The sequence below is a fragment of the Pseudomonas kilonensis genome (assembly GCF_001269885.1).
GTDB classification, from domain to species: Bacteria; Pseudomonadota; Gammaproteobacteria; order Pseudomonadales; family Pseudomonadaceae; genus Aquipseudomonas; species Aquipseudomonas kilonensis.
Map to the genome: position 1 here is coordinate 461374 of NZ_LHVH01000035.1, position 57671 is coordinate 519044.

The 57671-nt window shown below is 62.5% G+C and carries 50 protein-coding genes and 1 pseudogene (2 of these 51 only partly in view); 26 read left to right on the forward strand and 25 right to left on the reverse strand.

Annotated features, from left to right (window positions below; genetic code table 11):
• On the forward strand, positions 1-408 hold the final stretch of the coding sequence (locus AD662_RS27520) for an NAD(P)/FAD-dependent oxidoreductase (protein WP_024618127.1). 906 nt of this gene lie to the left of the window's left edge; only the last 408 of its 1314 coding nucleotides appear in the window; its start codon lies beyond the left edge, outside the window; it ends in the stop codon at positions 406-408.
• Positions 409-541: 133 nt separating this feature from the next.
• On the opposite strand, the gene AD662_RS27525 is transcribed toward AD662_RS27520, so the two are convergent.
• A complete protein-coding gene (locus tag AD662_RS27525) occupies positions 542-787 on the reverse strand; it encodes a DUF1127 domain-containing protein (RefSeq protein WP_018602562.1) in 246 nt (81 codons plus the stop codon).
• A 179-nt stretch (positions 788-966) separates the two neighbouring features.
• On the opposite strand from AD662_RS27525, the gene AD662_RS27530 reads away from it, so the two are divergent.
• Both AD662_RS27530 and AD662_RS27535 read left to right on the forward strand, forming a co-directional pair.
• The gene (locus AD662_RS27530) at positions 967-2400 is read left to right on the forward strand and encodes an aminotransferase-like domain-containing protein (protein ID WP_053183003.1); all 1434 of its coding nucleotides are present in this window, start codon (positions 967-969) and stop codon (positions 2398-2400) included.
• A gap of 61 nt (positions 2401-2461) precedes the next feature.
• The gene (locus tag AD662_RS27535; RefSeq protein WP_053183007.1) at positions 2462-4027 is read left to right on the forward strand and encodes a phospholipase D family protein; all 1566 of its coding nucleotides are present in this window, start codon (positions 2462-2464) and stop codon (positions 4025-4027) included.
• Positions 4028-4182: 155 nt separating this feature from the next.
• Here the strand turns inward: AD662_RS27535 and AD662_RS27540 are convergent, their stop codons facing one another.
• The gene (locus AD662_RS27540) at positions 4183-5325 is read right to left on the reverse strand and encodes an MFS transporter (RefSeq protein ID WP_053190080.1); all 1143 of its coding nucleotides are present in this window, start codon (positions 5323-5325) and stop codon (positions 4183-4185) included.
• A gap of 190 nt (positions 5326-5515) precedes the next feature.
• Positions 5516-7009 (reverse strand): aldehyde dehydrogenase, encoded by a 1494-nt coding sequence (locus AD662_RS27545; RefSeq protein ID WP_018602554.1) that lies wholly within the window; start codon positions 7007-7009, stop codon positions 5516-5518.
• Positions 7010-7244: 235 nt separating this feature from the next.
• Here AD662_RS27545 and AD662_RS27550 point away from each other — a divergent pair, with 235 nt between their 5' ends.
• Positions 7245-7607, forward strand: a complete 363-nt coding sequence (locus AD662_RS27550) for a cupin domain-containing protein (protein WP_003206861.1) — start codon at positions 7245-7247, stop codon at positions 7605-7607.
• A gap of 173 nt (positions 7608-7780) precedes the next feature.
• On the opposite strand, the gene rpmG is transcribed toward AD662_RS27550, so the two are convergent.
• Together rpmG and rpmB are read right to left on the reverse strand one after the other, a co-directional pair.
• Positions 7781-7936, reverse strand: coding sequence for a 50S ribosomal protein L33 (gene rpmG / locus AD662_RS27555; protein WP_003177274.1), 156 nt, complete (start codon positions 7934-7936; stop codon positions 7781-7783).
• A gap of 11 nt (positions 7937-7947) precedes the next feature.
• The gene (rpmB, locus tag AD662_RS27560; protein ID WP_003177273.1) at positions 7948-8181 is read right to left on the reverse strand and encodes a 50S ribosomal protein L28; all 234 of its coding nucleotides are present in this window, start codon (positions 8179-8181) and stop codon (positions 7948-7950) included.
• A 436-nt stretch (positions 8182-8617) separates the two neighbouring features.
• On the opposite strand from rpmB, the gene AD662_RS27565 reads away from it, so the two are divergent.
• Positions 8618-10204 (forward strand): ABC transporter substrate-binding protein, encoded by a 1587-nt coding sequence (locus AD662_RS27565; RefSeq protein WP_018602514.1) that lies wholly within the window; start codon positions 8618-8620, stop codon positions 10202-10204.
• 199 nt (positions 10205-10403) lie between these two features.
• Here AD662_RS27565 and radC read toward each other — a convergent pair whose 3' ends face one another.
• Positions 10404-11078, reverse strand: coding sequence for a RadC family protein (gene radC / locus AD662_RS27570; RefSeq protein ID WP_018602512.1), 675 nt, complete (start codon positions 11076-11078; stop codon positions 10404-10406).
• A gap of 145 nt (positions 11079-11223) precedes the next feature.
• Between radC and coaBC the strand changes: the two genes are divergently transcribed.
• The 4 genes and pseudogenes from coaBC (at position 11224) to argB (ending at position 15481) form a co-directional block, all read left to right on the forward strand.
• A complete protein-coding gene (coaBC, locus tag AD662_RS27575) occupies positions 11224-12432 on the forward strand; it encodes a bifunctional phosphopantothenoylcysteine decarboxylase/phosphopantothenate--cysteine ligase CoaBC (RefSeq protein ID WP_018602509.1) in 1209 nt (402 codons plus the stop codon).
• 4 nt (positions 12433-12436) lie between these two features.
• On the forward strand, positions 12437-12892 hold the full coding sequence (gene dut / locus AD662_RS27580; protein ID WP_003206867.1) for a dUTP diphosphatase: 456 nt from the start codon (positions 12437-12439) through the stop codon (positions 12890-12892).
• A gap of 252 nt (positions 12893-13144) precedes the next feature.
• A pseudogene (locus AD662_RS27585) lies at positions 13145-14548 on the forward strand (phosphomannomutase/phosphoglucomutase); the annotation flags it as partial.
• Positions 14549-14575: 27 nt separating this feature from the next.
• Positions 14576-15481 (forward strand): acetylglutamate kinase, encoded by a 906-nt coding sequence (gene argB / locus AD662_RS27590; protein WP_003206871.1) that lies wholly within the window; start codon positions 14576-14578, stop codon positions 15479-15481.
• Positions 15482-15676: 195 nt separating this feature from the next.
• Here the strand turns inward: argB and pyrE are convergent, their stop codons facing one another.
• On the reverse strand, positions 15677-16321 hold the full coding sequence (gene pyrE / locus AD662_RS27595) for an orotate phosphoribosyltransferase (RefSeq protein WP_003206873.1): 645 nt from the start codon (positions 16319-16321) through the stop codon (positions 15677-15679).
• An 83-nt stretch (positions 16322-16404) separates the two neighbouring features.
• On the opposite strand from pyrE, the gene AD662_RS27600 reads away from it, so the two are divergent.
• Positions 16405-17184, forward strand: coding sequence for an exodeoxyribonuclease III (locus AD662_RS27600; RefSeq protein WP_013694557.1), 780 nt, complete (start codon positions 16405-16407; stop codon positions 17182-17184).
• 93 nt (positions 17185-17277) lie between these two features.
• Here the strand turns inward: AD662_RS27600 and gltS are convergent, their stop codons facing one another.
• The 3 genes from gltS to rph form a co-directional block, all read right to left on the reverse strand.
• Positions 17278-18486, reverse strand: coding sequence for a sodium/glutamate symporter (gene gltS / locus AD662_RS27605; protein WP_053190081.1), 1209 nt, complete (start codon positions 18484-18486; stop codon positions 17278-17280).
• A gap of 362 nt (positions 18487-18848) precedes the next feature.
• Positions 18849-19217 carry a DUF4870 domain-containing protein gene (locus AD662_RS27610; protein ID WP_013694558.1) on the reverse strand — a complete coding sequence of 123 codons (369 nt, stop codon included), beginning with the start codon at positions 19215-19217 and terminating at the stop codon, positions 18849-18851.
• A 31-nt stretch (positions 19218-19248) separates the two neighbouring features.
• On the reverse strand, positions 19249-19971 hold the full coding sequence (gene rph / locus AD662_RS27615) for a ribonuclease PH (protein ID WP_003177262.1): 723 nt from the start codon (positions 19969-19971) through the stop codon (positions 19249-19251).
• A gap of 272 nt (positions 19972-20243) precedes the next feature.
• Between rph and AD662_RS27620 the strand changes: the two genes are divergently transcribed.
• The 6 genes from AD662_RS27620 (at position 20244) to AD662_RS27645 (ending at position 25536) form a co-directional block, all read left to right on the forward strand.
• Positions 20244-21107 (forward strand): YicC/YloC family endoribonuclease, encoded by an 864-nt coding sequence (locus AD662_RS27620; protein WP_053190082.1) that lies wholly within the window; start codon positions 20244-20246, stop codon positions 21105-21107.
• 10 nt (positions 21108-21117) lie between these two features.
• The gene (gene gmk / locus AD662_RS27625) at positions 21118-21738 is read left to right on the forward strand and encodes a guanylate kinase (RefSeq protein ID WP_003206877.1); all 621 of its coding nucleotides are present in this window, start codon (positions 21118-21120) and stop codon (positions 21736-21738) included.
• 167 nt (positions 21739-21905) lie between these two features.
• Positions 21906-22169 carry a DNA-directed RNA polymerase subunit omega gene (rpoZ, locus tag AD662_RS27630; RefSeq protein WP_003177259.1) on the forward strand — a complete coding sequence of 88 codons (264 nt, stop codon included), beginning with the start codon at positions 21906-21908 and terminating at the stop codon, positions 22167-22169.
• A 60-nt stretch (positions 22170-22229) separates the two neighbouring features.
• Entirely contained in the window at positions 22230-24335 is a 2106-nt protein-coding gene (spoT, locus tag AD662_RS27635) for a bifunctional GTP diphosphokinase/guanosine-3',5'-bis pyrophosphate 3'-pyrophosphohydrolase (protein WP_053190083.1), read from the forward strand.
• 24 nt (positions 24336-24359) lie between these two features.
• Positions 24360-24740 carry a RidA family protein gene (locus AD662_RS27640; RefSeq protein WP_003206880.1) on the forward strand — a complete coding sequence of 127 codons (381 nt, stop codon included), beginning with the start codon at positions 24360-24362 and terminating at the stop codon, positions 24738-24740.
• Positions 24741-24795: 55 nt separating this feature from the next.
• Positions 24796-25536, forward strand: a complete 741-nt coding sequence (locus AD662_RS27645) for a hypothetical protein (protein WP_018602475.1) — start codon at positions 24796-24798, stop codon at positions 25534-25536.
• Positions 25537-25587: 51 nt separating this feature from the next.
• Here AD662_RS27645 and AD662_RS27650 read toward each other — a convergent pair whose 3' ends face one another.
• Together AD662_RS27650 and AD662_RS27655 are read right to left on the reverse strand one after the other, a co-directional pair.
• On the reverse strand, positions 25588-26487 hold the full coding sequence (locus AD662_RS27650) for a DMT family transporter (protein WP_053183023.1): 900 nt from the start codon (positions 26485-26487) through the stop codon (positions 25588-25590).
• A 246-nt stretch (positions 26488-26733) separates the two neighbouring features.
• Positions 26734-27591: an SDR family oxidoreductase gene (locus AD662_RS27655; protein WP_018602470.1), complete on the reverse strand. Its 858-nt coding sequence runs from the start codon at positions 27589-27591 to the stop codon at positions 26734-26736.
• A 189-nt stretch (positions 27592-27780) separates the two neighbouring features.
• Here AD662_RS27655 and exbB point away from each other — a divergent pair, with 189 nt between their 5' ends.
• The 6 genes from exbB (at position 27781) to AD662_RS27685 (ending at position 34742) form a co-directional block, all read left to right on the forward strand.
• A complete protein-coding gene (gene exbB / locus AD662_RS27660) occupies positions 27781-28752 on the forward strand; it encodes a tonB-system energizer ExbB (RefSeq protein WP_018602468.1) in 972 nt (323 codons plus the stop codon).
• A 6-nt stretch (positions 28753-28758) separates the two neighbouring features.
• Entirely contained in the window at positions 28759-29187 is a 429-nt protein-coding gene (exbD, locus tag AD662_RS27665; RefSeq protein ID WP_003206888.1) for a TonB system transport protein ExbD, read from the forward strand.
• Positions 29184-29939 (forward strand): energy transducer TonB, encoded by a 756-nt coding sequence (locus AD662_RS27670; RefSeq protein WP_018602465.1) that lies wholly within the window; start codon positions 29184-29186, stop codon positions 29937-29939. Before exbD ends, AD662_RS27670 begins: the two co-directional genes overlap by 4 nt.
• A 320-nt stretch (positions 29940-30259) precedes the next feature.
• Positions 30260-31180 (forward strand): hydrogen peroxide-inducible genes activator, encoded by a 921-nt coding sequence (locus AD662_RS27675; protein ID WP_003206891.1) that lies wholly within the window; start codon positions 30260-30262, stop codon positions 31178-31180.
• Between the two features lie 9 nt (positions 31181-31189).
• The gene (recG, locus tag AD662_RS27680) at positions 31190-33265 is read left to right on the forward strand and encodes an ATP-dependent DNA helicase RecG (protein ID WP_053183029.1); all 2076 of its coding nucleotides are present in this window, start codon (positions 31190-31192) and stop codon (positions 33263-33265) included.
• 79 nt (positions 33266-33344) lie between these two features.
• Positions 33345-34742, forward strand: a complete 1398-nt coding sequence (locus tag AD662_RS27685) for an aminoacyl-tRNA deacylase and HDOD domain-containing protein (RefSeq protein ID WP_053183033.1) — start codon at positions 33345-33347, stop codon at positions 34740-34742.
• Between the two features lie 196 nt (positions 34743-34938).
• On the opposite strand, the gene AD662_RS27690 is transcribed toward AD662_RS27685, so the two are convergent.
• The gene (locus AD662_RS27690; protein ID WP_018602453.1) at positions 34939-35319 is read right to left on the reverse strand and encodes a hypothetical protein; all 381 of its coding nucleotides are present in this window, start codon (positions 35317-35319) and stop codon (positions 34939-34941) included.
• 526 nt (positions 35320-35845) lie between these two features.
• Here AD662_RS27690 and AD662_RS27695 point away from each other — a divergent pair.
• Entirely contained in the window at positions 35846-36229 is a 384-nt protein-coding gene (locus tag AD662_RS27695) for a DUF6124 family protein (RefSeq protein ID WP_014340872.1), read from the forward strand.
• Positions 36230-37073: 844 nt separating this feature from the next.
• On the opposite strand, the gene tagQ is transcribed toward AD662_RS27695, so the two are convergent.
• The 12 genes from tagQ to tagH form a co-directional block, all read right to left on the reverse strand.
• Positions 37074-38012 (reverse strand): type VI secretion system-associated lipoprotein TagQ, encoded by a 939-nt coding sequence (gene tagQ / locus AD662_RS27700; protein WP_046064481.1) that lies wholly within the window; start codon positions 38010-38012, stop codon positions 37074-37076.
• Between the two features lie 85 nt (positions 38013-38097).
• Positions 38098-39825 carry a formylglycine-generating enzyme family protein gene (locus tag AD662_RS27705; protein ID WP_053183046.1) on the reverse strand — a complete coding sequence of 576 codons (1728 nt, stop codon included), beginning with the start codon at positions 39823-39825 and terminating at the stop codon, positions 38098-38100.
• A complete protein-coding gene (locus AD662_RS27710; protein ID WP_053190084.1) occupies positions 39818-41014 on the reverse strand; it encodes an ABC transporter permease in 1197 nt (398 codons plus the stop codon). Before AD662_RS27710 ends, AD662_RS27705 begins: the two co-directional genes overlap by 8 nt.
• The gene (locus AD662_RS27715; RefSeq protein ID WP_024619024.1) at positions 41014-41730 is read right to left on the reverse strand and encodes an ABC transporter ATP-binding protein; all 717 of its coding nucleotides are present in this window, start codon (positions 41728-41730) and stop codon (positions 41014-41016) included. Before AD662_RS27715 ends, AD662_RS27710 begins: the two co-directional genes overlap by 1 nt.
• On the reverse strand, positions 41730-44840 hold the full coding sequence (locus AD662_RS27720) for a serine/threonine-protein kinase (RefSeq protein ID WP_053190085.1): 3111 nt from the start codon (positions 44838-44840) through the stop codon (positions 41730-41732). Before AD662_RS27720 ends, AD662_RS27715 begins: the two co-directional genes overlap by 1 nt.
• Positions 44837-45568, reverse strand: coding sequence for a PP2C family protein-serine/threonine phosphatase (locus AD662_RS27725; protein WP_053190086.1), 732 nt, complete (start codon positions 45566-45568; stop codon positions 44837-44839). The genes AD662_RS27720 and AD662_RS27725 overlap by 4 nt, the downstream gene beginning before the upstream one ends.
• Positions 45569-46222, reverse strand: coding sequence for a type VI secretion system-associated protein TagF (gene tagF / locus AD662_RS27730; RefSeq protein WP_003206910.1), 654 nt, complete (start codon positions 46220-46222; stop codon positions 45569-45571).
• Positions 46219-49719 carry a type VI secretion system membrane subunit TssM gene (gene tssM / locus AD662_RS27735; protein WP_053183054.1) on the reverse strand — a complete coding sequence of 1167 codons (3501 nt, stop codon included), beginning with the start codon at positions 49717-49719 and terminating at the stop codon, positions 46219-46221. The genes tagF and tssM overlap by 4 nt, the downstream gene beginning before the upstream one ends.
• Positions 49716-51026: a DotU family type VI secretion system protein gene (locus AD662_RS27740; protein WP_024619029.1), complete on the reverse strand. Its 1311-nt coding sequence runs from the start codon at positions 51024-51026 to the stop codon at positions 49716-49718. The genes tssM and AD662_RS27740 overlap by 4 nt, the downstream gene beginning before the upstream one ends.
• A 6-nt stretch (positions 51027-51032) precedes the next feature.
• Entirely contained in the window at positions 51033-52367 is a 1335-nt protein-coding gene (gene tssK / locus AD662_RS27745; RefSeq protein ID WP_018600114.1) for a type VI secretion system baseplate subunit TssK, read from the reverse strand.
• A gap of 15 nt (positions 52368-52382) precedes the next feature.
• Positions 52383-52889: a type VI secretion system lipoprotein TssJ gene (gene tssJ, locus AD662_RS27750; RefSeq protein WP_018600116.1), complete on the reverse strand. Its 507-nt coding sequence runs from the start codon at positions 52887-52889 to the stop codon at positions 52383-52385.
• Between the two features lie 68 nt (positions 52890-52957).
• Positions 52958-54508 carry a type VI secretion system-associated FHA domain protein TagH gene (gene tagH / locus AD662_RS27755; RefSeq protein ID WP_053190087.1) on the reverse strand — a complete coding sequence of 517 codons (1551 nt, stop codon included), beginning with the start codon at positions 54506-54508 and terminating at the stop codon, positions 52958-52960.
• Between the two features lie 416 nt (positions 54509-54924).
• On the opposite strand from tagH, the gene tssA reads away from it, so the two are divergent.
• From tssA to tssC, 3 genes are all read left to right on the forward strand, one after another.
• Positions 54925-55962: a type VI secretion system protein TssA gene (tssA, locus tag AD662_RS27760; protein WP_053190088.1), complete on the forward strand. Its 1038-nt coding sequence runs from the start codon at positions 54925-54927 to the stop codon at positions 55960-55962.
• A gap of 81 nt (positions 55963-56043) precedes the next feature.
• The gene (gene tssB / locus AD662_RS27765) at positions 56044-56550 is read left to right on the forward strand and encodes a type VI secretion system contractile sheath small subunit (protein WP_003206923.1); all 507 of its coding nucleotides are present in this window, start codon (positions 56044-56046) and stop codon (positions 56548-56550) included.
• A 2-nt stretch (positions 56551-56552) separates the two neighbouring features.
• On the forward strand, positions 56553-57671 hold the 5' portion of the coding sequence (gene tssC, locus AD662_RS27770) for a type VI secretion system contractile sheath large subunit (RefSeq protein WP_024619034.1). The gene runs 378 nt beyond the window's last position; 1119 of the gene's 1497 nt are visible here — the first part of the coding sequence; it begins with the start codon at positions 56553-56555; its stop codon lies beyond the right edge, outside the window.

Here is a 57671-nt window from a genome sequence, read left to right on the forward strand (position 1 = left end):
GATCGACGCTTGCTGTTTGGTGGGGCCTGTCACTATTCCGGCCGCGACCCACAGGACATCGGCGCGTACATGCGGCCGAAGATGCTCAAGGTTTTCCCGCAATTGGCGGATGTGAAAATCGATTATCAATGGGGCGGGATGATTGGCATCGGTGCCAACCGTTTGCCGCAGATCGGCCGGCTCAAGGACCAACCTAATGTGTATTACGCCCAGGCCTATTCCGGCCATGGGGTGAATGCCACGCACCTGGCCGGCAAATTGTTGGCCGAAGCGATCAGCGGGCAGCACAGCAGCGGCTTCGATCTGTTCGCCCAGGTCCCGCACATGACCTTCCCTGGCGGCAAGCACCTGCGCTCACCACTGTTGGCGCTGGGGATGTTGTGGCATCGGCTGAAAGAGTTGGTCTAAAGAACTTCAGCACTACGGATGACGCTATCGCGGGCAAGCCTTGCTCCCACAGATCAATTTCAAATCTGTGGGAGCAAGCAAATCTGTGGGAGCAAGGCTTGCCCGCGATAGCAATCTCAGGACCCACACCGCTTCAAAGCCGCCAGAACGGCTTCAAGCCCTCCTCCCGCGCCTGCTCCCGACTCAGCCCGATGTCACGCAACTGTTCGGGTGTAAGTTCCAGCAAGGCTTGGCGTGTATGCAGACGATGCCAGAACAGGGCCCAACGGCTCAGGCCGGATGGCGGCTTGCGCAACATCGCACTACGCAGCCCCCTCTCCTGCCCTGCCGCCAGTTCCTGACTGTGTAACGTCAGCCGCACATCGCTCAAGCCGTTCATTTTGATCGCTCCTGTTTACTTGGGTAGCCAGAGGTTTCATGATGCGCGGACGGTCAAAAGCAATACAGATTCAACTCATTTTTTTTATAAGCATACAGATTCGGTATTTCCAGCACTGAATTGTCATTTTCCACCCCAACTGTATCGGTTGCAGTGGGCCATCTCATCGGGAGCGCACCATGACCCTCTACGTGAACCTCGCCGAATTGCTCGGTACCCGCATCGAACAGGGCTTCTACCGCCCCGGCGACCGGCTGCCGTCAGTGCGGGCATTGAGCACGGAACATGGGGTCAGCTTGAGTACGGTGCAGCAGGCCTATCGCGTGCTGGAAGACAGTGGGCTGGCGATGCCGAGACCCAAGTCCGGCTATTTCGTCCCCGTGGGCCGCGAACTGCCGGACCTGCCGGTGGTAGGCCGTCCGGCCCAGCGCCCAGTGGATATTTCCCAGTGGGACCAGGTGCTGGAGCTGATCCGCGCCGTGCCGCGCCCGGACGTGGTGCAACTGGGACGCGGCATGCCGGATATCAATTCGCCGACCATGAAACCGCTGCTGCGCAGCCTGGCGCAGATCAGCCGTCGACAAGACATGCCCGGCCTGTATTACGACAACATCTACGGCAACCTCGCGCTACGTGAACAGATCGCCCGGCTGTCGCTGGACTCCGGCTGCCAGCTGGGGCCCAACGATTTGATCGTCACCACTGGTTGCCATGAGGCCCTGTCGGTCAGCATCCGCGCCACCTGCGAACAAGGCGATATCGTCGCGGTGGACTCACCCAGTTTTCACGGGGCCATGCAAACCCTCAAGGGCCTGGGCATGAAGGCTTTGGAGATCCCCACCGACCCGCTCACCGGCATCAGCCTGGATGCCCTGGAACTGGCGCTGGAGCAATGGCCGATCAAGGCCATACAGTTGACCCCCAGCTGCAATAACCCGCTGGGCTACATCATGCCCGACGCTAATAAACGCGCGCTGCTGACCCTGGCACAGCGCTTCGACGTGGCGATCATCGAAGATGATGTGTATGGCGAGTTGGCCTACACCTACCCTCGCCCGCGCACCATCAAGTCCTTCGATGAAGACGGCCGCGTCCTGCTCTGCAGTTCTTTTTCCAAGACCCTGGCGCCAGGCCTGCGCATTGGCTGGGTCGCGCCGGGCCGGTATCTGGAGCGAGCGCTGCACATGAAATACATCAGCACCGGCTCCACCGCGCCACAACCGCAGATCGCCATTGCCGAATTTCTCAAGGGTGGGCATTTCGAACCCCATTTGCGCCGGATGCGTACGCAATACCAGCGCAATCGCGACATGATGATCGATTGGGTCAGCCGTTATTTTCCACCGGGTACCCGGGCCAGTCGCCCGCGGGGCAGCTTCATGCTGTGGGTCGAATTGCCCGACGGTTTCGACACGCTGAAGCTCAATCGGGTCCTGCTCGACCAAGGCGTGCAGGTCGCCGTCGGCAGCATTTTTTCGGCATCGGGCAAGTACCGCAACTGCCTGCGGATGAACTACGCTGCCAAGCCAACGGCCCAGATCGAAGAGGCTGTACGCAAGGTAGGAACCGCCGCTATCGCGTTGTTGAACGAAACCCAGCGCGACGTCGTCTGAACTTTACCCAGGGAAGCAGCACCCAACAGCCGATCAACGTGAACAAGCGGAACGATCCTACGTGAGATCCAGACCGATCCTGACTGCTCTGCTGCTAGTCGCCTCGCTGCTGAGCGGCTGCGCCAGTCTTGATGTCACCCGCGAGCCCTCCCAGGCCTTACCGGCCGCCGAATCTTCGTTCGGCCGCTCGGTCCAGGCCCAGGCTGCCACCCATGAAGGGCGCTCGGGCTTTCGGCTGCTGTCGGACAGCACCGACGCGTTCATCGCCCGGGCCGAGTTGATTCGTCACGCCCAAGGCAGCCTGGATTTGCAGTACTACATCGTCCACGACGGCATCAGCACGCGGATGCTGGTGGATGAATTGCTCAAGGCCGCCGACCGGGGCGTGCGCGTGCGCATCCTGCTGGACGACACCACCAGCGATGGCCTCGATCAGATCATCGCGACCCTCGCCGCTCATCCGCAGATCCAGATTCGCCTGTTCAACCCACTGCACCTGGGACGCGCCACCGGCGTGACCCGCAGCCTCGGGCGCCTGCTCAACCTGTCACAGCAACACCGCCGCATGCACAACAAGTTGTGGCTGGCGGACAACAGCATGGCCATCGTCGGCGGCCGCAACCTGGGCGACGAGTATTTCGACGCCGAACCCAACCTGAACTTCACCGACATCGACCTGCTCGGTGTCGGCCCGGTGGCCGAACAATTGGGGCACAGCTTCGACCAATACTGGAACAGCGCCCTGAGCAAACCCATCGAACAGTTCCTGTCCCATCGCCCCACGTCCGAGGACCTGGCCAATAGTCGCCTGCGCCTGCAAGAGTCCCTGGAGCAGACCCAACAGGAGAATCAAGCGCTCTACCAGCAGTTGACCGCCTACAAGACCCAACCGCGCCTGGACACTTGGCGTGACCAGTTGATCTGGGCGTGGAACAAGGCGCTGTGGGACGCGCCCAGCAAAGTGCTGGCCAAGGACGAGCCGGATCCGCAGCTATTGCTGACGACCCAACTGGCGCCGGAACTGACGGGGGTCAGCAAAGAACTGATCATGATTTCCGCCTACTTCGTCCCCGGTCAGCCAGGTTTGGTGTACCTGACCAGTCGCGCCGATGCCGGCGTGTCGGTGAGCCTGCTGACCAACTCCCTGGAAGCCACCGACGTGCCCGCCGTGCATGGCGGCTATGCGCCGTACCGCAAGGCTCTGCTGCAACACGGCGTACGTCTGTTCGAGCTGCGACGCCAACCGGGCGACACCGGCAGCAGCCCTCACCTGTTCTACAGTAAATCCTACGGCCAATCGGACTCCAGCCTGCACAGCAAGGCGATCATCTTCGACCAGCAGAAATCGTTCATCGGCTCGTTCAATTTCGACCCGCGCTCGGTCCTGTGGAACACCGAAGTCGGCGTGCTGGTGGACAGCCCTGAACTCGCCGGCCAAGTGCGCGATCTGGCCTTGCAGGGCATGGCGCCAGCCCTGAGCTATCAGGCCAGGCTGGAGGATGGAACGCTAGTATGGACCACCGAAGACAACGGCCAGACGCACGACCTGGACCGCGAACCGGGCAGCTGGTGGCGCCGGTTCAATGCTTGGTTCAGCACGACGATCGGGCTGGAGCGGATGCTTTAGGGGGCGACCGCGTTCATGACAACCCGCTTGTGGAGGCAGACCGCTTTTGTGGCGAGGGAGCTTGCTCCCGCTGGACTGCGAAGCGGTCCCGGCTTTTGCGGTTGCTGCGCAACCGAGCGGGAGCAAGCTCCCTCGCCACAGGGGTTTCGGGGTTTTCAAGCGGGTTCTGTTGCCCCGAACGCCCCTTGGCGCAACAGCAGGATCACCAGGCCAAACGCCCCTGCCGCCATGAACAAAGGCAGCGCATGCCCGCTGATCCACTGGCTGCCCGCTCCCGCCGCCAGCGGGCCGACCAGGCAACCAAGGCCCCACAGTTGCGCGACATGGGCGTTGGCCCGCACCAGCGCATCGTCGCGGTAACGCTCGCCGATCAGGATCAGCGACAAGGTGAACAAACCGCCGGCACTGGCGCCGAACAGCACCCACAGCGGCCAGATCAACAGGGTATCGATCAACAGCGGAACCGCCAGGCTCGATAACGTCAGCGCCACCGCACAGCCCGTCAACAGGGCCCGGCGAGACACGCGATCGGCCAGGGCACCGATGGGCAACTGCAACAGGGCATCACCGACCACCACGGTGCTGACCATCGCCAGCGCGATGTCGGCGGTGAAGCCCTGGCGCAGGCAATACACCGGCAGCAACGTGAGGATCATGGCCTCGAACGCGGCGAACAACGAGACCGCCCAGGCAATCGCCGGCAAGCCTCGGCAAAACGTCCACAAATCGCCAAACGTAACGCTGCCGGCCTCGCTGCTCGGCGCACCGCTACGGCCCAGCAACAGCAAGGGTGCGACCAACAGCAGGCCGACGCCCACCCAGAACCCGTAGTCATGATCGGTCCCCAGTGCGCCCAGCAGCAGCGGACCGGACAACTGGCTCAGGGCATAGCTGCTGCCGTACAGCGCCACCAGTCGCCCACGCCATTTCTCAATGACCAGTTGATTGATCCAGCTTTCACCCAGAATGAACACCAGGGTCAGGACCACGCCAATCACCAGGCGCAGCAGCAACCAGACCGAATAGCTCGGCAGCAGCGCCAGCAGGCCGATGGACACCGCGCCGCCCCACAGGCACAGACGCATCAACGCCGCCGTGCCAAACCGCGCCGCCAGCCGGCTGGACACCTTGGCCCCGAGCAATACCCCCACGGCCGGCATGGCGGCCATCACACCAATGGCGAACGAGCCATAGCCCCAGCCCTCCAGGCGCAGCGACACCAGCGGCATGCTCACGCCCAAGGCCAGGCCGACGCTCAGGACAGACGCCAACACGGCGAAATAGGTCGCCCAACGCATTTCCACGCTCCTGTGGAGGGTTATCAATCTCAGCCATCCCCCAAAACACTGTGGGAGCGAGCTTGCTCGCGATAGCGGCGCAACATTCAACAAAGTCGTCGACTGTCATACCGCTATCGCGAGCAAGCTCGCTCCCACAGGGGGGATCAGCGCTGTTTGAAGCCCCGGACAGGATCCGGGGCCATCATCCTCAGAGCTTGATCCAGGTCGACTTCAGCTCGGTGTATTTGTCGAACGCATGCAGCGACTTGTCGCGACCGTTGCCCGACTGCTTGAAGCCACCGAACGGCGCGGTCATGTCGCCGCCGTCGTACTGGTTGACCCAGACGCTGCCGGCACGCAAGGCCTTGGCGGTCAGGTGGGCCTTGGAGATGTCCTTGGTCCATACCGCAGCGGCCAGGCCGTACGGTGTGTCGTTGGCAATCTCGATGGCCTGCTCGGCAGTGTCGAAGGCAATGACCGACAACACCGGGCCGAAAATCTCTTCCTGAGCGATTTTCATCGCGTTGCTCACGCCATCGAAAATCGTCGGCTCGACGTATGTACCGCCCGTTTCCTCAAGGATGCGCTTGCCGCCGGCCACCAGTTTGGCGCCGTCGCTGTGCCCGGCCTCGATGTAGGACAGCACGGTGTTCATCTGCTGGGTATCGACCAGGGCGCCGACATTGGTGGCCGGGTCCAGGGGGTTGCCAGGCTTCCAACCCTTGAGGGCTTCGATCACCAGTGGCAGGAAGGTGTCCTTGATGGAACGCTCCACCAACAGCCGCGAGCCGGCGGTGCAGACTTCGCCCTGGTTGAAGGCGATGGCGCTGGCGGCGGATTCGGCGGCAGCTTGCAGGTCCGGGGCATCGGCGAACACGATGTTCGGGCTCTTGCCGCCGGCCTCCAGCCAGATGCGCTTCATGTTCGATTCGCCGGAGTAAATCATCAGTTGCTTGGCGATCTTGGTAGAGCCGGTGAACACCAGCGTATCGACGTCCATATGCAGGGCCAAAGCCTTGCCGACGGTGTGGCCGTAGCCTGGCAGCACGTTCAGCACGCCTTTCGGAATGCCGGCCTCGATCGCCAGTGCGGCGATGCGGATAGCGGTCAACGGGGATTTTTCCGACGGTTTTAGCACCACCGAGTTACCGGTGGACAGCGCCGGGCCTAGCTTCCAGCAGGCCATCATCAACGGGAAGTTCCAAGGCACGATAGCGCCCACGACCCCCACCGGCTCACGGGTTACCAGACCCAACTGGTCGTGCGGCGTGGCCGCCACTTCGTCGTAGAGCTTGTCGATGGCTTCGCCGCTCCAGCTCAAGGCTTGGGCCGCGCCGGGAACGTCGATGTTCAGGGAATCACTGATTGGCTTGCCCATGTCCAGGGTTTCGAGCAGGGCCAGCTCTTCGGCATGCTGCTTGAGCAGGCCGGCGAAACGAATCATGGTGGCTTTGCGCTTGCTCGGTGCCAGGCGCGACCAGACGCCGGAATGGAACGTGGCACGGGCGTTTTCGACCGCACGCTGGGCGTCGGCGACGTCACAGCTGGCGATCTTGCCCAACAGACGGCCATCAACCGGGCTGAGGCAATCGAAGGTTTCGCCGGACACCGCATCGGTGTACTCGCCATTGATGAAGGCGCGGCCTTCGATCTTCAGGTCGCGGGCGCGTTGTTCCCAATCGGCACGAGTCAGGGTGGTCATGCGTGTGTCCTCCTCTTATTGAGTACGAACGCCGCGCGGTGCGCAGCGCTTCAAAAGAATTCTGCCCGGCCAGCCTGCTTTCGGCGCTCTTTTCGGCATAGGGCACCCGCCACCCTAAACCAGCGGCTGGTCATGTTTCAATATATTTGACACAACGCTGGCAAACGGCCTTGCGATGTTCGTTTTAATAAACATAGACTCGAGGCCTTCCAAGCGATCACTGGGGATCACCCGCATGAGCATTCAGGACATCGTCGATTTCAGCCAGGCCAATACCACCGCCGAACGTTATCGCCCGGACCCGGCCAAGGTGTTCAAGGGCGATCCCGAGCAAACCGTGTTCAACCACTACAGCAGCCCCTGTGGGCAAATGAACGCGGGCGTATGGGAAGGCGCCGTCGGCCAGTGGACGGTCAATTACACCGAGCATGAGTATTGCGAGATCGTCCAGGGCGTTTCCGTGCTGCGGGACGACGATGGCAATGCCAAGACCCTGCGAGCCGGCGACCGTTTCGTGATTCCAGCGGGGTTCAAGGGTACTTGGGAAGTGCTGGAGCCGTGCCGCAAGATTTACGTGGTGTTCGAGCAGAAGGCTTGAGGATTTGTGCGGCCTGGGCCGGCCTCATCGCGAGCAAGCTCGCTCCCACAGGGATCTGAGGCGTCATAAGGTCCAGTGTGGGAGCGAGCTTGCTCGCGATGAGGTCCTGACAGGCAACAAAAAAGGCCCGTATCTCGCGATACGGGCCTTTTTCGTAAGAAGGGAAAAATCAATTACTTGATTTTGCCTTCCTTGTAGATCACGTGCTTGCGAACAACCGGATCATATTTCTTGATCTCGATTTTGTCCGGGGTAGTACGCTTGTTCTTGTCGGTAGTGTAGAAGTGACCAGTACCGGCGCTCGAGATCAAACGAATCAATTCACGCATGATTAGCTCCCTTAAACCTTGCCATCGCGACGAAGTTCGGCCAGCACGACACTGATGCCACGCTTGTCGATGATGCGCATGCCCTTGGCAGATACGCGCAGACGCACAAAACGTTTCTCTTCTTCAACCCAGAAGCGGTGATGCTGCAGGTTCGGCAGGAAACGACGACGGGTTTTGTTGTTTGCGTGGGAAATGTTATTCCCAGTCACCGGACCCTTACCGGTAACTTGACAGACTCTCGACATGCCTCAGCCCTCTAAAACCACATGCCCAACCCGGCATGGGTTGGCCGCTTAATCTCTCAGTCATTTGGCGCCAGGCGCCGCGTTTCTTTAAGGGTCTTACCGGCTACACCTACAGTGAAGGAACCGGGCCCCTAGAAAAGAGCGCTGCTTTATACCAGAAAGACCACAGTGCAACAACAGCCGATGTGATTTGTCTTCGTAGGATATCCTCGACCAACCGCCCCGAGCGGCGGGGGCAGAGGCTGGCGCAGCCCCTTACCGCTCGTCGCTGCACGCAGGTTTTTTTCACTTGCGCCGGGTTTTGGCCATCGATACGTCGCCGCAGAGTGCCGGAAAATGCAAAAAGGGGATAGTCATTTAGCAGCGAGCCCACTAGGGTAGGCCTTTTCCAGACTGCACTCGCAGATGGGCCTTCGACTTGCACAGGAAACCGACCATGCGCCTCGCTGCCCTACCATTGTTGCTCGCCCCTCTGCTGATCACCCCGCAGGCCTTGGCCGCCGCCCTGAGCGTCTGCACCGAAGCCAGCCCGGAAGGGTTCGATGTCGTCCAGTACAACTCCCTGACGACCACCAACGCCTCCGCCGACGTGCTGATGAACCGCCTGGTGGACTTCGACACCGCCAGCGGCAAAGTGGTCCCCAGCCTGGCCGAGCGCTGGGAAGTCTCCACCGATGGCCTGGCCTACGTGTTCAAGCTGCGGCCACAGGTCAAGTTCCACCGCACCGACTACTTCACACCGCGCCGCGACCTGACCGCCGAGGACGTGAAGTTCAGCTTCGAGCGCATGCTCGACCCGGCGAACCCCTGGCACAAGGTGGCGCAAAGCGGCTTCCCCCACGCCCAATCCATGCAATTGCCGGCGCTGATCAAGAAAGTCGACGCACTGGACCCGCTGACCGTGCGCTTCACCCTCGATCACGCCGACTCGACCTTCCTGGCGACGTTGAGCATGGGCTTTGCCTCCATTTATTCGGCCGAATACGCCGATCAGCTGATGCAGGCCGGCACGCCGGAAAAACTCAACAGCCAACCGGTCGGCACCGGCCCGTTCATTTTCAGCCGGTTCCAGAAGGACGCCTCGATTCGCTACAAGGCCAACGACGCCTACTTCGGCGGCAAGCCCCAAGTGGATCCGCTGGTCTTCGCCATCACGCCGGACGCCAACGTACGATTGCAGAAACTGCGCCGCAACGAATGCCAGATCGCCCTGTCGCCCAAGCCGCTGGACGTACAAGCCGCCAAGCAAGAACCCACGCTGAAGGTCGAGCAGACCGACGCCTTCATGACCGCGTTCGTGGCGATCAACAGCCAGCATCCGCCACTGGACAAGCCTGAGGTGCGCCAAGCCATCAACCTGGCCTTCGACAAGCCCAGCTACCTCAAGACCGTCTTCGAAGGCACCGCCGAAGCCGCCAACGGCCCTTATCCACCGAACACCTGGAGCTATGCCAAGCACTTGCCGGGCTACGCCCATGACCCGGCCAAGGCCCGTGACCTGCTGGCCAAGGCCGGCTTGAAGGAAGGCTTCAAGACCACCATCTGGACTCGCCCCTCCGGCAGCCTGCTCAATCCCAACCCGAGCCTTGGCGCGCAGTTGCTGCAATCGGACCTGGCGGAAATCGGCATCCAGGCGGAAATCCGCGTGATCGAATGGGGCGAACTGATCCGGCGCGCCAAGGCCGGCGAACATGACCTGCTGTTCATGGGGTGGGCCGGCGACAACGGCGACCCGGACAACTTCCTCACGCCACAATTTTCCTGCGCGGCGGTCAAGTCCGGCACCAACTTCGCCCGCTACTGCAACCCCGACCTGGACAAACTGATCAGCGCCGGCAAAACCACCGGCGAACAAGGCGTGCGTGCCAAGCTCTACGAGCAGGCCCAGGCCCAGATCCAGCAACAAGCCTTGTGGCTGCCCCTGGCGCACCCGACCGCCTTCGCGCTCACCCGCAAGGATGTGCAGGGTTATGCGGTGAGCCCGTTTGGGCGCCAGGATTACTCCAAGGTCAACCTCAAGTAACCCCGGCCCCACAGCGCCCCTCCTGTGGGAGCCTGTGGAGCTGAGGAGCTGAGGAGCTGAGGAGCTGAGGAGCTGAGGAGTCTGTGGGAGCAAAGCTTGCTCGCGATAGCGGTTTTACAGCCAACAGAAGTGTTGTATGTGACGACGGCATCGCGAGCAAGCTTTGCTCCCACAAGGGATTACTCAAGCCTGATCGTGCCTACATCCACCCACTCTCCGCCATCGACAACGGCTCCCCATCGCCAACGATGAAATGGTCGAGCACCCGCACATCGATCAACTCCAGCGCCTCCTGAAGCCGCTCAGTGAGCACCCGGTCGGCCTGGCTGGGCTCGGTGTTGCCGGAGGGGTGGTTGTGGCACAGGATCAGCGCAGCGGCGTTGTGGGCCAGGGCCCTCTTGACCACCTGCCGGGGATGGACACTGGCGCTGTCGATAGAGCCCCGAAACAGCGCCTCGAAGGTCAGCACCTGGTGCTTGGAATTGAGAAACAGGCAACCGAACACCTCGTGGGGTTCGTGGCGCAGCATCGATTTCAGGTACTCACGCACCGCGAACGGGCTTTCCAGCGACGTTTTTTCCCGTGCCCGCTCAGCCAAATGCCGACGGCTCATTTCCTGAACCGCTTGCAGCTGGGCAAACTTCGCCGGCCCGAGCCCCATATGATTACTGAATGTGATCTGATCGGCTTCAAGCAGCGCGCGCAGGCTGCCAAATTGAATCAATAGTTGTCGCGCCAGATCCACCGCGCTTTTGCCCGACACGCCGGTTCGTAAAAAAATCGCCAGCAGCTCGGCGTCCGAAAGACTCCCAGCCCCCAGCGCCAATAACCTCTCCCGCGGCCGCTCGGCGGCGGGCCAATCGCGAATACTCATGGCATCTCCCTGATTGTGGGCGCCGCTGTTCCGTAGCGGTCGCTGTGATATCGTAGCCCATCTTTTTTGCAGGCGATTTGCACCCTGGCAGGCTGCTGCCAAGGGGTTCGCCCTGCACTGACCACTGAAATCGAAAGGCAGGCCTATGCAGCGGCTGTATCGGAAACGCATCGTTCTGGGCGTCGGCGGCGGCATTGCCGCCTACAAGAGCGCCGAGCTGGTTCGCAGGCTTATCGACCAGGGCGCGGAAGTTCGGGTCGTCATGACCCGCGGTGGCAGCGAGTTCATTACTCCGCTGACCATGCAAGCCCTGTCCGGGCACCCGGTCCACCTGGACTTGCTCGACCCGGCGGCCGAAGCCGCCATGGGTCATATCGAACTGGCCAAGTGGGCCGACCTGGTGCTGATCGCCCCGGCCACGGCCGACCTGATCGCCCGCTTGGCCCAAGGCATCGCCGACGACCTGCTGACCACCCTGGTGCTCGCCACCGACGCAGTGGTCGCCGTGGCGCCGGCCATGAACCAGGCCATGTGGCGCGACCCGGCCACCCAGGCCAACCTGCAACTGCTGGAAAGCCGCGCCCTGAAAGTCTTCGGCCCGGCCTCTGGCAGCCAGGCCTGCGGCGATGTCGGCATGGGCCGCATGCTCGAAGCCACCGACCTGGCCCAGTGCGCCGCCGACTGCTTCCAGCGCCAGGTCCTGACCGGCAAGCACGTGCTGATCACCGCCGGACCGACCCAGGAAAACATCGACCCGGTGCGCTACATCACCAACCACAGCTCCGGGAAAATGGGCTTCGCCCTGGCCGAAGCTGCCGTGGAAGCCGGCGCCCGGGTGACGCTGATCACCGGTCCCGTGCACTTGCCGACCCCGGACCGGGTCACGCGCATCGACGTGGTCAGCGCCCGGGACATGCTCGCGGCCTGCGAAGCGGCCATCCCGTGTGACCTGTTCATCGCCTCGGCGGCAGTGGCGGACTACCGCCCCGAAGTCGTTGCCCCGCAAAAATTGAAGAAAGACCCTACAAGCGGCGACGGCCTGCTACTGCAAATGGTGCGCAACCCGGACATCCTGGCCAGCATCGCCACCCGCCCCGACCGCCCGTTCAGTGTCGGCTTTGCCGCCGAGACCGAACACCTGCTCGATTACGCCGCCCGCAAGCTCAAGGACAAGAACCTCGACTTGATCGTCGCCAACGACGTGGCCAACCCGAGCATCGGCTTCAACAGCGAAGAAAACGCCTGCAGCGTGATCGACCGCCAGTTGCACGCCACACTTTTCGCCCAGACCAGCAAGAGCAAGATTGCCCGCCAGCTGATCACTTTTATCGCCGAACGTCTGAACCAGGTTTAATGTCATGCACGCCCTACAAGCCAAGATCCTCGACCCACGCATCGGCAACGAATTCCCGCTGCCGCAATACGCCACACCGGGCTCCGCCGGCCTCGACCTGCGGGCGATGCTCAAGCAGGACACGATCCTGGAACCGGGCCAGACCCTGCTGATTCCTACCGGCCTGTCGGTGTACATCGGCGATCCGGGCCTGGCCGCGCTGATCCTGCCGCGCTCGGGCCTGGGCCACAAGCACGGCATCGTGCTGGGCAACCTGGTGGGCCTGATCGACTCCGACTACCAGGGCGAACTGATGGTGTCGTGCTGGAACCGCGGCCAAACGGCCTTCAACATTGCCGTGGGCGAACGCATCGCGCAGTTGGTGCTGGTGCCGGTGGTCCAGGCCCACTTCGAACTGGTCGAAGAATTCGACGAAAGCCAGCGCGGCGCGGGTGGTTTCGGGCACTCCGGCAGCCATTGACCGGTGGTTTACAGGCCGGGCGTCCTGCCCGGCTCGTTTGTGAAGCTTGTGTTTCAGGACAAAAAATGCGCAATGGCTTTCTGCTAGGTTTCCCACCCGGAATCAATGTATTAGGCGAGCGAGGCCGGGGTAACGCTATCTCATGGCACTTTCCCACCACGAACTCTCTGTCAAAAACGCCGTCATACCCTTCAGCTTGAGCCTGCCGACGCTAACCGTCGGCCTGTCCAGTCACTTTCCTGATAGAGCGCCCCGCCCATGAACACCCCAGCCGCAATCGCCCCGATCTTCCCTGACAGCATCTTCCGCGCCTACGACATCCGTGGCGTGGTACCGGAAACCCTCACCGCCGAAACCGCCTACTGGATCGGCCGCGCCATCGGCTCCCAAAGCCTGGCCCAGGGCGAACCGAATGTGAGCGTCGGCCGTGATGGCCGCTTGTCGGGCCCCGAGCTGGTCGAACAACTGATCAAAGGCGTTGCCGACAGTGGCTGCCACGTCAGCGACGTGGGCCTGGTGCCGACCCCGGCGCTGTACTACGCCGCCAACGTGTTGGCCGGCAAGTCCGGGGTGATGCTCACCGGCAGCCACAACCCATCGAACTACAACGGCTTCAAGATCGTCATCGCCGGCGACACCCTCGCCAACGAGCAGATCCAGGCCCTGCATACCCGCCTCAAGACCAACGACCTGAGCAGCGGCCAGGGCAGCGTGACCAAGGTCGATATCCTTCCTCGCTACAACGACGAGATCGTCAAGGACGTGAAACTCGCCCGGCGCCTGAAAGTCGTGGTCGATTGCGGCAACGGCGCGGCTGGCGTGATCGCCCCGCAACTGATCGAAGCCCTGAACTGCGAAGTCATCCCACTGTTTTGCGACGTGGACGGCAACTTCCCTAACCACCACCCGGACCCGGGCAAGCTGGAAAACCTCGAAGACCTGATCGCCAAGGTCAAGGAAACCAACGCCGACCTGGGCCTGGCCTTCGACGGCGACGGCGACCGCGTGGGCGTGGTGACCAATACCGGTAGCGTGGTGTTCCCGGACCGCCTGCTGATGCTGTTTGCCAAGGACGTGGTGGCGCGCAACCCGGATGCCGAGATCATTTTCGACGTCAAATGCACCCGTCGCCTGGTGCCGCTGATCAAGGAATATGGCGGTCGTCCATTGATGTGGAAAACTGGTCATTCGTTGATCAAGAAGAAAATGAAACAGAGCGGCGCCCTGCTGGCCGGCGAAATGAGCGGCCACATCTTCTTCAAGGAACGCTGGTTCGGTTTTGACGACGGCATCTACAGCGCCGCGCGCCTGCTGGAAATCCTCAGCAAGGAGAAATCCACGGCCGAAGAGCTGTTCGCAACCTTCCCGAACGATATTTCTACGCCAGAAATCAATATCCATGTGACCGAAGAGAGCAAATTCAGCATCATTGATGCACTGCACGACGCTCAATGGGGCGAAGGCGCCGAACTGACCACCATCGATGGTGTGCGGGTCGACTATCCCCACGGCTGGGGCCTGGTTCGCGCATCCAACACCACACCGGTGCTGGTACTGCGTTTCGAGGCCGACAACGAGGCTGAACTGCAGCGCATCAAGGATGTGTTCCACACCCAACTCAAACGTGTTGCACCTGATCTCCAACTACCGTTTTGATTTTTTGAAGCACTACCGGAGCCCTGAATGACCCTCGAACGCGAAGCCGCCGCCAACACCGCCAAGGTCCTGTCCGAAGCGTTGCCTTATATCCGACGCTACGTCGGCAAGACCCTGGTGATCAAATACGGCGGCAACGCGATGGAAAGCGAGGAGCTCAAGACCGGCTTCGCCCGCGACATCGTGCTGATGAAGGCCGTGGGCATCAACCCAGTGGTCGTACACGGTGGTGGCCCGCAAATCGGTGACCTGCTCAAGCGCCTGTCGATCGAAAGCCACTTCATCGATGGCATGCGCGTGACCGACGCGCAGACCATGGATGTGGTGGAGATGGTCCTGGGCGGCCAGGTCAACAAGGACATCGTCAACCTGATCAACCGTCATGGCGGCAGCGCCATCGGCCTGACAGGCAAGGACGCCGAGCTGATCCGGGCGAAGAAACTCACCGTCACCCGCCAGACACCGGAGATGACCCAGCCGGAAATCATCGACATCGGTCATGTGGGCGAAGTGGTCGGCATCAACACCGACCTGCTGAACCTGCTGGTCAAGGGCGACTTCATCCCGGTCATCGCGCCCATCGGCGTGGGCGCCAACGGTGAGTCGTACAACATCAACGCCGACCTGGTGGCGGGCAAGGTTGCCGAAGCACTGAAAGCCGAAAAGCTGATGCTGCTGACCAACATCGCCGGCCTGATGGACAAATCGGGCAAAGTCCTGACCGGACTGTCGACCCAGCAGGTCGATGACCTGATCGCCGACGGCACCATCTACGGCGGCATGCTGCCGAAGATTCGTTGCGCACTGGAAGCGGTACAGGGCGGCGTCGGCAGCTCGCTGATCATCGACGGCCGGGTACCGAATGCGATCCTGCTGGAGATCTTCACCGACACCGGCGTGGGTACGTTGATCAGCAATCGCAAGCGTCCTTAAGCGATACCGGTAAAAAAAGACCCCGCTCAACCTGGTTGAGCGGGGTCTTTTTTTACACCTCTTTTCCAGATGATGCTTTTGTGGCGAGGGAGCTTGCTCCCGCTCGGTCGCGCAGCGACCGCAAAAATGTTGGGGCCGCTGCGCAGCCCAGCGGGAGCAAGCTCCCTCGCCACAAGATCAAAATCAGCGGGCTTCTTAGACGCCGAACTGCGCCCGATAAGCCTCAACCGCCGGCAAATGCTGCTTGAGCTGCGGATCGTCGGCCAAAAACTCCAGCACCTGGTTCAGCGAGACAATGCTGATCACCGGAATACCGAAGTCGCGCTCCACTTCCTGGATCGCCGACAGCTCACCGTTGCCGCGCTCCTGACGGTTCAGGGCAATCAGCACGCCAGCGGCCTTGGCGCCTTCCTGGGAACCGATGATCTGCATCACTTCACGAATGGCAGTACCGGCAGTGATGACGTCGTCGATGATCAACACGTCGCCGGTCAGCGGTGCACCCACCAGGCTGCCGCCTTCGCCGTGGGCCTTGGCTTCCTTGCGGTTGAAGCACCAAGGCAGGTCGCGGCCGTGGTGTTCGGCCAGGGCGACGGCAGTGGTGGCGGCCAGCGGGATGCCTTTGTAGGCCGGGCCGAACAGCACATCGAACGGGATACCGCTCTCAACGATGGCCGCCGCATAGAAACGACCCAGTTGCGCCAGGGCGGAACCAGTGTTGAACAGGCCGGCATTGAAGAAGTACGGGCTGGTGCGCCCGGACTTGAGGGTGAACTCACCGAAGCGCAAAACGCCGCGATCGATGGCAAAGCGAATGAAATCGCGCTGATACGCCTGCATGAAAAAAAGCCTCAAATACCGCGGATTTAGCTAAATAGGTACACGCCGTGTATCATACACGCACGTGATTTTTGGGGCCATTTATGCGGATCATCAGTGTGAACGTCAATGGTATTCAGGCTGCAGTGGAGCGAGGTTTGCTCAGTTGGCTGCAAGCACAGAATGCCGACGTCATCTGCCTGCAGGACACCCGCGCCTCCGCCTTTGAACTGGACGATGCAGCCTTCCAACTGGACGGTTACTTCCTTTATGCCTGCGATGCCGAAGTCCCCGCCCAGGGTGGCGTGGCTTTGTACTCGCGGCTGCAACCGAAGGCTGTCATCAACGGTCTCGGTTTCGAGACGGCGGACCGCTACGGGCGCTACCTGCAAGCCGATTTCGACAAGGTCAGCATCGCGACCTTACTGCTTCCTTCGGGGCAGAACGGCGATGAAGATTTGAATCAGAAATTCAAGTTGATGGACGACTTCGCCCGCTATCTGGATAAACAGCGGCGCAAACGTCGCGAGTACATCTATTGTGGCTCGCTGTACGTGGCGCAACAGAAGCTGGATATCAAGAACTGGCGCGACAGCCAACAATCTCCTGGTTTCCTGGCGCCGGAGCGGGCCTGGATGGACGAGATCATTGGCAACATGGGTTATGTCGACGCCCTGCGCGAAGTCAGCCGTGAAGGCGACCAGTACAGCTGGTGGCCGGACAACGAACAGGCCGAGATGCTCAACCTTGGCTGGCGCTTCGACTACCAGTTGCTGACACCTGGGCTGCGCCGCTTCGTACGCAGCGCCCGCCTGCCGCGCCAGCCACGGTTCTCGCAGCATGCGCCGCTGATCGTGGATTACGACTGGACGCTGACCATCTAAGCGTATCGACGACCGCCTCAAGCCGGCCGAACAAAAAATGCCCGTATCGCAAGATACGGGCATTTTTTATGGCGAACGCTACTGCGCGGAACCTCAAGCCGTGGCAAAAAACGGCAGGGCAAGGTACAACTTGATGACGATGACGTTAATGATATCGATGAAGAACGCCCCCACCATCGGCACCACCAGAAACGCTATCTGCGAAGGTCCGTAGCGCTGCGTCACTGCCTGCATGTTGGCGATGGCCGTCGGCGTGGCACCCAATCCAAAACCGCAATGCCCTGCCGCCAAGACGGCTGCATCGTAATGACTGCCCATGAGCCTGAACGTCACGAAAATCGCAAACAACGCCATGACCAATGTCTGGGCCACCAGAATGATGAAGATCGGTAGGGCCAGTGACGCCAGGTCCCACAATTTGAGTGACATCAAGGCGATCGCCAGGAACAGTGACAGGCTGACATTGCCAAGTACGGACACTTCTCGCTCAAAGACCTGATACAAGCCGAGTGCCGAAAGTCCATTACGCAGGACCACCCCCACGAACAAGACACAAACGAATGTCGGCAACTCGAATGCGGTGTCGTGGAGCTGCCCATTCAAGAGCGTACCGACCAACAGGCTGACCGCAATCAGCGCCAGCGTCTCGATAAACGAAAACGGTGTAATCGAGCGCTCTTTGTTCGGCTGTTCGAAGCCCTTGGGTATCCGGGGCTTTTCTGATTCAAGGCCGCCGGGTGACTGGACACGCTTGATGAGCAGGCGCGCAACCGGTCCACCGATCAAGCCACCCAACACCAAACCAAACGTCGCGGAAGCCATCGCAAGTTCGGAGGCGGAAGCCAGACCGTACTTCTCACTGAACACCGTCCCCCACGCCGCGCCGGTACCGTGACCGCCCGCCAAGCTGATCGAGCCAGTCAGCAACCCCATTAACGGATCGAGCCCCAGCGCTTTTGCGAGCCCGATGCCCATGGCATTCTGGACCACCAACAGGCCGACGACCGCCAGCAGGAAAATCCCAACTATGCGCCCGCCTTTCTTCAGGCTCGCGAAGTCTGCGCTCAGGCCAATCGTGGCAAAAAATGCCAGCATCAACGGGGTCTGCAATGAAGTATCAAATCGAACTTCAACTTCAAGCCCCCGCAAAGCCAGGAGCACCAGGGCAACTACCAGCCCGCCCGCTACAGGCTCAGGGATATTGTAGGCGCGTAGAAAACCAACACGTGTAACAAGTCCGCGCCCCAGCAAAAGCACTAGAGAGGCGGCGACAAGTGTTCCATAGAAATCGAGCTGAAACATGAGTGTTTATTCTTTGAACATATATTCAGGGGCGAACTTTTTACCTGGACACGCCTCTTGAACAGGTTGATTGTCTCAACACTGATTGGCTTTGAATTCAAGGACCTTCAATGGTCCGAATATATCGAAATATTTCGGATGGAATATAACTTGGCGCAACTCTATCAATCGAAGCGTCTTATTGCCAAGCATAGAGACCACACTAAAACTGTGCAGTTGTGACTAGAAGTGTAAGAGCGGTATAAGCGCACAATAACGCTCTACGCAATGAGATACCGTACATAAAGAGAAACATTTATGGCTTCAAAAAAGACAATGCCCCGATAAACCGGGGCATTGTTCTTGAATCGCAGCGCTGATCGTTATTTGACCAAGCGCCAGGTAAACGGATACCGATACGGCTGCCCTTCATTGGCCTTCACGCCACCAATGATCGTCAGCACCAGCGCACCGATGGCCACCAGGCCAAACAGGAAGAAGCCGATCACCACGACCATCAGCAGCAAGCTGATCGCCGAGGCAATCGCCACGGTGATCTGGAAGTTCAGCGCTTCCTTGCCCTGGGCATCAATGAACGGGTCGGACTCACGCTTGAGCTGCCAGAGCACCAACGGCCCGATCAGCGTACCGAACGGAATCCAGATCCCCAACAAGGCGGACAGGTGACAAAACATTGCCCATTGACGCGCCTCTTTGCTCGGCTGGGGCAGCAGGATTTGCTCATCACTCATGACGCTCTCCTTGTCTTGAAGCGGGAATCGATCAGTCAGCCAAGGCGGCCTTTTGCAGTTCGAAGATCTCGTTCATGCCTTTCTTCGCCAACTCCAGCATAGCGTTCAATTCTTCCGGCTGGAACGGTGCGCCCTCGGCAGTGCCCTGGACTTCGATGAAACCGCCGGCACTGGTCATGACCACGTTCAGGTCAGTCTCGGCAGCGGAGTCTTCCAGGTAATCCAGGTCCAGCACCGGCTCGCCCTGGTACATGCCCACGGACACAGCGGCGATCATTTGCTTGAGCGGGTCGCCGCCCTTGAGGCCGCCGCGCTTCTTGATCACTTTCAAGGCATCGACCAGGGCGACCATGGCCCCAGTGATGGAGGCAGTACGGGTACCGCCGTCGGCCTGGATCACGTCGCAATCGACATACAGCGTCACATCGCCCAACTTGGACATGTCCAGAGCAGCACGCAGCGAACGGCCGATCAGGCGTTGGATTTCCAGGGTACGGCCGCCCTGCTTGCCACGGCTGGCCTCACGCTGGTTCCGCTCACCGGTGGCACGCGGCAGCATGCCGTATTCGGCTGTCAGCCAGCCTTGGCCCTGGCCCTTGAGGAACCGTGGCACGCCGTTTTCGACACTGACAGTGCAGATGACTTTGGTATCACCGAATTCGACCAGTACAGATCCCTCGGCGTGTTTGGTGTAGTTGCGGGTAATGCGGATCGAGCGAAGCTGATCGGCAGCGCGACCACTTGGACGTTTCATAGGGAATACCTGTACGGAGGACGGAAAACTGCCGAGCATTATAGAGCCGTGAATCGTCATAGGGCAGTTAAACGTCGCTCGGTTCTAAAAGCCGGCGCGAGCGAAGCCGCGCAAAGGCCCGCCCGACGGGCTGCCACGCTTTGTCGCAAGCGCGGTTGGGGCATACGCGTCACTGCGCTACAATCCTGCGCCTTTGCTGCCCTTGGGCTTTTAATTTACAGATCCCAGGCCCACGACCACCGTCGTGCCGGCCTGCATTGCGAGGAACCTCCATGGTGCACAGCATGACCGCCTTCGCCCGCGTCGAAAAAGCCGGGGCCCAAGGCACGCTGAGCTGGGAACTGCGCTCGGTCAACAGCCGCTACCTGGAGCCGCACCTGCGCCTGCCCGAGTCTTTCCGCGACCTCGAAGGCGGCGTGCGCGAGGCTCTGCGCCAGGGCCTGTCCCGGGGCAAGCTGGAATGCACCCTGCGCTTCACCGAAGAAAGCACTGGCAAAGCCTTGCAGGTGGACCGCGAGCGCGCCGCGCAACTGGTCGCCGCGGCCGAAACCGTCGCCAGCCTGATCAAGCACCCTGCCGCCCTGAATCCACTGGAAGTCCTGGCCTGGCCCGGCGTACTGGTGGGTGACGCGAGCGACCCGCAGGCGCTGAACGCCGAGGCGATGGCACTGTTCAATGAAGGCCTCAAGGAACTCAAGGCCGGCCGCGAGCGCGAAGGCGCGGAGCTGGCCCGGCTGATCAACGATCGCCTGACCTCCATTGAAGAAGACGTCAGCACCCTGCGCGAACTGGTCCCGCAGATGCTCGCCACCCAGCGCCAGAAAGTCCTCGACCGCTTCACCGACATGAAGGCCGAGCTGGATCCACAACGGCTGGAACAGGAAATGGTCATGCTCGCGCAAAAGAGCGACGTGGCCGAAGAACTGGATCGCCTGAGCACCCACATCATCGAAGTTCGCCGGGTGCTCAAGTCCGGCGGTGCGGCCGGTCGCCGCCTCGACTTCCTGATGCAGGAGCTCAACCGCGAAGCCAATACACTGGGCTCCAAGGCCTTCGACCCGCGCAGCACCCAGGCGGCGGTCAACCTCAAGGTGTTGATCGAACAAATGCGCGAACAAGTGCAGAACATTGAGTAAGGCAAACGACATGACCCACAGCACCGGCACCCTCTACATCATTTCCGCGCCCTCGGGCGCCGGCAAGACCAGCCTGGTCAAGGCCCTGATCGATGCCGAACCGCAGATCCGCGTCTCGGTCTCGCACACCACCCGCGCCATGCGTCCGGGCGAAGTGAATGGCGTGAACTATCACTTCGTCGACCGCGAAGAGTTCGTGAAGATGGCCGAACACGGCGACTTCCTGGAGCGCGCCGAAGTTTTCGGCAACCTTTATGGCACTTCGCAAAGCTACTTGCAGCAGACCCTGGACGAAGGTCACGACCTGATCCTGGAAATCGACTGGCAAGGCGCCGAGCAGGTGCGCAAGCTGATGCCCCAGGCGCGTTCGATCTTCATTCTGCCGCCAAGCCAGCAAGCCTTGCGCCAGCGTCTGACCAACCGCGGCCAGGACAGCGACGACATCATCGAAGGCCGGATGCGCGAAGCGGTCAGCGAAATGAGTCACTACGTCGACTATGATTACCTGATCATCAACGACGATTTCGCCCACGCGCTGGACGACCTGAAGGCGATTTTCCGCGCCAGCCAGCTGCAGCAGAAACGCCAGCAGCAACGTTTCGGCAAATTATTGGCCGAATTGTTGGGCTGAACAGCCCTTCCCAAAACCGCTGCGACGGCTTTACATTGGTAGTCGCAGCGCGCCGAGGGGTTTGGTTAAAAAATCAGCGCTTCCCTAAACGCTGGTGTTTTTTTAAACTGTCGAGTCCGCTCGCCCAACCGGGCAGCGCGCATATTGCATTCGCTCCGAGGAATACCATGGCCCGCGTAACCGTTGAAGACTGCCTAGAACACGTGGAAAACCGCTTTGAGCTGGTCATGCTCTCTACCAAGCGTGCCCGTCAACTGGCCACCGGTGGCAAAGAGCCGTTGGTCCAGTGGGAAAACGACAAGCCTACCGTAGTAGCGCTGCGTGAAATCGCCGAAGGCCTGATGAGCTACGAGTTCATCGCCAACGCTGAAATCGTCGAAGACGAACCGCTGTTCGCAGCGTTCGAGGACGAGTCCAACGAGGCGGTCTAAGCCTATGCCTGGTCGACGTAGCACGGCGCGGGGTCACAGCAAACGGCAGGAGTCATCATCATGCCGAGCATAGACGCCCTCGCCGATCGCTTATCGGCCTACCTCGGCACGGACCAGGTCAATCTGGTCCGCCGAGCCTATTTCTACGCCGAACAAGCCCACGACGGCCAGCGCCGCCGCAGCGGCGAGGCGTACGTCACGCATCCCCTTGCGGTGGCGAATATTCTTGCCGACATGCACATGGACCATCAGAGCCTGATGGCGGCGATGCTGCATGACGTGATCGAAGACACCGGCATTGCCAAGGAAGCGCTGCAAGCGCAGTTCGGCGAAACCGTGGCCGAACTGGTCGACGGGGTCAGCAAGCTGACCCAGATGAACTTCGAGACCAAGGCCGAGGCCCAGGCCGAAAACTTCCAGAAAATGGCCATGGCCATGGCCCGCGACATTCGCGTGATCCTGGTCAAGCTCGCCGACCGCCTGCACAACATGCGCACCCTGGAAGTGCTGTCCGGCGAAAAACGCCGGCGCATCGCCAAGGAAACCCTGGAAATCTACGCCCCCATCGCCAATCGCCTGGGTATGCACGCGATCCGCATCGAGTTCGAAGACCTGGGCTTCAAGGCCATGCACCCGATGCGTTCGGCGCGGATCAACCAGGCCGTCAAGCGCGCCCGGGGCAACCGCAAGGAAATCGTCAACAAGATCGAAGAGTCCCTGAGCCACTGCCTGGCCATCGACGGCATCGAAGGCGAAGTCAGCGGGCGGCAGAAACACCTCTACGGCATCTACAAGAAAATGCGCGGCAAGCGTCGGGCCTTCAACGAGATCATGGACGTCTACGCGTTCCGGATCATCGTCGACAAGGTCGATACCTGCTACCGCGTGCTGGGCGCTGTACATAATTTGTACAAACCGTTGCCGGGGCGCTTCAAGGATTACATCGCGATCCCCAAGGCCAACGGCTATCAATCGCTGCACACCACGCTGTTCGGCATGCACGGCGTACCGATCGAGATCCAGATCCGCACCCGTGAAATGGAAGAAATGGCCAACAACGGCATCGCCGCCCATTGGCTGTACAAATCCAGCGGTGACGAACAGCCCAAGAGCACCCACGCCCGCGCCCGACAATGGGTCAAGGGCGTGCTGGAAATGCAGCAGCGTGCCGGCAACTCCCTGGAATTCATCGAGAGCGTGAAGATCGACCTGTTCCCGGACGAGGTCTACGTCTTCACACCCAAGGGCCGGATCATGGAGCTGCCCAAAGGCTCCACGGCCGTGGACTTTGCCTATGCGGTGCACACCGACGTCGGCAACAGTTGCATCGCCTGCCGGATCAACCGCCGCCTGGCGCCGTTGTCCGAGCCGCTGCAAAGCGGCTCCACGGTGGAAATCGTCAGCGCCCCGGGCGCCCGGCCCAACCCGGCGTGGCTCAATTTCGTGGTCACCGGCAAGGCCCGCACCCATATCCGTCACGCCCTGAAACTGCAACGCCGCTCCGAATCCATCAGCCTCGGCGAACGCCTGCTGAACAAGGTGCTGAACGGTTTCGACAGCTCGCTGGACAAGATCCCGGCCGAGCGCGTGCAACTGATGCTCCACGAATACCGTCTCGAATTGATCGAAGACCTGCTCGAAGACATCGGCCTGGGCAATCGCATGGCCTACGTCGTTGCCCGTCGCCTGCTCGGCGAAGGCGAACAGTTGCCAAGCCCCGAAGGCCCGCTGGCGATTCGCGGCACCGAAGGCCTGGTGCTCAGTTATGCCAAGTGCTGTACGCCGATCCCGGGCGACCCGATTGTCGGCCATTTGTCCGCCGGCAAAGGGATGGTCGTGCACTTGGACAACTGCCGCAACATCAGCGAAATCCGGCACAACCCGGAAAAATGCATCCAGCTCTCCTGGGCCAAGGATGTCACCGGCGAATTCAACGTCGAGCTGCGGGTCGAGCTGGAGCACCAGCGCGGCCTGATCGCCCTGCTGGCCAGCAGCGTCAATGCCGCCGACGGCAATATCGAAAAAATCAGCATGGATGAACGCGATGGCCGCATCAGCGTCGTTCAATTGGTGGTCAGCGTACACGACCGTGTGCACCTGGCCCGTGTGATCAAGAAACTGCGCGCCCTGACCGGCGTTATCCGCATCACCCGCATGCGCGCGTAGCCCATTCGTTATCAGGAGTCATTCATGACCAAGACCGTTATCACCAGCGACAAGGCCCCGGCCGCCATCGGTACTTATTCCCAGGCGATCAAGGCCGGCAACACCGTGTACATGTCGGGCCAGATTCCACTGGACCCCAAGACCATGGAGCTGGTGGAAGGCTTCGAAGCCCAGACCGTGCAGGTGTTCGAAAACCTCAAGGCCGTGGCCGAGGCCGCCGGTGGTTCGTTCAAGGACATCGTCAAGCTGAACATCTTCCTCACCGACCTGAGCCACTTCGCCAAGGTCAACGAGGTGATGGGCAAGTACTTCGACCAGCCTTACCCTGCCCGCGCCGCCATCGGCGTGGCGGCCCTGCCCAAGGGCGCTCAGGTTGAGATGGATGCCATCCTGGTCATCGAGTAATAAGGCCGGCGCAGCCTCCCCCGCTGCGCCGTTTTCGTCTTGAAAGGATTCCACCATGCGCAAAGCGCTTGCTCTCTCGTTGGCAGCCCTGCTTCTGGGCGGCTGTGCCAGCGACCCTGCCGACCGTGACATCAGCGGCACCTGGATCAACCAGGCAGCCATCGACGCTGCCGCCAAGGGCGGCCCGCTTCGCGAAGCGCTGCAGGGCTATGGCCCGAACCTGGAATGGGACGTCAACACCCGTGCCGGCCAGGCGCGCTACACCAACGGTTTTGAAAACGTCGAAGGCAAATTGCTGGGTGAAGAAGACGGCGCCTGGAAAGTCGATTTCTACGGCAGCTCCGCCAGCGAACTCAAGCGCGATGGCGACCAGTTGAGCCAGGCCGCCACCGAGAACGAACCGCAGCAGGTGTTCGATCGCGCACAAGTCCAGGTCCCGGAAGGCGCGCCCATCGGCGCCAGTTTCGAGCGTGCGCTGTATGCCGCCTACCTGGGCGGCACCTGGAACATCGCCAGCGGCCCCGGCCAGGGCGCCACCGTGCAATTCCAGCCCGACGGCCAGGTCAGCGGCCTGCCGGGTGCCGATCGCTATGCCTTGTGCCTGGCCGGCGATTGCGCCTCCATGAGCGGTGGAAACGACAACATCTGGCTGCAACAGAACGGCCAGGGCAACACCTGGATCTTTGCCCGCGACGGCAAGAAGCTGGAGATCTTCCAGACCGTCAACGCCGCGCTGGCCGATGAAATGCCTTCGTTCACGCCGGGCACTCGGCAGTGGGTGCTGGAAAAGCAGTAAGAGATAGGGCGCTTTGAACTAACTGTACGAGCGCCCCCTCCCGGCAAAGGTTCACGCGCGAGACGCAACAGGCTTTTTTCTACCCAGGCGGATCAGCTCATTGGAGAAACACAGCCCAATGATGATCAGCAGTGCGCCCGGGTACAGGCTTTCGCGCGGCACTTCATTGAGCACAACAAATGCCAGCAGTGCGGCGAACAGCGGCTCGGTCAGCTCCAAGGCTTGCACCTGGGATGGCTTGAGGTACTCGATTGCCTTGGTGGTACAGAAAAAGCCGAGGATGGTCGGCAGCGCGGCCAGCGCCAGCAGTGCGGCAATCGCCCAGGGCGACAGCTCACCGATCACGAAGCCGTCGGCCGAAGCCGGCATCAGCAAGTACAGGCTGCCGAAGAACAGCAACTGACGAGTGAAGTGCAGCCCACCGGACACGCCCATCCGTTTCATGGCTACCGAAAACGCCCCATAGCCGCAGCCCGCCATGGACGCGAGCGCAACGCCTTGGAGCGTGAAGCCCTGCTGCAGATCGGCGCCAAAGATCACCGCGATTCCGGCGATCGCCAAGGCGGCACCCACAGTGGCGTTCGCGGTGATCGGATCCTTGAGGATTATGCGCCCGAGCACGATCGAGGAAATGGAAGCGCTGGCCATCAGCATCACGACTACCCCCGCCGCAGCGTAATGCCGATAGGCAGCCGTTTCGAAGTGGAACAGCACAAAGATACCGAGAAACGCGCAGATCGCCGCCTGGGTCCATTTGGCCGTCGTCGCCGGACGCTTGATAAACAGCAGCAAGGCCGAGAGCAGCAGACAACCCAGGACGGTCTTTATGACGGCGACACTGCTGGCGGTGAAACCATTGCTCATGAGCACTTTGCTGAGCACGCCTATCGTGGCGTTAAGTGCGGCGGCGGAGAGTGCAAAGATAACGCCTTTGCTGAAACTGGCTTGCATTGATGACGGTCCTTGTCGCTGTCAGGTCGTTCGATAGGATGTTGGCCCACCGACGACGCAAAAGATGACTGAAACGGTTGCGGGTGGCCTGCAGATCACTCTTGGCTTCGGCAAGCAGCGGATAATGCTCGGCGAGCTCGATGAACCAAGTCAAGACCCGGAAGGTACTCAGGACGGTAAGCGCCCATAGAGAACTAGCCCTTGGCGCCGAACCCCATCATCGAGCACACGCCGAGCAGGCCAGTGTCAGCAGCGCCCTTCCAGGATCGCCGCATACCCCTCGCGAAAACTCGGATACCGCGGCGTCCAGCCCAAGGCCTTCGCCCGGGCATTGCTGCAGCGCTTGCTGCCGGCGCGACGCACGCTGGCGTCTTCGGCCCACTCGGTCACGCCCATGAATTCGCGCAACCAGCCCACCACCTCGGCCAGTGGCGCAGGGGCGTCGTCGACGCCGATGTAGCAATCGTCCAGCACCTGGCCCTGGCGATCGGCCTCCAGCAGAAACGCCAACAAGCCGGCCGCATCGTCGGCGTGGATGCGATTGGCGTACAGCGGCGGGTCGATCACGACGCGATACCCTTGGCGGACCTGGCTCAGCAGCCACTCCCGTCCCGGCCCATAGATGCCGGTCAGGCGCACGCGGCTGGCCGGGATGCCACTGTCCAAGGCGACTTGCTCGGCTTCGAGCATCAGGCGACCGGAATACCCGCCGGCCACGGTTGGCGAGGTTTCATCCACCCATTCGCCCTGCTGTTGCCCATAAACGCTGCTGCTGGACACAAAAAGCAGGCGCTTGGGCCGCTGGCCATGCTGCTTCAGCCAACTCAACACATGCTGCAACCCTTCGACATAAGCCGTGCGATAGCCCGCTTCGTCATGGTCGGTGGCTGCGGCGCTGTACACCAGGTAATCCAGCGACCCGGTGGGCCAGTCAGCGGGGCATTGCTCGCTGAACAAATCCCCCGCCACCCCGATAACGCCGGCCGGCAGGTTCGAAACCGTGCGCCGCAGGCCATGGACTTGCCAATGCTCGGCCACTAACTGGCTGGCCAGGCGGCCGCCGATATCACCGCAGCCGGCGATCAAAACAGAAGGCGCGGACATCAAGAACTCCTCTGGCAAAGCCGCAGACTAGCCTTCGCAGGGGACGAGCGGCTAGCCATGTGAGAAAAAAAGTAACTGTATTACTTTTGTTAACAAGAATTAATTGCAATAATGCCCACCACTTTTGTTCTCGGCCCCACGAGGCCTGGAAGAACATCAACCTTCTTTTTCCTCTCAGGTCCGGCCAGCATGAAACGCTCTCTATCCCCCGCTTCGCCAACCAATCGACCTCGTGCCTGGAGCACGGTAGCCGCCCTGCTGTTCAGCCTGCTGCTGGCACCTGTCGCCGCGTTCGCCGATGCACAGACGCCGACCACGACGCCGGCCACCGCACCGGCTGCTGCCCAGGCACCGGCCGACCCGGCCGCTCCCGTTGCAACGCCTGTCGCCACCGACCCGGCCCAAGCCGTCGAAGCCGACGCACCTGAAGTGCTCGAAGCCGACAATACCCTGGGCATGGCTCACGACCTGTCGCCATGGGGCATGTACAAGAACGCCGACATCATCGTGAAAATCGTGATGATCGGCCTGGCCATCGCCTCGATCATCACCTGGACCATCTGGATTGCCAAAGGCTTCGAGCTGCTGGGTGCCAAGCGTCGCTTGCGTGGTGAAATCGCCGCCCTGAAAAAAGCCACCACCCTCAAGGAAGCCAGCGCCACCGCCGCGAAGGCCGGCACTCTTGCCAACCTGCTGGTGCATGACGCACTCGAAGAGATGCGCCTGTCGGCCAACAGCCGCGAAAAAGAAGGCATCAAGGAACGTGTGAGCTTCCGCCTCGAGCGCCTGGTCGCCGCCTGTGGTCGCAGCATGAGCAGCGGCACCGGCGTGCTCGCCACCATCGGCTCTACCGCGCCATTTGTCGGCCTGTTCGGCACCGTGTGGGGCATCATGAACAGCTTCATCGGCATCGCCAAGACCCAGACCACCAACCTCGCCGTTGTCGCGCCCGGCATCGCCGAAGCCCTGCTGGCAACAGCCTTGGGCCTGGTCGCAGCGATCCCGGCCGTGGTGATCTACAACGTCTTCGCCCGCTCCATTGCCGGCTACAAGGCCCAGGTCTCCGACGCTTCGGCCGAAGTCCTGCTGCTGGTCAGCCGCGACCTCGACCACTTGCCGCCCGAGCGTGGCTCGCAACCGCACATGGTGAAAGTGGGGTAATCGGCCATGGGCCTGCATTTGAAAGAAGGCGCAGACGACGATCTGGCCGAGAACCACGAAATCAACGTCACACCGTTCATCGACGTGATGCTGGTGCTGTTGATCATCTTCATGGTGGCGGCCCCGCTCGCCACCGTGGACATCAAGGTTGACCTGCCGGCATCGACGGCCAAGCCTTCGCCACGGCCGGAGAAACCGGTGTTCCTCAGCGTCAAGGCCGACCAGCGCCTATTCCTGGGTGAAGACGAGGTCAAGGCCGAAACCCTCGGCGCGACCCTCGACGCCAAGACCCAAGGCAAGAAAGACACGACAATCTTCTTCCAGGCCGACAAAGGCGTGGACTACGGCGACCTGATGAGCGTGATGGACGCGCTGCGGGGCGCCGGTTACCTGAAGGTCGGTTTGGTCGGACTCGAGACGGCGCCCAAGAAATGATCACGACGCGCCAAAAGCTGACGCGTTACAGCGGTAGCCTGGCAGTGGTGCTGGGCGTACATGCGCTCGCCATCGCCGTGGCGCTGAACTGGACATCACGCGCGCCCATCGAATTGCCTCCCCAGGCAATGATGGTCGAGCTGGCGCCGGTACCAGCCCCGCCGCCACCGGCACCGCCCAAAGTCGTCACACCGCCGCAACCTCCCGAGCCGGTCGAAGAATTGCCGCTACCCAAGCTTGCCGAAGCGCCGAAGCCGGAGATTTCCGTGCCCAAGCCGGTCAAGCCCAAGCCAAAGCCGCAACCGCCCAAGCCCAAACCGGTGGAGAAAAAGCCCGAGCCGCCGAAGGAACAGCCGTCGGAGCAGAAGCCCAGCGACACCCCGCCAACCCAGTCAGTGGCCGAGAAGTCCGCACAACCGGCTCCTGGCCCGTCGCCCGCGCAATCGGCGGCCAAGGCCAATTGGCAGGGCACGCTGCTGGCGCACCTGGGCAAGTACAAGAAGTACCCGCCCAGGGCCCAGCAGATGAACAAGGAAGGCACCAACCGCCTGCGCTTCGTGGTGGATGCCGAAGGCAACGTGTTGTCATTCGAACTGGTGGGCAGCTCCGGCACGGAGTTGCTGGACAAGGCCACCCTGGAAATGATCCGCAAAGCCCAACCGCTGCCCAAGCCGCCGGCCGAGCTGCTGACCAACGGCACCATCGAACTGACGGCACCGTTTGTGTACTCCATCGACAAGCGCCGGCGTTGATCTCAATTACCAGCCCCTTAACAGGGGCTTCCTGTTCCAGGTAAGCGTTTTGGAGCACAGGGGATTGGGAGCAAAGCCATCTGTGGAGCCAGGGCATCTGTGGGAGCAAAGCTTGCTCGCGATACAGGCACCTCGGTTCCAGCGAACACCGCGTTAACTTCATCGCGGGCAAGCTTTGCTCCCACAGACAATTCCACATTCTTAAATAAATCCCTGACCACACAGACATTGGACAGTGTCACACCGCACCCCCAGTCTGATAACGTGCGTCTATCGATTGCAGCCGGTATGCTTGGCTCGCAACTTCACGGACGCTCGCCATGACCCTCACAGAATTACGCTACATCGTGACCCTCGCCCAAGAGCAGCATTTCGGCCATGCGGCCGAGCGTTGCCACGTCAGCCAGCCGACGCTGTCGGTGGGCGTGAAAAAGCTTGAAGACGAACTCGGTGTGCTGATTTTCGAGCGCAGCAAAAGCGCCGTGCGCCTGACCCCCGTGGGCGAAGGCATCGTGGCCCAGGCACAAAAGGTCCTGGAGCAGGCCCAGGGCATTCGCGAACTGGCCCAGGCCGGCAAGAACCAACTGACCGCCCCGCTGAAAGTCGGCGCGATCTACACCGTCGGCCCGTACCTGTTCCCGCACCTGATTCCGCAACTGCACCGGGTCGCCCCGCAGATGCCGTTGTACATCGAAGAAAACTTCACCCATGTGCTGCGCGACAAGCTGCGCAACGGCGAGCTGGACGCGATCATCATCGCCCTGCCGTTCAACGAAGCCGACGTCCTGACCCTGCCGCTCTACGACGAACCGTTCTACGTCCTGATGCCGGCCCAGCACCCCTGGACCCAGAAAAAAACCATCGACGCCGCCCTGCTCAACGACAAGAGCCTGCTGTTGCTCGGCGAAGGCCACTGCTTCCGCGACCAGGTGCTCGAAGCCTGCCCGACCCTGACCAAGGGCAGCGAAGGCGCCAAGCACACTACGGTGGAGTCCAGCTCCCTGGAAACCATCCGCCACATGGTCGCCTCGGGCCTGGGCATTTCGATCCTGCCGCTGTCGGCAGTGGACAGCCATCATTACGCCCCGGGCGTGATCGAAGTCCGCCCGCTGACGCCGCCCGTGCCGTTCCGCACCGTCGCCATCGCCTGGCGCGCCAGTTTCCCGCGGCCCAAGGCCATCGAGATCCTCGCTGACTCGATCCGTCTGTGCTCCGTGGCCAAGCCGCCCGCTGGCAAGTAAGCCACGGCCATGACGGAGCTGTCGAAAGTGCCGGTCACGACACTCAAGGGTGTCGGTGAAGCCATGGCCGAGAAACTGGCCAAGGTCGGCCTGGAAAACCTCCAGGACGTGCTGTTCCACCTGCCGCTGCGTTACCAGGACCGCACCCGCGTGGTGCCCATCGGCCATTTGCGCCCGGGGCAGGATGCGGTGATCGAAGGCACCGTCAGCGGCGCCGACGTAGTCATGGGCCGCCGTCGCAGCCTGGTGGTGCGCCTGCAGGACGGCACCGGCGGGCTCAGCCTGCGCTTCTACCATTTCAGCAATGCACAAAAGGAAGGCCTCAAGCGCGGCACCCGCGTACGCTGCTACGGCGAGGCGCGGCCCGGGGCTTCGGGGCTGGAGATCTATCACCCGGAATACCGCGCCATCACCGGCGACGAACCGCCGCCGGTGGACGAAACCCTGACCCCGGTCTATCCGCTCACCGAAGGCCTGACCCAACAACGCTTGCGCCAGCTCTGCCAGCAAACCCTGACCCTGCTCGGCCCCAGCAGCCTGCCCGACTGGCTGCCCACGGAACTGGCCCGGGATTACCACCTGGCACCCCTGGCCGATGCGATCCGCTACCTGCACCATCCGCCCGCCGATGCCGACGTCGACGAACTCGCCCTCGGCCATCACTGGGCCCAGCATCGCCTGGCGTTCGAAGAACTGCTGACCCATCAACTGTCGCAGCAACGCCTGCGCGAAAGCCTGCGTTCCCTGCGCGCCCCGGCCATGCCCAAGGCCAGGGATCTGCCGGCCCGCTACCTGGCCAACCTCGGTTTCGCCCCCACCGGTGCCCAGCAACGGGTCGGCAACGAAATCGCCTACGACCTGAGCCAGCCGGAGCCGATGCTGCGGCTGATCCAGGGCGATGTCGGCGCCGGCAAGACCGTGGTCGCCGCCCTGGCGGCGCTGCAGGCCTTGGAGGCCGGTTATCAGGTGGCGCTGATGGCGCCCACCGAGATCCTGGCCGAACAACATTTCATCACCTTCCAGCGCTGGCTCGAACCGTTGGGCATCGAAGTCGCCTGGCTGGCCGGTAAGCTCAAGGGCAAGAACCGCGTCGCCGCCCTGGCACAGATCGCCGAAGGCGCACCGATGGTGGTCGGCACCCATGCGCTGTTCCAGGACGAAGTGCAGTTCAAGAACCTGGCCCTGGTGATCATCGACGAACAGCACCGCTTCGGCGTGCAACAGCGCCTGGCCTTGCGGCAGAAAGGCGTGGGTGGGCGGATGTGCCCTCATCAACTGATCATGACCGCGACGCCGATCCCGCGGACCCTGGCGATGAGCGCCTACGCCGACCTCGACACCTCGATCCTCGACGAACTGCCCCCCGGCCGCACACCGGTCAATACCGTGCTGGTCACCGACACCCGACGAGTGGAGGTGATCGAGCGCGTGCGCGGCGCCTGTGCCGAAGGGCGGCAGGCCTATTGGGTGTGCACGTTGATTGAAGAGTCGGAAGAGCTGACCTGCCAGGCGGCCGAAACCACCTTTGAAGACCTCACTGCCGCCCTCGGCGAGTTGAAGGTCGGGCTGATCCACGGCCGCATGAAGCCCGCCGAGAAAGCCGCCGTCATGGCTGAGTTCAAGGCCGGCGCCCTGCAACTTTTGGTTGCCACCACGGTAATCGAGGTGGGCGTCGACGTGCCCAATGCCAGCCTGATGATCATCGAGAACCCCGAGCGCCTGGGCCTGGCGCAGCTGCACCAACTGCGCGGCCGGGTGGGCCGGGGCAGCGCCGCCAGCCATTGCGTCTTGCTCTATCACCCGCCGTTGTCGCAGATCGGGCGCCAGCGGCTGGGGATCATGCGCGAAACCAACGACGGTTTCATCATCGCTGAAAAAGACCTCGAGTTGCGCGGCCCCGGTGAAATGCTCGGCACACGCCAGACGGGTCTGCTTCAATTCAAGGTAGCCGACCTGATGCGCGACGCCGATCTGCTCCCCGCCGTACGCGACGCCGCCCAGGCCCTGCTGGAACGCTGGCCCGACCACGTCAGCCCGCTGCTGGATCGCTGGCTGCGTCATGGGCAGCAATACGGCCAAGTGTGAGCACGCGCTCAGTTTTCAAGACGCGCGTACCGGACAAGCTGGTTATACTGACCAACTTGTATGAAAACGGATACAGACCATGACAGAAGCTGCCCTCGTCCCCGAAGCCCCGCACGCTCCGTCTGTTATTCGGCTGTTGCTCGAAAAGTTGGGCATCGGCTATGACGAAGTACTCGAACGACCCGGCCTGAACCCAGCCCGCAAAGTGCAGGCGGTGTTGTTGCACGATGCCGTTGGCGCGCTCATGGTGCTGTTTCCGCAAAGCCAGTTGCTGGACCTCAATCGCCTGGCCGAACTCACCGGTCGCAAGCTCACGGCGGTGCCGACCGAACGCCTGGAGCGCATGCTCGGCAAACACAGCCTGAGCCTGCTGCCCGGCCTGCCGGCGCTGACCAGCTCGCCGTGCCTGTACGAAGAAAGCCTGCTGCGCGAACCGAAGTTGCTGATCAACTCCGGTGAGCCGGGGCTGTTGCTGGAAGTCACCAGCGAAGCGTTCAAGACCATGCTCACCAAGGCCAGCGCCGCGACGTTCGGTGAACCCGTGAGCAACATCACCCCCAACCTGGACCGCCCGCACGACGACCGCAAGGAAATCACCCAGGCCGTACAGGCGTTCACCGCCCGGCGTATCCAGCAACGGCTGGAAGAAACCATCGAGATCCCGCCGCTGGCTGAAACCGCGCAGAAAATCATCAAGCTGCGGGTCGACCCCGACGCGACCATCGATGACATCACCGGCGTGGTGGAAACCGACCCGGCCCTGGCCGCGCAAGTGGTGAGCTGGGCGGCATCGCCCTACTACGCATCACCCGGCAAGATTCGTTCGGTGGAAGATGCCATCGTCCGGGTACTGGGCTTCGACCTGGTGATCAACCTGGCGCTGGGCCTGGCCCTGGGCAAGACCCTGAGCCTGCCCAAGGACCACCCGCAACACACCACGCCGTACTGGCACCAGTCGATCTACACCGCCGCCGTCATCGAAGGCCTGACCCGCGCCATGCCGCGCGCCCAGCGACCCGAAGGCGGCCTGACCTACCTGTCCGGCCTGCTGCACAACTTCGGTTACCTGCTGCTGGCCCACGTGTTCCCGCCGCACTTCTCGTTGATCTGCCGGCACCTGGAGGTCAACCCGCACCTGTGCCACAGCTACGTGGAACAGCACCTGCTGGGCATCAGTCGCGAGCAGATCGGCGCCTGGCTGATGCGCTACTGGGACATGCCCGACGAACTGGCCACCGCCCTGCGCTTCCAGCACGACCCGCACTACGACGGCGAATATGCCGAATATCCGAACCTGGTGTGCCTGGCGGTGCGCCTGCTGCGCTCGCGCAGCATCGGCTCCGGCCCGGATGAAGAAATCCCGGACGCGCTGCTTGAACGCGTGGGCTTGACCCGGGAAAAGGCCAACGATGTAGTCAGCAAAGTGCTGGACGCGGAAGTGTTGCTGCGGGAGCTGGCTTCGCAGTTTGGCCATTGATGGCCAACACTGGCAACTGAGCTTTTGTGGCGAGGGGATTTATCCCCGCTGGGCTGCGAAGCAGCCCTAAAACCTGATTCACCGCTTATGCAGGCTCGCCGCAGTTAGTCCTTTGGGGCCTGCTGCGCAGTCCAGCGGGGATAAATCCCCTCGCCACACTAATCCCTTTGCCCTTTGGCACAAGGGTCTGCGCGGCTCAAACTTTCTTGGCCTTCCTCGGCTTCAAATACTTCATCAGCCCCTGGAACCAGATCACCAGCGCCGGGTTGCCCTTGATCTGGATCGACTTGTCCTGAATCCCCGTCATGAACGCCAGCTGCTTGTTCTTGGCCTGCATCGTGGCGAAGCCATAGGCGGCGTCCTTGAAGGCAATGGCGAACGCAGGCTCCGGGTAAGTGCCGGACTGGCTAGTGATGCGCTGGTTTTTCACCGTGAAATGCCGGGCGACCTTGCCGTCCAGGGTTTGCAGCTGAAACACCAATTCCTTGTCGCCCAACTGCTGCTGGAACGCCGGATTGGTCCGACTGGCCTTGCCCATCAACAACCCCAGCATCCACAGCAGAAAACGAAATTTCATGGGCACAGCCTCGTGATGAAAGATGATTGGCTGGCAGTTTAGCGATTCCTCGGCGTAACACCATCATCGGATCGCTTTGTCGGAAGATAAGCTGATTTTCGCGAAAGATGACTGCCAAGTCACAAAACTCAAAAGCAAAAGATCGCAGCCTTCGGCAGCTCCTACATCGATTTCCGTAGGAGCTGCCGAAGGCTGCGATCTTTTGATCTTTTTGCTCTCCTGTTCCTCGGACATTTCCTTCAAAACGCCGGGCTGTTCATGAACTAGGCAGCGCTTACGAGCGCCGCTAACCTCTGTTCGTCATCGCAAAAAACGGTGACACGGACGTGCAAGTCCGACCTGGAGCACAATTGGTTATAGCTATTGGACGAGCATTTTTTTATGCTCGCGCCCCGTTATGGCAACTGTGCGTGGGAGACCTTCGGGTCTGCCGGATACTCCGGGCCGGTCTTGCACACTTACGCACAGTTGCCACCCTTTTCGAATGCAAGCGAGAGGATGTCAGCCCCAATACCGGAAAAATAATATGTTCAAGGTCACTCCCAATCCACCGCAAAACGGCCACAAATCCCGCGTCCAAGCGCAGGAAGAAAAAAAGCTCGATGACGCCGCCACCCGCGCCCTCGACTACTACCTCAACCCCAAGCCCGCCTCACCGCCCGAACCCGACAGCACCAAGCTGTTCATCGTCGCCCCCCACATCGACACCGAAACCTTGCTGGCCAACGCTTCCGAAGACCTGCTCTCCATCAGCACCATCGCCGCCGACCTGGCTGACGACGTGGATGACTCACGCCGCTGTGTCGCCCTGGCGATCAGTCGCATGGCCGATGGGGTGCAGTTGTTGGTTGAGCGGGCGTTGGATCATCTGGAAACCAAGGAGGCGGTGGCGCCCGGCGCCAAGGTATAGAGCTTTGCATTGATGCAGGCTGAACCGGCGCCATCGCGAGCAAGCTCGCTCCCACAGGGTTCTGTGTCGAACCGAATCTCAAGTTCAACGCCAATCCATTGTGGGAGCGGGCTTGCTCGCGAAAGCGGAGTATCAGGCAACATCGATACCGACTGAACAGACGCCTTCGCGAGCAAGCCCGCTCCCACAGTTGGATTGGGGTACGGCTGGAGAGATAGGTCGGCTATAAGGCCGCCTCGCGAGCAAGCTTTGCTCCCACAGGTCCTGCTCAAACAGATCTGACGGGTGTACGACCGGGAGAACCAGGTCGGCTATAAGGCCGCCTCGCGAGCAAGCTTTGCTCCCACAGGTCCTGCTCAAACAGATCTGAGGGGTGTACGACCGCAAGAGCCAGGCCGGCTGTTAGGCCGCCTCGCGGTGGACGTTGATTTCGGCGCCCCGTTAACCACGATGGCCGAACGCAGGTATTGCGCAGTGGGCACCTCGGCATGGATGCCGAGGTAGCCGCGCTGGGCCATGGATGGCCCTTCGCGGCGGGCCCACGGAGCAATGCCGGAGTGAGGGCACACCGAGCCTAAGCGAGGTGCCGAGTGGTGGGGCAAAGCCTTTTTGGTTACTTTTTTGGCGTCTGAAAAAAGTGACCCGCCGTAAGGGCGGAACCCTAAGCCGCCGTTACCGCAGCAACGGATATGCCCCCAAAAACAACTGTGGGAGCGAGCTTGCTCGCGATGGCGGCGGGTCAGTCGACATTAATGCCAACTGAACCGACGCTATCGCGAGCAGGCTCGCTCCCACAAGGTTTTGGGTTTTGGCTGCTGATCAACGACCAGCCACCATCACTCAATCAAACATTCGGGCAAGGCACCGGTGCCCAGTCGCCCAGGTCCGGGTTTTTGCACATGCTGTTGACCTGAGTGGTACCCGCGCTGGCGACCTGCTTGCTTTGATCCTGTTTGGCCTTGGCGTCCTGCAAGGTTTTCTCAGTGGCGACCGCTTCTTTAGGCACGGTTGGCAGTTCTTTCTTCTTCGCCGGCGTCACTTTCTTCTTGGTCTTGGTGCTGGTCTGCGCCACAACCTGCGTGGTATCGGCAGTGGCCACAGTCACCACGTCAGTACGCTGCACACCCACTTGCTGCAGGTCTTTCTCGTAAGCCTGGGTGTAGTTGTTCAGGTCTTCGGACGCTTTGCCGTTGACCGCGACAATCAGGTCGTTCGACTCTTTCAGGCCGGCGACGATTTCTGCCAGGCGCTTGCGGCCTTCAGTGTCATTGACGGTCTTGGCCTTGCGGTCGGCAACCAGTTTGCTGAACGCGCTCTGGTAGCACTGCTGCGAAGCCTTGGCGTAGGCAGTGCTGCGGTCGATGTCCGACGCGCTTTTGCTGACGTCGGCAGCGTAGGAGGCGATGCGCATGTTGTCATCGGCGATCTGCTTCTGGCGCTCGGTGTAGTAACCGGCTGCACCACCGGCCAGGGCGCCGCCCGCGGCACCGATGGCGGCGTTGCGGCCACGGTCTTCCTTATCGGCGGTCAGGACGCCCAGCAGTGCACCACCGACCGCGCCGACGGCAGCGCCGGTGACCACGGACTTGGTCATGTTGCCTTCGGTGGAACGCAGGTGCTGCACCGGCTCGTAGCAATTCGGGTAGTACTCGACCTTGGTGCTCGAGGCGACCTTGGAGGTCGGCGACGTGGCGCAGCCGGTCAGTACGGTGCTGAAGCCGACAGCGACCATCAGCAAGTGACGCTTGGAAACCGAAGCCAAAGGTTTACGGGAGAAAAGCATAGTTGTGTTCTCTTTTAAGTGTTGACCAGCTCAGCGCGGCGCTATCGCCACCTGAGTCCCTTCCAAGCTCGCTGACAGCGAACGCTCAAGACCGCTGAGCGTTCGATGCGAGCAATTCCTTCAATATCGCCGCCGGGTCGGCTCGTTTTTGCTGACGATAATTCCCGACATGACGAACGAATAGCGTTGCACGCGCCACCAGGCTCTTGCCCAATACTGGCTTGCGTTCCAACTCTTCCTTGATGCGTTGAAACTGCGCCTGGATCACGGCATCGGTGTAGCGCGTGCCGGTCGCCAGGTTGTCGATATAAATCGCCACCGCACCATCGAGCGCGCTGCGACCGTTATCGATGGCCGTGGCGAACAGCGTGGCGCTGGCCTCATCCTTGGCGTCCAGGGCGGCTTGCCGACTGTTCTGCAGATTGGTCAGGCGAATGTTGTAGTTGTTGACCGTCTCGGCCACCAGGGCCGACGACTGAATCAGGTTGCCTGCCGCTTCCTCGCGCTGCTGGGCGATGAGCGAGACGTTGCGCTTGAGCTCTTCGTTGACCAGGCCCAGTTCGGCTTGCAGGCGCGGGTCGACGCTGGCGGCGATGATGCTGTCCAGGCGCTTGGTCGGGTCGTCGGCGTCATCGATGGCGTCGGTCAAGGAAGCCAACCGACCTTCTTTCTGCCATTGGGCAAACAACTCCTTGTAGCGCGAACGCGGCGCCGACAAGGCACCGACGGCCACACGAAAACCGGTGGTCTCGTTGCTTTGTTCGGTGCCGTCAGCGGCGAACAGCGGGTATTCGCGGCGCATGCCGGTGAACAGCGTGCCCTCGCCTTCCAGGTAGTTGCCGCCCTTGACCACGAAGCCGCCATAGGCGCCCTGGCGGCGACCGGCGTGCACCAATTGGAAGGATTCCTGGACCATCTCGGCGGCGTTGCCCACCACGTCAAACAAACCGATAGGGTTCGGCAGCTTGGTGCCGATGGGCATCAGCCGCGCCGCCTGGCCGGTGCCACCGGCGACCTGGTTGAACACCGCCCAATCGGCCAGCGGCCCGTCGCTTTCACTGCCTTCCAGGCGCCGAGGGAACAGGCGCCCTTCCAGGTCCTGACGGCTCACGGCTTGCCCACCACGAGCGGCGAATTCCCACTCGACTTCCGTCGGCAAACGCACAAAACCCAGCCCGCCGTCTTCGGCGGAAGTACCGCGACCGCTCACCGGCAGCAGGTCCTTGTGGTATTTCATCAGCCAGGCGCTGTACACCGCCGAGAAGCGCTCGGCCTCGAACCTCGACAGTTTCACCTTGGGCAACCGCCCCGCCACGCCTTGGGGCAAATCGGCTTGCAAGGTTTCGCAGGCTGGCGCCGCTTCGCCGCTGGCCAGTGATTGCGCTTGGGCCATGACCTGGGCGTATTGCCGGGCCGTGACTTCGTACTTGCCGATGAAGTACAGCATCGGCTTGAGCGGCGTCTTGGCGTCGGTCTTGGGCATCAACGGCGTGATGGTCTTGTTCCAGTCCTTGGGCAGGTCCTTGAGGGTGAACTGGCCGTTGATGAAGTCGCGCCGGTAGCCGGAAATGAACGACTGTTGATAGCCCGCCTCGCCTTCGCTGAACGGGTAACCGAGGCTGATCTCGCGGTCGTCCAGGGTGCCCTGGGCGAGGATGTAGACGTAGCGGAACACCATCTGGCCTTCGCACGGCAGCGGCAGGCTGACGTCGTCGGGCAACGGCTTGGGGTTATCCAGCTTGTCCGTGCCTTCATCAGCCCAGACCAAACCGGCGAGGCTCAGCGCCACGGCGGCGCCCAATAACTTATACATCGCGAATTCCTTCACACGCCTGGATGCGCGCCACGCGCCAGCCGCCACACGCCGCCGCGACGGCACTGACGCCGAGCACGGCCACCAGGGCCAAGGTGTAGTGACGCACCAACAGATGACTGGCGTATTCGCCGGGCATCTGTGCAAATAAATAATTCAGGCCCGACTGCGCCACGCCATACAGACCAGCACTGAGCAGGGCCGCAAGTGTGGCGCTGTAGAGCGCCTGCAACACCACGAACAACAACAGCGCCGCGGTGGAAACCCCCAGCAGGCGCAACACCGACAGCTCCCGGCGCTTACGTTCGACCGCCGCCAGGGCGCCGGCAAAGATCGCCGCGAACGCGCCGGCCAAGGCCAACCCGGCGATGATCCAGAACACGATCGACAGATTGCGGCTCAGCGATTGCACTTGTGCGATGGTCTGGGCCTGGGTCGATACCAACAGGTTTTGCCCAGCGAAATACTGCCGCAGCGGTTCGACATCGCCGAGGCTGCGGGCGTACAAACGAAACGCCGGGTAGACCCGTTGCTCGCTCACGCCCACCGCATCGCCCGGCCAAGCGAACGCGGGCACGGCACGGCCGTCGCGGTAATCCTCCGCCGCCTCCAGCAACGCCAGCGGCGCAAACAGGCCGTCCCGGGCGAAGGCTTCCAATGGCAGCACGTGCAGCACCTGCACGCGGGTGCGCTGCGCCTCGCTGCGACCGGCCACCTGCCGGCCGAAGCTGGCCTGCAACCAATCGCCGGCCTTGGCGCCGAGCTTTTCAGCGGCGGTCTGGCTGAGCACCACTTGATCCAGGCCTTGCGGCACCGGCAAGTGATCGAACAAGGGATCGCTGGCTGCGGTGGGAATCATCTCGACCGTGACGAGCGACGCATCGCCGCTCAAATCCGCCGTGGCGGCGATCTGCCGGGTGCGCGGTAAAGCAAAAGCCACGTCGCTGCGCTGGCTCAATTGTTCGACGAACTCGGCACTGAAACGACCGCCGCCCAAAGGGATGATTTCCCGGGTGGCCGGGTCGTTCTGCAAGCGTTCGGTGAGGCTGCTGACCAGGCCGAACTTCAGGCCGAACAGCACCAGCAACGGCGCCACCACGGCCACCAGCGCCAACACCGAGCAGGCCGACAGCCAGGCATCGTTGCGGTAATCCTGCCAGGCCAGGGAAGCCACCAGCGTGCCGCGCATCAGCAAGCCTCCCCGAGGGTGGCGGTGACACCGCCGTCGACATCGCGACGGCAACTGATGCGCCGCACCTGCAAACCGCTGGCGCGGGCCAGCGCTTCATCGTGGGTCGCGACCACGCAGCACACGCCGTGCTCGCGCGCCTGGGCCACCAGCAACTGCATGACGCGCTCGGCGTTCAGCGGGTCGAGGGCGGCGGTCGGTTCATCGGCCAGCAGCAGGCGCGGCCCATGGGCCAACGCCCGGGCACAGCTGACCCGCTGACGTTGGCCGACAGACAAGTCCGCCGGTTTTTTGTCCAGTTGATCGGCAATGTCCAACTGCCCAGCCAGGCGCGTCACGCTTGCGTCATCCTTCAAGCCCAGCAATTTGCGCGACAACGCGATGTTGCCGCGCACGTCCAGGAAGCCCAACAGGCCGCCGGTTTGCAGAACATAACCCAGGTAACGGCTACGCAGCTCGGCCAAGGTGCCCTGTTGCGACGCACGCCACAATTTGGCGATGTCCAGCGGCGTGTTGGCGGGCGTGAAGTCGAACTGCCCGGCCTGATCCGGCGCCAGCACCAGCGCCAGCAGGTCCAGCAAAGTGCTCTTGCCACAGCCGCTGGGGCCGACCACCGCCAGTTGTTCACCGCCGCGCAAGTGCAGCCGTGGAATCACCAGGCTGTAGCGCTGGCTGCCGGCGCCCCGGCTTTTATGCACGGCGTTCAGGGTCAGCATCACGGCAGCGTCGACAATGGAACGCGGTACAAGGCGTCACCCGGCTCGGCATCGCCGAAGCGCACCCAGTTGGCGAGGTCGTTGTGGAAGGTTTCGTAGAGACGGATTTTCGAATCCAGCTCGTCGATGAAATCTTCCTGCTCGGCCACGCTCAAGGACAGCCACAGATCCTGGGTCATGTTCAGCGACTTGCTGCGGTACGGCAGCCCTTCGAGGTACTCGCCGAGAATCCCGCCGTCGGCCAGGTTGCCGCCCTTGCGCAGGGCCGACGGGTCGCGGCTCATGTAGGCACTGGCGCTGGCGATTTCCTGGAAGAAGTCCTTGGGCGAACTCTGGGTCTTGCGGGCCGCGTCGACGATCAGCTTCAGCGATTGTTGCAAGTCGTTGAGTTGTAGCTTGGTCAGCATCACGCAGACCTGGAACGCCGGCAGTGCCGGGTTGGTCAGGTCGCGGTCGGCGGTCCAGGCGCTGACCAGTTGCGGCGCCTGGCTGGCGGATTTACGCCCCAAAAAGTCCATGTGCATCGCGTAGCCAACCGCGGCCGATTTGTCGGCCAGGCTCGGCGCGGCACTGAGCAGCGGCACGCTTTGCGCCTTGTTGCTGCGCACCTGATGCACCAGGTCGGCAAACACCGAACCGATCTCGTCGACGCGCTCGCCAAACTTGCGCACATCGGCGCCCGGCACCGGAATGTACAGGTCGCCGATCTGCGGGTTGGCGTCGGCGGTCAGGGTGCGGTACTGGCTTTGGGCACCGCTGTGGGTTTTCTTGCCGGCGTCGCTGAGCAGGTGCAGGGCGTAGATCTTGATCTGCTTGCCCAGCGCCGCCTGGCGCACTTCGGCCTCGTTCATTTGCGTGGCGGCAAATGGATCGTTCTTGCGCAGGGCCCCGGCGTCGGTGACCAGCAGGATCAAACGCCCGCCGTAACCGGACCAGTCCATGCCTTCGACGGCTTCCATGACCCCGGCGAACGCATCTTCGTTGAACGAATGGCTCGACACCGTCGAGGCCTTGACCTGCCGCGCCAGGTCCATGAAGCGTTGCGGGTCGCGGCCCTGTTCGAGGGTGATCAAGGTCTTGGCGACGTATTCCAGGCCCGGGGTTTTCTTGATGCTGCTGCGGAAACCCACCATGCCGAAGCTGACGCTGTCCAACTCGCCGCGTTCGGCAATGCGGGTTTGCAGTTCGTGAACCACGTCGCGCACCTGGTCGATGTAGGGCTGCATCGACACGGTGGTGTCCACCACCAGCACCACGGCCGTGCGGAACGCATCGGCGTTGGCGGTGGTGATCGGCGTGTTGCTCGCAGCCTTGGGGGTGTTGCCAGGGTCGATGGACGCGACATTCAGCAACTGCACCGGCTGGCCGTTTTCATCCAGGCTTTCGCGGGAATCGAAGATCGGCAACAGGTAGAACTGGCTCTGCGGCACCGCACTGGCGGCCGGCTCCAGGGCCAGCACTTGCTGGTCCTCCTGCGGGCTCTGCTGGGCCTTGAGCAACACGTTCTTGGCCGCCGAAGGGTTAGCCAGGAGCTTCTCCACTTCACCAGCCTGACGCAGGAACATCACCGGCGCACGGCCGGAACGTTCGGTGAACTTGAGCACCAGGCTCTGCTTCCAGTCGCTGACCTGGGCAGCGGGCAACCAGCCGTCGCTGCGCCCGTCAGTGGCCGCGCCGACCCGCACCCACGAACCGCCGTCGACGTCCTTGCGCTGATACACGTACAGCACGGAAAACGCCGGCAGCGCCTTGCCCGGCGCGGCGCCCGGCGCATCGGCGAGCTTCGCCCCCGGTTTGCTGAGCACGCGCTGGAACAGGGTTTTCTTGCCAGCCATCAACAGCGGACGCTGGCCGCCGTCGGCTTCGGTCGCCACGGGCGGCTGAGCCGGCGGGGCAACGGGCGGTTTGACCGCTGGCACTTCCGGGGCCTTGGGCGGCTTCACTTCCGGGGGCTTGACCGAGGTGGTCGTGGCCACTGGCGTCTTCACGTCTTTGCCGTCATCACCGGACAACCACCAATAACCCGCGCCACCCAACGCCAGCGCCACGGCGACCGCAACGGCCGCCAGGGCGAACACTGGCCCCTTGCGCTGCTCCGACACCGAGGATTGAACCGTCGGCTTTATCGGCGGCGCAACGGGCTTGGACTGTGGTTTTGCCTGCGATGGTGGCGGCGGTGGTGAGTAAGCCGGGCCACTGGGAATGTCGATGGACATGGGCGTCAAACCCGCCAAGTCATCCACCGGTTTCGGCGTCTGCGGCAGTTGCAACGACAACGGCCGAATCAACGTCGCTTCCGCCGACTCGTCTGGCAGGTTATCCAACGCCCGCAGCAACGCCGCCGCATCCGGGAAACGCTCCGCAGGATCCTTCGCCAGCAGCTTGCGCAACACGTCCTGGTAACGGCCGTGGTGCACCGGCAGTTCCGGCAACGGTTCGGTCAGGTGCGCCAGGGCGGTGGAGAGTGCGTCGTTGCCGGTATACGGCAGTTTGCCGACAAGGATTTCGTAGAGCACCACACCCAGGGCATACAGATCGGCGCGGCCGTCGATGTCTTGCCCACGGGCCTGTTCCGGGCTCATGTAGCTGGGCGTGCCGACGGCAAAGCCGGCCTGGGTGAACTGGGTGCGGTCGTCCAGGGACTTGGCGATGCCGAAGTCCGAAAGCACCGCCGTGCCATCGGCGCGGAACAGGATGTTGGCCGGCTTGACGTCACGGTGGACCAGGCCCAGCCCGTGGGCATAACCCAAGGCCGAGGCGATCTGGCGGATGTAGGTCAGGCCCTGCTCCGGCGTCAGGCCCGCGGCGATGCGTTCCTTGAGCGTGCCGTTGGGCAGGTACTCCATCGCCATGTAATACAGCTCACCGACGTTGCCGATGTCATGGATGGTGACGGTGTGCGGGTGCGACAGGCGCGCCAGGGTCTTGCCTTCGCGCAGGAAACGCTCGCAGAAGGTCGGGTCGGCTGCCAGGGCGGCGGCCATCACTTTCAACGCCACCTTGCGTTCCAGCGAACGCTGGGTCGCCAGGTACACGCTGGCCATCGCACCTTCGCCGATCGGCCCTTCGATGTCGTAGCCGGGGATGACAATGTTCAGGGTCAAGCTCATGACGGCACCTTCACGACCACCACGGTGATGTTGTCCGGCGCGCCGCGCATCAGGCCCAGGGACACCAGGCTGCTGGCGATTTCGCCGGGCTCGTCGTGGCTCAATACCTCGCGGATTTCATCGTCCTCGACGGTCTTGGTCAGCCCGTCGCTGCACAACAGGTAACTGTCGCCGGGCACCAGCAACAGCTCGGTCAGCGCCAGGTTCAGTTGCCCCTCGACGCCAATGGCCCGGGTAACGATGTTGGCCCGCGGATGCACCCGCGCCTCGGCTTCGCTGAGCAGGCCGCTGTCCTGCAGATCCTGGACGTAACTGTGGTCCCGGGAGATGCCTTCGAGCACGCCGTCGCGCAAGCGGTACAAACGACTGTCACCGGCCCACAGGCACATGCCGCGCAGGTCGCGGGCGACCAACACCACCACGGTGCTGCCCATCATCGTCACGCCACGGTTGGCGGTTTCTTCCCGCACGGCGGCGTTGACCCGCAGCAGGTCGCTTTGCAGCGCCGCGACGTATTCGTCCAGAGAACGACCCACGGCAATGCCGCGCAGGCTGTCGACGATCAGGCTGCTGACGTAGTCGCCCGCCGCGTGCCCGCCCATTCCGTCGGCCACCACCCACAGGCCGTTTTCCGGCAGGTCCAGGCAGGCGTCTTCGTTGACCTGGCGGACCATCCCGACATGGCTCTTGCTTGCAGACTTGATTGCTTTTCCGGCACTTGGACGCATCTACACAACACCTTCTTGGCCGAGCAAAAATTGCGCAAAATCAGCCGCCGCCGGCAATCCCTGGCAGCGCATCAAACCCGGGGCAATGCGTTCCGATCCCTGGCCCCACCACAGGCTCGCGCCTTCGCAGGCCGCCTCGGCGAGGGCGCTCATGCGCCGCTGCGGGTCGGTGGCATCGAAGCGATGCAGGCTGGCGAAGCGGCTGCTCGGCGTGCGCGGCAGGTACATCGGGCTGCCCAGGGTCTCCAGCTGTTCGTTGAACGCCTCGAAACTGGCCTCCACACTCAACGTGCTCAGCAACAGGTTCTCGACTCGCTCAAACCACTCGTCCGCACCGCCCACCACCGACGCCGGGTCCGCGTCAGGCTCCAGCAGCATCGCGACGGTCAGCGGAAAATAACGACCGACCCGGTCGATGCTCGGCATCACCACCCCGACCGCGGCGTCCGGGCCACACACGCCCGGCGCGACCATGAAGCGCCATAGCGGGCTGACCAGATAGGCATCCAGCCAGCGCTCGCCGAGGCTGGTCTGGCTGGCGAGCAAACCCGCCGCCAACCACGAATCCCACGGGCCGATAAAACTCTGGGGCAAGCCACGGCTGACGAAATCGCCGCGGCTGGCCAACTTTCCATAAAAGCCCGGTGTACTCATAGCCGCTCCGGCAGGCTGAAGCCGCTGAGCACCCGGCTCTTGAATGGGTTGAAGGCGCTGTTGGCCCGCAGCTCATAAGAGGCGCTGGCGCCATCGACCCGCAGCCGCAGGTTGAAGCGATCCGGCGAGTTGCCGGCGGTCAGGTCCGATTGTTCCAGCAGCCGGAACCAGGCCCACGGCCCATCCAGGGTGATGCCGGAGCGACCGCTGGACGACGGCGGCATGATCGAGATCCGCACCACGCCGATGCTGCCCGGGTTCGGCCACTGCATGGCAGTCGGGCGGCTTGGGCCGTGGTCGTAGCTCAGTTGCTGGCCGTCGAGGTCGAGCAGGAACTGGGTGATGGTCGAGTCCATCGCCACCGGCTTGAGCTCGAAACGCACCATCGGCTGCGTACCACCGGAACGGAAGAACGCATCGCGGATGGTCGCCGCGCGCTGGAAGGTCTGCAGCACGCCAGGGGCGATGCCGAGCTTCTGTGCCGCGCCCGGTTGCCAGCGCCAGGTCGGGGTCGAGGTGTCGACGTAGGGTTGCAGGTACTTGCGGAAGTAGTTGTCCATCACCCCGCCGACGCCGAAGAACTGGCCGAAGTCATCCAGGGTCGCGTCCCGCGCGCTGCCTGGCGACATCGGATAGCGCCCGGCCAGGGACTGGCGATAGATGTTCACCACTTCGCTGGTCCAGGCGGCGTTCAGTTGGTTGCGCACCCCGCCCATCATGCTGTTGGTGGTGGAGTTGACCACCGACTTGACCAGGCCCTGCACCAGCGGCGGCTGGCGTTCGGCATTAAGGCTGACGCGCGTAGCGGCGGCGGCTGCCTGGTTCTTCGCTTCGCCGAGCAAGGCGTCGCCACTGGCACCGACCATGGCACTGACCTGCACGTACAGGGCGTTCATGTCCGCCAGCAGACCGTCGATGACCGCTGGCTCGCCTTCGCTTTTGCTGACGATGCTGTTGAGCTCGGCGAAGTGCGCAGTGATCGGGTCATCGCTTTGCGCCGGTGCGTTTTGCGTCGCCTGCTCCTGGCCGAGCAAGCTGCCCAGGCGTTCCTTGAGCTTGTCCACACCGCCTTCTACCGGCGCACCTTGGGCGGCCAGCAGGCGTTCATCCTGTTGCAAGTCGGTTTCCTTCGCCACCGCCACCAGCAGTTTTTTCAACGGCGAGGTCGGGCCGGAAATCACCCGCAGTACATCGGCGGCCTGGGCCACGCTGGTGATCGGCACAAAGTCGATGTCGGCCAGCAAGGCGTCCCATTGGCGCAGGTAATCCTGGAAGTACAGGCGACGCACATCGGCGGCCAGGCTGGCGACGTTTTGCTGATCGGCCTGCTCAAAGCCCAGCACCCATTGCTCTTCGGCCAGGGTGCCGGTCTGGCTCAGGCTGGTGAGCAGGAAGCCCTGGCGATAGCCCTTGACGGTGAAGAACCCGCTCAGCGGCTCGCCCAATGGCTTGCCGCTCTTGCGGCTGAACACCAGCGCTGCATCACGCCCGGCGGCTTCGTTGATGCGGAAGTCCGGGATGCCTTCGGGCAGTTTCTGGCGCTTGATCCGGTCGTAGACCCGCTGGGCCACCGGCAATTGCTGCAACTGACGGCGCAGGTCTTCGACCAGGCGTGGGTCGAGGCGCGCGAGGGGCGGACGCCGCTCGAACAGCGCCTGCAAATGCGCGGTCAGGGCCTGGCGCTGCTCGGCCGGCAAATCCCGCGGCAGGCTGCGGTCCCAATCCAGGGCGATCCAGGCCTTGATGAAATCGGCATCGTAATGCTCGGTGTCGGCGAGCATCAGGTAGGCCTTCAAGCCTTCGTAGAGGAAATCCGAATTGCCGCCGCTGTGCAGTTGCTCTTCGATGCGCGTCAGCAAGCGTGGCGCGAACACCGCGATCAGCAGCTTGCGATAGACACTGCCAGACTCGGCTTCGAGCATGTCGCCCTGGTACAGGCCCAGGCCTTCGGCCCAGCTCGGTGCGTCGTCAGCCAGGTGTTTCACGGCGTTGAGCAACGGCAACACGGCGAGGACGTCGCGTTGCGCCGGGCTGAGGTTCTGCACGGTTTGTCCCAACGGCGCGACCTTCTGGTCGACCTGGGCGATGTAGGCCTGGTTGGCGCGGTAGCTGACCCACCACAACGTGCTGACCACCAGCACCAGCACCACGGTGGAAGCCAGTACGCCGCGGGCGATCCACTTGCGCCGCCGCTCGACTTTCGGGTCGACGCCCACCAACCCGCGTTCGGCGAAGGCCACGGCGGTGAAGAGTTTTTCGATGAAGTAGCTGCGCCCGGTGCCGGTCTGGCGCGCCAGGTGCTGACGGTCCAGGTTCATGCTCTGGGCCATGGAGCCGATCAGGCGATCGATCGGGCTGCCTTCCTGGGTGCCGCTGGTGAAATACACGCCGCGCAGCAACACGCGCTCTTCGAAGGCGTTGGGTTTGAACACGCCTTCGAGGAAGCTTTGCAGGCAATCTTTCAAGGCGCCGAACTGCTGCGGGAAACCGTAGATCAGATCACGGCGCGCCGGGTCGCGCTCTTGTTGCAGGCGTTCCACCAGGCGGTCGTTGAGGCGCTGCTCAAGGCCGGTGAATTCGCTTTGCAGGTGCGCCAGCGGGCTGTCGCTGCTCTTGCCATCGTCCAGGGCAAAGGTCATGCCCCAGACCTGGGCGCGTTCTTCCTTGCTCAGGGTATCGAAATACTCCATGAACCCCGGCACGAGGTCGAGCTTGGTCAGCATCAGGTAGATCGGGAAGCGCACGCCCAGTTGGGTGTAGAGCTCCTGGATCCGCAGCCGGATGGCGGCGGCATGGGCGGCGCGCTCGGCGTCGCTGCCCAGCAGCAGGTCGGACAGGCTGATGGCGATGAACGCCCCGTCAATCGGGCGCCGGGCCCGTTGTTTTTTCAACAGGCCCAGGAAGCCCAACCACGCGGCCTTGTCGATGGTCGCGTCGCTGTCCTGGGTGGTGTAGCGGCCGGCGGTGTCGAGCAGGACCGCCTGGTCGGTGAACCACCAATCGCAATTGCGCGTGCCGCCGACACCGCGTACGGCACCGGCGCCCAGTTGCGCGGCCAGCGGGAAATGCAGCCCGGAGTTGACCAGCGCGGTGGTCTTGCCCGAACCCGGCGGGCCGATGATCACGTACCACGGCAGCTCGTAGAGATTACGGCGCTCGTCACCGCCCAGCTTGGCTTTCTTGAGCAGGGCCAAGGCTTCGTCCATGCGCTGACGCAGGGTTTCGAGCTCTTCGGCGGTGGCGATGCTGGTCGGGTCCGGTGGCGTTTGCGCGGCCAGGCTGCGCATCACTTCGGCGGCCTGACGGCGCGCCTGGATAATGCGGAAAACCCGGTAGGCGATCCATACCGCGAACACCAGGATGATCAAGGCCCAGCGGCGGCCTTCGGGCACCAGCCAATCGAGCAGCGGGCCCACGAACCAGATGATCAGGCTCAGGGCGATCAACCCCAGCAATGGAATGACCCAGCGGGTCATGAAACTGAAAAACGCCTTCACTCGACCCCCTCCGCCAATACTGTGATTTCAACCCGACGATTGCGCGCACGCCCCTCTGTGGTGGCGTTGGATGCCAACGGCTCGGTGTCGCTGCGGCCTTCGGCGCTGAAGCGCTCGGGCTGGCCAGTCTTGGCCGAGAGAATTTGCAGCACCGATTGCGCCCGCGCTTCGGACAACGCCCAGTTGGACGGGAACCGGAGGGTGGCGATCGGGCGATTGTCGCTGTGCCCGGTGACCAGGACCTGGCCCTTGACCTTGCGCACCGCCTCGGCGATGCGCAGCATCAGCGGCTGGAAATCGTCCTTGATGCTGGCGCTGCCCGAGGCGAACAGTTCATCACCGCGGATGGTCACCACCGAGCGGTCGACGGCGTCTTCCACGGCAATCCGGTTGGCGCGGATTTCATCGGCGAGGAAGCCGGCCAGGCGTGGGCGCTCGATCACTTTCGGCTGCACCACAGGGCGGTCGATGGTCTGCACCGGGATTTCACCGAGGAAATGAATGTTCTTGAACACCGGCTCGGCATCGGACGCCAGTTTCATGCGCAGGCCGAACAGCAGCGCCAGCAACAGGGCTGCACCGATGGCCACGGCGATCCACGGCGGCATGAATTGCGCCAGTCGATCACGGGCCACAGTGACACCGCGCCAATGCGGCGACAGCTCGCGCTCGTAGTCACCCCGGGCACTGCGGATCACCGCGCTGGTGCGCTCACGCAACGCTTCCAGTTGGCTGCGACCGTCGTTCATCACCCGGTAGCGCCCTTCAAAACCCAGGCACATGCACAGGTACAAAAGCTCCAGCAGATACAGGCGCTCGCGCGGGCTTTGCAGGCAATGCTCCAGCAACTGGAACACCTTCTCGCCGCCCCAGGCTTCGTTGTGCACGGTGATCAACAGGCTTTGCTTGCCCCAATCGCTGGTGCCGCCCCACGGGGTGCTCAACACCGCTTCGTCCAGCGCGGTGCACAAGGCGTAGCGGGCCAGCAGCACATCGTTGCGCACCACACCGGCGGCCTCGGCACGCTCTTCGAACTGGCGCAGGTAGGCCAGCAGTTGCGCGCGCAGACTGGCCGGCGCCGGGTGGGCAATGGTGTTGCGCAGGCGCGTCAGCAGCGCCAGCAGCGGGCCGGCGGCGCTTTCCAGCGGGTTGAGCCCCTCGGCCTTGCCGGTCAACACCGGCGCGGCTGGCATCGACAGCGGTGCAGGCGCAGGCGTCGGCTGTGGCCGACCAGCGTCCGGGCGGAAGGGATCTCCACCACGGCCACCGGGCGTCGGCATGAACTGGGTACGATCGTCGTTACTCATCGCGGTTTATCCTCGGATCGCCCAGAAGGCCAGGTTCAGCCCTGGGAACTGGCCGGCGATGTGGAACGCAAACCCGCCGGAGTTGCTCAACTGTTGCCAGTGATCGCTGCCCCGGTCGAGCTCGTAGTAGGTGGAACCGGCGTGGTACGGCAACTGCCGTGGCGCCACCGGCAACGGCAGCAGGCCGATGCCCGGCAGTTGCAGGTTGACCAGGTCGCGGATGTGCTCCACCGAACCGACCTTGCTCTGCTGGCCGAAGCGGCCGCGCAGGGTCTCGGCCGGCACGTCGGCGCGCACCACCAGGATGAAACTGGCACTGTCGAGCAGGGTCTTGTCGGCCAGCATCGCCACGTGGATGCCGTAGGCTTTCTCGACAATCGGAATCGGTGTCGCCTTGCTGTCGATCAGCATCGACAGGGCTTCGCGCAGGGCCTGCATCACGGGCGCGTAGCTGAGCGCCAGGTCATCGTGCTGGTAAGACGGGTATTGCTGCGGTCGTCGCCCGGACGCGGTGAACGTGGAGAACTCCCCGGCCAGGCTCACCAGCTCGCTGTAGAAGCGCTCGGGATGCAGCGGGCTCAACTGGCTCAGGTGCTGGATCAACGGCTGGGCGCGGTTGACCAGTTGCAACAGCATGAAGTCGGCAATTTCCGAGGCACCACCGGCGCCAGACGCCACCACCCGCCCGGCCAGGGCTTCGCCGCGTTGATGCAGCAGGCCCAGCAGTTCACTGCGGAACGCCGCCAGCGGCTTGGAGGCGATCACATCCAGCAGCGGCGGGATGTAGGCGTCGTCGAGCACCAATGCACGGTCGGCGCGTTTTTCCTTGATGCGCACCACGCCGATGGCGGCGTAGTCGCCGATGCCATCCTGTTCGGTCAACAGCCGCAGCGCCCGCGAGCCGAGGGCCACCGGTGCGCGGTTTTCGAACGGTGCGTTGTCGTCGCGCACTTCGCACACCTGGCTCACATAACGCGCAGCGCCGAGGTCTTCACCTTCGTCCACGGTGTCCCGGGCGCCGGCGCGCTTGAGCGGCAAGGCCAGGTACACCAGGCCATCGCGCAGGTTGTCGTCGACGTTCAATGGGATCGGCGCCAGGTCATCCTGGGGAATGTTGAAGGGCGTACCGTCCGGCAACAGGCCGCGCGCCGAGATGATTGCCAGCTTGCCCTGGGCCAGCAGGCCCTGGTCGATCAGCAATTCGGAAAAACCCCAGGCGCCGGCCGACAAGGGGCGGCTGCGTGCGTCGATGAGGTTTTCCAGGTAACGGTCATGCTGTTGGAAGTGCTGCGTTCCAATGAACATGCCTTCCGACCAGACCACGCGATTGTTCCAGGACATGGGGGCTCCGATTGCTTATTGGGCAGGGCTGGATGGGGGGACGACGACGGCGCTGCGCACGGCGCGCACATCGAGGCTGATCTGGTATTCGGTGTATTCGCGCGCCGGGACATTCATCACCGTGCGCCACAGCGACTGGTCCAGCTCGCGATAGCCCACCAGTATTCCGATGTGCCGCGTGGCCGGGTCGAGGTCGCGTTGCAGGCTCAGTTGCTGGCCGGGCTGGACCAGCACTTCGTCCTGGTCGATGAGGTCGGCGCCCAGCGTGGCCTGGGCCCGTTCGGCCAGGGCGAAATAATCGGAACGGCCGAAGGTGGCGGCATTTTTCAGTTCGAAAATGCGCACCCGGACCGGGGCCGGCTGGCCGGTGGCGCCGGGGTTGAGGCCGGCAATGGCGTGAAAGTGCAGCTCGATGGCGGCGGTGTCGGCCTCAGCTTCTTCGGGCTGGGGGTTGGCCGCATCCTTGGCGCACGCCGTCAGCAGAAGCACGGTGGCGACTGCGAGTAAAAACCTGGGAATCATCCTGCGTCCTCAATGACGTTTGAGCTATCCGTTGTGTGCCGATCAATCTTGTTATGGGACGGCGCCGCTTAGCGGCGTCGCTGTCGCGTACTGTGTTCTTCGTAGGCGCGGCTGAACTCGCGACCAAACAGGTCCTGGAAATCCTCTTGGGCCTCCCGGGAAATGTTGCTGTAGAGCTCGGTGAACTGCTGCCAGTACTGGGCCTGTCGCGAGCCGCTGAAAATACCCGAGAGCCCACCGGGCTTGGCCATGCGTTCTTCCAGTTGCGCCGGCTCGAAGCGCCCCAGCAAATGCTTGATGGCCGCTTCCACACCGGCCATCACCGCCAGTTGGTGAGCCCGCAAGTCATCGAAACTGTCACGCACCGCCGCGTCCGGGGCCATGAACGCCTGGTTGCCGTGGCGCAACAGCAACAGCAGGGCTTCATCGACATTGGGGGCGAATTTCAGCGGGTTGTTTTCCACCGGCTGGATCATCGTCTGTTGGATACGGAACTCACCCTTGAGGCTGCTGCGGGCGCGCAAGACATCGATCAGGCCTTCGACCATCAACCGATAACTGCGCCCGATGCTCTCCATCTGCGCTTCGGCGTTGGCCTTGTCCAGGCGCAACTGGTCCAGCCCGGCACCGCGCAGGAACGCTTGCAGCAAGTCGGGCTGGTTGGCCTCGACCGGGGCGACTGAAACAACTGGGGCAACCGGAGCAACCGGAGCAACCGGAGCAACTGGAGCAACTGGAGCAACTGGAGCTGCGACCGGGGGCTCGACGCGGGTGACCGACGCTTCAGGCACGGGTGGCGGCGGCGGTGCACTGATTTCAGCAAAGATGTCGGCGAGCGGAGCCTGCGGGGCAGACGTCGCGACCGGCTCAACCACCGGCGGTAGCGGCACAGGCGGCGGGGCCACGGGCAGCGGGGCCACCGCCACTGGCGCGGGCTTGTCGCTGAAGGGGTCCCAGTCATCCGGAATCACCGAGGCAGACGGCGGTATCACGGGTTCGGCCACGGGCGGCGGGCTCGGCCGGGGAATCGGTGTCGGCGGGCGGAAATCGTGTTGCTCGGCCGGCACATGGTCGGGCTGGGTGGCGGGCGGGACACTGCTCGGGCTCAAGAAATCGAACAGGTCCGGCAGGGTGTCCATGGCCGACCCGCCCTGGAAATGCGCAGGCGACGTCACTTGAATCGGCGATGGCGCATGCATCGGCGACGGTGTATGCGCCGCTGCGCTCTGGCGCCCCATCAAGGCCTCGAAACTGCTGGGCGATTCGGCAAACGGGTTGCTGTCGGTGACTGGCAGGCTGAAATCGACGCGCGCCTGGATCTCATAATCACCGATGCGGATCACTTCGCCGTCTTGCAGTGGCTCGCTGTTGCCCTTGCGCAGGCGAACACCGGCCTTGACCAATTCCACACCATTAGTACTGTTATCGGTTAAGTAATAACGCCCATCTTTGTATTGGATAACGCAATGTTTGCCGGAAACCAGGCGCTCAGGGTCCGGCAATACCCAGTCATTATCGGAATTACGGCCAATTGCCATCACTCCCTGATCCATGGACTTTTCAGAACACTGGCCTGGGGTAATCTTGTGATAACTAGTGATAGTCAAACACAGCGGCATCTTGCCTCCTTGCTGAATACATCGCGCGCGGGCGGGTGAAGTGAGGATTCAGGCCCTGACTACCCACCAACAACCTTGCCAACCACCGCGAAACGGCTTTTTGCCAGCATGATTGCTGATCATAACCGGCTTGCGTGACAAAAACCCCACGTCAGTTGCCGCTTCGACCGATGGGTCGAGCAGGCTGTTAAGCGCATCACAACTGTTACAGAGGGGCTACACTGGTGAAATAGCTTACCTTGACAAGCGATAAGTACTACACCAAAAATGCACAACTTCTTGAATATAGATGATGGCACTTTAAAATCACTTAAGGTTTAAAAGGCCATTGCCGTCAAGGAACATGTGAGTTTCATCCGAAACTTGCGTGTGAACTGCCCGACTTTCTTCAGCGGGTGATAGGGAGATCGATCCAAGTGGATGTGCCTTTGTTGCTCGCCGCCGTTTCCGCGACTTCGCCGTGCGGTGAAGATTTGGAATATGACGCGGATTTCTTGCGCCTGGAACGCGACTCCCGGGGTCAGCCCGAGCGCAGCATGGGCGATTCGATCCTGCCTGCCGAGCCTCCTGAATGGCGCAGCATCCAGCAGCAGAGCCTGGACTTGCTGCAACGCAGCAAAGACCTGCGCATCACCCATTTCCTGTTGCAAAGCTCCCTGGCCCTCGAAGGCCTGCCGGGCATGGCCCGTGTGCTGACGCTGATCAGCGAACTGCTCAAGCAATACTGGGCCGAGTTGCATCCGCGCCTGGACGCCGATGACGACAACGACCCCACCGTACGTATCAATGCCCTCGCCGGCCTGACGTCCGATATCACCATTCGCCTGCTGCGCGAGAGCATCCTGGCCCGTTCGCGGACCTTCGGTACCGTCAGCCTGCGCGCCGCCGCCAACGCCAGCGGCCTGCAAAGTTTCCCGGATGAAAACCTCGGTGCCGAACAGCTCGCCGGGGCCCTGCTCGACAGCGACCCCGAGCAGTTGGAAATCACCCGTGCCGCCCTGCTCGAAGCCCGCAGCGCTGCCGAAGCCATCGAACAACAGGTCAGCGACCAGGTCGGTTCCGCCCAGGGCGTGGACCTTGGCCCACTGAAGCAACCGCTGAAGATGGCCCTGCAGATTCTCGGCCAGTTCGCCCCGCAGAGCGGCGACAGCGCCTTGTCCGATCCGATCAGCGACGACAGCGCCACGCCAACTGAATATGCCAGCGCGCCAAGCACACCGCGCAGCACCAGCACGAGCACCGTCAGCGGCGACATCAACAACCGCGACGACGTGCTGCGCAGCCTGGACCGGATTCTCGCTTACTACACCCGTCATGAGCCCTCCAGCCCGCTGCCGGTGCTGTTGAACCGGGCCAAGAATCTGGTGCACGCCGACTTCGCGGCCATCGTGCGCAACCTGATTCCCGACGGCATGAGTCAATTTGAAAACCTGCGCGGCCCAGACAGCGAATAAAAAGCGAACGGATCACGCAGTCACGTCACCGGTACCCCCGATGACGCCAACACCGTCGCTCAAGCGACCAGGAGCAGCAACGTGGCGAAGCAAAGTTCTCAGAAATTCATCGCGCGCAACCGCGCGCCTCGAGTGCAGATCGAGTACGACGTCGAGCTCTACGGCGCCGAGAAAAAGGTCCAGCTGCCCTTCGTCATGGGCGTGATGGCCGACCTCGCCGGCAAGCCCGCCGAGCCTCTGGCAGCGGTGGCTGATCGCAAGTTCCTCGAGATCGACGTCGACAACTTCGACTCGCGCCTCAAGGCCATGCAGCCGCGCGTGGCGTTCCATGTGCCTAACGAACTGACCGGCGAAGGCAACCTGAGCCTGGACCTGACGTTCGAAAGCATGGACGACTTCAGCCCGGCGGCCGTGGCCCGCAAGGTCGACTCGCTGAACAAGCTGCTCGAAGCGCGCACCCAATTGGCCAACCTGCTGACCTACATGGACGGCAAGACCGGCGCCGAAGAAATCATCATGAAGGCGATCAAGGACCCAGCGCTGTTGCAGGCCCTGGCGAGCGCGCCGAAGCCAGCACAGGACCAATGATCATGACTGACAATACAGCTCGCGAAGGCGTGCAAAACCTGGGCGCAACCGAAGAAACCAGCGAGTTCGCGTCCCTGCTGCTGCAAGAATTCAAACCCAAGACCGAGCGCGCCCGCGAAGCCGTCGAAACGGCCGTACGCACCCTGGCCGAACAGGCCCTGGCGCAGACCGACCTGGTGTCCAACGACGCCATCAAGTCGATCGAATCGATCATCGCCGCCATCGACGCCAAACTCACCGCCCAGGTCAACCAGGTCATCCACCACCCCGACTTCCAGCAACTGGAAAGCGCCTGGCGTGGCCTGCACTACCTGGTCAACAACACCGAGTCCGATGAGCAGCTCAAGATCCGTGTGCTCAACGTCTCCAAGACCGACCTGCACAAGACCCTGAAGAAATTCAAGGGCACCGCGTGGGACCAGAGCCCGATCTTCAAGAAGATGTACGAAGAAGAATACGGCCAGTTCGGCGGCGAGCCTTACGGCTGCCTGGTAGGCGACTACTACTTCGACCAGTCGCCACCGGATGTCGAGCTGCTGGGCGAACTGTCGAAAGTCTGCGCGGCCATGCACTCCCCGTTCATCGCTGCGGCATCGCCGACCGTGATGGGCATGGGCTCGTGGCAGGAACTGTCGAACCCGCGCGATCTGACCAAGATCTTCACCACCCCGGAATACGCCGGCTGGCGTTCGCTGCGTGAATCGGAAGACTCGCGCTACATCGGCCTGACCATGCCACGCTTCCTGGCGCGCCTGCCGTACGGCGCCAAGACCGACCCGGTGGAAGCCTTCGCCTTCGAAGAAAACACCGACGGTGCCGACAGCTCCAAGTACACCTGGGCCAACGCCGCTTACGCGATGGCGGTGAACATCAACCGTTCGTTCAAACACTTCGGCTGGTGCTCGCGCATCCGTGGCGTGGAGTCCGGCGGTGAAGTGGAAAACCTGCCAGCCCACACCTTCCCGACCGACGACGGTGGCGTGGACATGAAGTGCCCGACCGAAATCGCCATCTCGGACCGCCGTGAAGCGGAGCTGGCGAAGAACGGTTTCATGCCGCTGCTGCACAAGAAAAACACCGACTTCGCCGCGTTCATCGGCGCCCAGTCGTTGCAGAAACCG

Excerpts from the sequence above, each read along its gene's own strand:
- AD662_RS27670 (WP_018602465.1), top strand. The coding sequence starts at position 29,184 with ATGATCACGACGCGCCAAAAGCTGACGCGTTACAGCGGTAGCCTGGCA.
- coaBC (WP_018602509.1), top strand. The coding sequence starts at position 11,224 with ATGCAGCGGCTGTATCGGAAACGCATCGTTCTGGGCGTCGGCGGCGGC.
- gltS (WP_053190081.1), bottom strand. The coding sequence starts at position 18,486 with ATGTTTCAGCTCGATTTCTATGGAACACTTGTCGCCGCCTCTCTAGTG.
- rpmG (WP_003177274.1), bottom strand. The coding sequence starts at position 7,936 with ATGCGTGAATTGATTCGTTTGATCTCGAGCGCCGGTACTGGTCACTTC.
- AD662_RS27640 (WP_003206880.1), top strand. The coding sequence starts at position 24,360 with ATGACCAAGACCGTTATCACCAGCGACAAGGCCCCGGCCGCCATCGGT.
- tagQ (WP_046064481.1), bottom strand. The coding sequence starts at position 38,012 with ATGCTTTTCTCCCGTAAACCTTTGGCTTCGGTTTCCAAGCGTCACTTG.
- exbB (WP_018602468.1), top strand. The coding sequence starts at position 27,781 with ATGAAACGCTCTCTATCCCCCGCTTCGCCAACCAATCGACCTCGTGCC.
- AD662_RS27695 (WP_014340872.1), top strand. The coding sequence starts at position 35,846 with ATGTTCAAGGTCACTCCCAATCCACCGCAAAACGGCCACAAATCCCGC.
- dut (WP_003206867.1), top strand. The coding sequence starts at position 12,437 with ATGCACGCCCTACAAGCCAAGATCCTCGACCCACGCATCGGCAACGAA.
- tagH (WP_053190087.1), bottom strand. The coding sequence starts at position 54,508 with ATGCCGCTGTGTTTGACTATCACTAGTTATCACAAGATTACCCCAGGC.
- AD662_RS27620 (WP_053190082.1), top strand. The coding sequence starts at position 20,244 with ATGGTGCACAGCATGACCGCCTTCGCCCGCGTCGAAAAAGCCGGGGCC.
- tagF (WP_003206910.1), bottom strand. The coding sequence starts at position 46,222 with ATGAGTACACCGGGCTTTTATGGAAAGTTGGCCAGCCGCGGCGATTTC.
- AD662_RS27675 (WP_003206891.1), top strand. The coding sequence starts at position 30,260 with ATGACCCTCACAGAATTACGCTACATCGTGACCCTCGCCCAAGAGCAG.
- AD662_RS27550 (WP_003206861.1), top strand. The coding sequence starts at position 7,245 with ATGAGCATTCAGGACATCGTCGATTTCAGCCAGGCCAATACCACCGCC.
- gmk (WP_003206877.1), top strand. The coding sequence starts at position 21,118 with ATGACCCACAGCACCGGCACCCTCTACATCATTTCCGCGCCCTCGGGC.
- AD662_RS27565 (WP_018602514.1), top strand. The coding sequence starts at position 8,618 with ATGCGCCTCGCTGCCCTACCATTGTTGCTCGCCCCTCTGCTGATCACC.
- exbD (WP_003206888.1), top strand. The coding sequence starts at position 28,759 with ATGGGCCTGCATTTGAAAGAAGGCGCAGACGACGATCTGGCCGAGAAC.
- tssJ (WP_018600116.1), bottom strand. The coding sequence starts at position 52,889 with ATGATTCCCAGGTTTTTACTCGCAGTCGCCACCGTGCTTCTGCTGACG.
- argB (WP_003206871.1), top strand. The coding sequence starts at position 14,576 with ATGACCCTCGAACGCGAAGCCGCCGCCAACACCGCCAAGGTCCTGTCC.
- rpmB (WP_003177273.1), bottom strand. The coding sequence starts at position 8,181 with ATGTCGAGAGTCTGTCAAGTTACCGGTAAGGGTCCGGTGACTGGGAAT.
- tssK (WP_018600114.1), bottom strand. The coding sequence starts at position 52,367 with ATGTCCTGGAACAATCGCGTGGTCTGGTCGGAAGGCATGTTCATTGGA.
- AD662_RS27720 (WP_053190085.1), bottom strand. The coding sequence starts at position 44,840 with ATGAGCTTGACCCTGAACATTGTCATCCCCGGCTACGACATCGAAGGG.
- radC (WP_018602512.1), bottom strand. The coding sequence starts at position 11,078 with ATGAGTATTCGCGATTGGCCCGCCGCCGAGCGGCCGCGGGAGAGGTTA.
- AD662_RS27545 (WP_018602554.1), bottom strand. The coding sequence starts at position 7,009 with ATGACCACCCTGACTCGTGCCGATTGGGAACAACGCGCCCGCGACCTG.
- AD662_RS27540 (WP_053190080.1), bottom strand. The coding sequence starts at position 5,325 with ATGCGTTGGGCGACCTATTTCGCCGTGTTGGCGTCTGTCCTGAGCGTC.
- AD662_RS27710 (WP_053190084.1), bottom strand. The coding sequence starts at position 41,014 with ATGCGCGGCACGCTGGTGGCTTCCCTGGCCTGGCAGGATTACCGCAAC.
- rph (WP_003177262.1), bottom strand. The coding sequence starts at position 19,971 with ATGAAACGTCCAAGTGGTCGCGCTGCCGATCAGCTTCGCTCGATCCGC.
- AD662_RS27715 (WP_024619024.1), bottom strand. The coding sequence starts at position 41,730 with ATGCTGACCCTGAACGCCGTGCATAAAAGCCGGGGCGCCGGCAGCCAG.
- AD662_RS27705 (WP_053183046.1), bottom strand. The coding sequence starts at position 39,825 with ATGTATAAGTTATTGGGCGCCGCCGTGGCGCTGAGCCTCGCCGGTTTG.
- AD662_RS27725 (WP_053190086.1), bottom strand. The coding sequence starts at position 45,568 with ATGCGTCCAAGTGCCGGAAAAGCAATCAAGTCTGCAAGCAAGAGCCAT.
- AD662_RS27610 (WP_013694558.1), bottom strand. The coding sequence starts at position 19,217 with ATGAGTGATGAGCAAATCCTGCTGCCCCAGCCGAGCAAAGAGGCGCGT.
- AD662_RS27685 (WP_053183033.1), top strand. The coding sequence starts at position 33,345 with ATGACAGAAGCTGCCCTCGTCCCCGAAGCCCCGCACGCTCCGTCTGTT.
- AD662_RS27690 (WP_018602453.1), bottom strand. The coding sequence starts at position 35,319 with ATGAAATTTCGTTTTCTGCTGTGGATGCTGGGGTTGTTGATGGGCAAG.
- AD662_RS27650 (WP_053183023.1), bottom strand. The coding sequence starts at position 26,487 with ATGCAAGCCAGTTTCAGCAAAGGCGTTATCTTTGCACTCTCCGCCGCC.
- AD662_RS27645 (WP_018602475.1), top strand. The coding sequence starts at position 24,796 with ATGCGCAAAGCGCTTGCTCTCTCGTTGGCAGCCCTGCTTCTGGGCGGC.
- AD662_RS27740 (WP_024619029.1), bottom strand. The coding sequence starts at position 51,026 with ATGAGTAACGACGATCGTACCCAGTTCATGCCGACGCCCGGTGGCCGT.
- recG (WP_053183029.1), top strand. The coding sequence starts at position 31,190 with ATGACGGAGCTGTCGAAAGTGCCGGTCACGACACTCAAGGGTGTCGGT.
- AD662_RS27655 (WP_018602470.1), bottom strand. The coding sequence starts at position 27,591 with ATGTCCGCGCCTTCTGTTTTGATCGCCGGCTGCGGTGATATCGGCGGC.
- AD662_RS27530 (WP_053183003.1), top strand. The coding sequence starts at position 967 with ATGACCCTCTACGTGAACCTCGCCGAATTGCTCGGTACCCGCATCGAA.
- AD662_RS27600 (WP_013694557.1), top strand. The coding sequence starts at position 16,405 with ATGCGGATCATCAGTGTGAACGTCAATGGTATTCAGGCTGCAGTGGAG.
- rpoZ (WP_003177259.1), top strand. The coding sequence starts at position 21,906 with ATGGCCCGCGTAACCGTTGAAGACTGCCTAGAACACGTGGAAAACCGC.
- pyrE (WP_003206873.1), bottom strand. The coding sequence starts at position 16,321 with ATGCAGGCGTATCAGCGCGATTTCATTCGCTTTGCCATCGATCGCGGC.
- AD662_RS27525 (WP_018602562.1), bottom strand. The coding sequence starts at position 787 with ATGAACGGCTTGAGCGATGTGCGGCTGACGTTACACAGTCAGGAACTG.
- spoT (WP_053190083.1), top strand. The coding sequence starts at position 22,230 with ATGCCGAGCATAGACGCCCTCGCCGATCGCTTATCGGCCTACCTCGGC.